Genomic DNA, 57671 nt, shown 5'->3' with positions numbered 1-57671 from the left:
ATTGGGGCATTCATAAGTGAGCCTATTATAGGTTGTGGAGGGCAGGTTCCTTTGGCAAAAGGGTATTTAAAACAGCTGTATCCTGCAATAAGAAAGCAGGGAGGTATTTGTATAGATGATGAGGTACAAACAGGATTTGGTAGAATTGGGGATCATTATTGGGGGTATGAAGCACAGGAAGTTGTTCCCGACATGGTAATTCTTGGAAAACCCATGGCAAACGGACATCCAATGGGAGCTCTAGTTTGTACTTCGGATATTGCTGCATCTTTTGAAAAAGGAGTGGAGTTCTTCAGTTCATTTGGCGGTAATCCTGTGTCGTGCGCAATTGCTTTGTCGGTTCTTGAAATTATTGAAGAAGAAAATTTACAGGTGAATGCTAAAATTGTTGGGGAATATTACAAATCATTATTATGGGGGCTTCAAGAACGGTATCCTTGTATTGGGGATGTGAGAGGTTCCGGCTTATATCTTGGGGTTGAAATTGTGAAGGATAATAGTATGGAGCCCGATACCGGGTTGGCACATCATATTAAGAACGAACTGAGAAATAGATATATCCTTATTAGTACTGATGGTCCCTATGATAGTGTTTTGAAAACAAAACCCCCTTTATGTTTTTCTAAAGAAGATGCCTTTAAAACTGTAGAACAAGTAGATAACATATTGAAAACCCATTATAAAATTAAAAAGGTATGAGAGTAGCAGTTTCAGGAGCTATGGGCCGATTGGGAAGTGCAATTGCAGAAGGTATTTCAAACGCAAGGGAACTGCAACTTACAGGAGCTTATGCGCCCGGACATGCCGGTAAAACTGTGGGAGGTATTGAGGTCGTTGATTCGCTAAAAAAAATGAATGCTCAAATCATGGTTGAATGTGCCCATCCCAAGGTAGTGATGGAAAATCTTAGAAAATGGCACGCCAGGGAGATGCATGTTGTTGTGGGTACCTCTGGGTTTACCGCAGATCGAATAAATGAATTAAAATCTTTTTGGGGTGAAGATGACCCCGGGTGTCTTATCGTACCTAACTTTTCAATAGGAGCAGTTCTGATGATGCGTTTTGCAGAAATGGCTTCAATTCATTTTGATTCAGCCGAGATAATTGAACGGCATGAAGATACGAAACCAGATGCTCCTTCAGGCACGGCACTGGCTACGGCAATGCGAATGGGAGAGCACAGAAGCCCATCAGAACAGAAAGACAACACAGAGGTAGTTAAAGGGGCCCGGGGAGGATTGGTCTCAGGCGTGCGTGTTCATTCTTTGAGAATGAAAGGCATGTTATCTGATCAGGAAGTTGCATTTAGTAATAAGGGCGAAATTTTCTCAATACATCATAGCAGCACTTCATATGAATCCTTTGTTAATGGAGCTTTACAAGCAATTCGTTATGTAAAAACAATTAAAGGGGTGGAAATAGGATTGGATGCTGCTCTGGATTTTGACACAAAAAACATTTAAGGCACTTTGATTGGAATTGGAAAAACACAGGTGGATACTCCACCATTCCTTAAATTTCCTTCATACTTCCCGGATTAACTTCAATGCCAAACAGTTTTCTGACTAAACAGCGCGAGAATCTGCATCATTCCTAATCTCAAAGGGAAATACCTATTCTAAAATCAAGGAAGTTAGCTACATGACCGTGTGCTTTCAGATTGATACCTGCGTTTAGGGTTTTGTTGATTCTGAAAACCAGCCCGTATCTTTGATACACATCTGAGTGCATGGGATTAGGATTATTGAAATAGACTCCAAATTGCTGGCTGAAAAGAAACTTCCCTAATAAGAATTCATGACCAATAGCCATTCCGGCTTTCACTGGACTACCTTCTTCTCCGTTCTGTTCAAGTACGTACCCGGTACCCTTATCATACATGATCTCCCCTCCGAGGGTGTAGGCATTTACCCTGGCAAACTGCCTGCTCCATTTGATTTCTAGTCCGGGGGAAATCAGGAATAGATTATCTCTAGGTTCTTCATAGGCAATAAAAAAAGTAAAATCTAACCTTTTTTGGGGTGGGGCAATATCTCTCCAGTTGTTGACCGCTCTTTTTTTAAATTCGAACTCTTTTAGATAATAGGCCATACCAATACTTAGAGATGGCCAGTTAATACCCTTATTTGGTTGCCTGATACCTCCATTTGAAAAGTGGTTATACATCAGACTTCCATTCAATAACCACCGGGATTTTATTCTGAAATGTACTGTTCCTCCCAGTTGCAAGGGAAACGCCAGAGAGGTACTGTAACTTAAGTTGTCGGGATTTAATAGGGAATCATACGGGGTGTTCTGATAAGATAAACCCAAACCCGCCCGAATGGAATAATTCACTCTTCCCTTGGTGTTAAAAACGGGTTCGATGTAAAAGAGTCCTGTTATCCCCTGGCCGAGCACTTCCTTATTATCGTAGTCCCAGTAGGTGAGTGCAATACCGAGTTTCGGATAACACATGCATGACTCCCAGGCTTTTTGGGATATTTTGTGCCAGGCCAAATCCAATTCAATCCCGGTAGGGTAGGAATCTTTAATAGGTCTGAGCTCACGGCTATGAATAAGTACAGATCCTTTGTGAACTTTGAGCCCAACCAGCTTCACTGAATTAAGTGAGTCACTTGTATTCTGAGAGAAAGAAAATTCTGTTGAGGAAAGGAAAACTCCAATAAGTAAACAATAAATTCTCAAACTTAACCTCATCCGAAATTAATAATTGGTGTCTGAATGTATCTTCAGCTAATTTACGATCCAATTACCTTTTTTTGGATAATAATCCTATGAATATGTAACTATTCTTTGCAGCTTCCTTAGTTAGTAGTTAATCCTGAAGGCGCATTTTTAGTGCCGTCAACAATTAATCAAAGCTATTGTTTAATGATTTCCTGCAGGTTTTCCGGAAATAACAATGCCTCCAGCGGAAGTGCGTTTCGCCAGGCGAAAAAGAGCCTGTAACGATAAGTTGTAACTGCGTTTTTGGTCAGAGCAAAAAAAATTCCTTAAATCCTTCCTGATTTTTTGCTTTGTTTGGATCTGGGCAAAAAGAAGAGAATTAATGGTCGAAATTGCTCGGCAGAGGGGCTCGCGAGTCTCGCCCAATATTTTGAAAATAGAAAAGTAGATTAAGAAATTATGCTTGAAGGATTTCCAGAAATAGTGGAGGAGCTAGCGGAAGTGTATCCCGTCAGTATGTCTTTATCAGCAGCAAAGGAGAAAGCCTCCGTTGGGAATTGTTGAAGCCCTGGAGACAATTTAGGAGGGTTGATCTGGTATTAATGCAACACATTAAAATTGCCTCTCGATAAAGTGTCTTTTTCTTTGCTTCGTTTCTTTTGGACAAGCTAAAGAAATGAATAAGTATGAAATGCGGGAATTGCCCGTCACAGGGCCTCGCGAATCCTGCTCAAACATGTTGAGATTAAAAAAGCCCTCATTTCGCGAGGCTTTTTAGTACTAATGTAGTTTCTTTAGCCTTTTTTTTTTGTAATGTAGGTTATTTAATGTTTCTTCGTAACCAAGTAGCCGAAATAAACTAATAAAAACAAAACCAAATGTGGGCACCAAAAGCCTTACTTAAAGCCTTACAAAATGAGTGATCAACACCAGGAATCCACACACATTGAAAGTTATAATTTACCTCGGGTCATCTTTTTGGCTTTCGTTGCCGCGATAGGCGGATTTTTGTTTGGGTTTGACAGCGGAGTGATAAATGGCACTGTCGATGCCTTACAGGTGGCTTTTAACTCCGATGCCGCGGGCACAGGATTTAATGTTGCCTCGGTACTCCTGGGTTGCGTTGCGGGTGCCTTTTTCGCCGGTACGTTGGCGGACAGGTTCGGAAGAAAACCAATGATGTTGACCGCAGCCATGGTTTTTATCATCAGTGCGTGGGGTTCCGGCATCTCAGAAGGTTCATTAGAGTTTGTTATTTATCGATTAATTGGTGGGCTGGCTGTAGGTGCAGCCAGTATATTGGCACCACTTTATATCAGTGAAATTGCCCCTTCGAGAATCAGAGGCCGCCTGGCAACATTACAACAACTCATGATTGTAATTGGCCTGTTTGTGGCATTTATGAGTAATTATTCACTTGTGGGACTTTCCGGTGGTGCTGAAGAGGTGCTTTGGTTGGGATATCAAACCTGGTCATGGATGTTCTGGGCGGAAATACTGCCGGCAGCTGTATTCGTAATTGTATTGGTTTTCATCCCTGAATCACCAAGGTATTTAGTGGCATCAAACCGATCCGAAAAAGCGATCAAAGTACTTTCTACAATTAGCAATGTCACAGAAGCCACTGCCAAGGTCGCAGATATAAAATCAACGGTAAGAGAGGATAGCCGTCCCAAACTCGGTGACATCATCAGTAAATATACCGGCAAAATTCATCCACTGGTCTGGGTTGGTATCGGAATTGCCGTGCTTCAACAGTTTACGGGTATTAATGTGATTTTCTATTATGGAGCTACACTCTGGCAAGCCGCAGGATTTGCAGAGGCCGACGCGTTACTTACCAATGTTATTAGCGGAAGTGTTAATATATTTTTCACTATTGTGGCTATTATTCTGATAGATAAAGTAGGCAGAAAACCTTTGTTGTTAGTGGGTTCGATCGGGCAGGCGGTAATGCTGGGAGTGCTTGCGTATCTTTTCGGAACGGCAACTATGGATAGTGCAAATAATCTTATTTTGGAAGGAAATAATGGCACCTATGCATTATTAGCGGCTAATGCTTACATTGCCTTTTTTGCAGCCTCATGGGGGCCGGTAATGTGGGTTATGCTAGGCGAAATGTTTCCAAATCAATATAGAGGAGCTGCGCTGGCAGTTTGCGGAATAGCCCAGTGGGGATCCAACTTTACTATAACCATGACTTTCCCCATCATGCTGAGATATTTAGGACTCGGTGTTTCCTATGGAGTTTATGCAATCTTTGGCGTAGTGGCATATTTCTTTGTCAAGTCGTATGTTAAAGAAACCAAAGGCCGAAGTTTGGAAGATATGTCTCGTGAGCAGGAAGAGGAAGAAAGAAAGCACGCTGAACTGGCTGATCAATGAAAGAACAATTCCTACTAAATACCCTTTTATTTACTGAAGGATGTCTGGAAAGATTTGATTGAGAAGATATCCAGGTGAGTCCCAACTCAAACGTGTTGAAGATAAAATCCAAAGCCGAGGTCTTTGATTAATATTTGCTCGTTTCTTTACTCCAAAAAGTTTTTCATATCGTTCGCATTGCGATGGCAATGCTATAAGATAAGAAGAGATAAGATAAAACAAGATAAGAGTAAATAAGAAAGATAAGAGTAGAATAGATAATAATAGATGATATGAGAAAAGATAGATTAAATAAGAGAATATAAGACTAAATAGATAAGAAGTTTAGTTGTTTAAGGTTTAAACTTATTTTATAAGTTATTGAACGTGATTTGAATGTTTATTGATTTAGGAAACCGTTCTTATAAATTCTAGGAATTTGACTTTTAGTCAAATCTTACACTCTTGATGCTTTGTATCTGCGCAAGTAATAATGTAATTATTACTAGGATGATTATTTAATCATAAGTTAGGAAAAGTTAGGGCTAATTTTTAAACAAAAATAACTGTGGAGTTTTCTGCACAGGTTAAACCTAATTCTAATTATTGCAGCCCTGTCTTGGGTCAATAATCAATTAATCAACTTGATTAATTTCACAAACCACTCCGTGAGCGATAATATAAATATGTCCTGATAAACTATCAACTGTATAACTGTCGGTCAAAACCTTATCCAGATTTCCATTTTGAAATGGATATTGTCCTGGTGCAACAGTTGGCACGGTATTCTGGCCTCTCTGTTGTAATGGGTACATGTCATTTCCTATATAGAGATGTGTCTCTGTTAGAGCATAATCCCCATTTGTGATTTGATAGGTAACAGTAGCCACACCTGCAGAGTAAAATAGGGTAACCCTACCTACTTCAACACCTTTAGTTATGTCACATTGTCCCGCTCCCGCCCATGTTTTCTTCGTCTGTAGTGGATTTAAGTTTATTTGTGCTATGTTTATCGACATCGTCAAGAGAATCTGTGTCACAAGCTACAAGGCAGATCGCCAATCCTGCCACAAGAATTCCAATATTTATCATAATATCGTTGTTTTTGAATAAATATAGCCTCAAAGTAGTTATTTTCATTAGCACCTCCGAAAATATTCGATAAGCAGACCTTTGCTCTCCTTACATGACACTCTACGAATACAAAATGCTTTCAGAAGATAAGCAGTACGATACCGTATTTGCCAAAGGAAAGTTCCTGGATATTGTTATAGAAGGTAGTTCTAAGTATGTTCTGTATGCAATAGACAAGTTCTTTGTTGAAGTGGAATGGAATAACAAAACGGATGAGATAGTAGGAAAAGGAGAGTTTAAATGTGGTGATAATTTAGATAGATATAGTAATGTTCCGAAGGAGATTTAGTTTGTCGTAAAATGAATCTAGGTTAGCTGAGGTGTTCGGTGTTATAAATTCAAAGAAATACAAGTAAAAAACATGCTATTTTCATGTTTGTGTGGAAAATATGTGGAAAATTTAAGCATATAAAACAAAAAACCCTTGAAAATCAAATGATTAACAAGGGTTTAAGTACTCGAGGCGGAGAATTACCTCTCCCGATAGCTATCGGGATCGGTTTGTCCCGGCCCGAACGTGTTGAAAATAAAAACCAAGCCTAAAGGCTTTGTTATTTAGTTGCTCACTTCTTTGTCAAAACAAGTTTTGCAAATCGTTCACAACCAAAAAACCAGTGCAATTGCACTGGTTTTTATCTATTGGTACTCGAGGCGGGACTTGAACCCGCACGGCCATAATGGCCATTGGATTTTAAGTCCAACGTGTCTACCAATTCCACCACTCGAGCAAACTATTAATCTCGATGATTAATAAACATTTTACAAAGTAACGTGTTTACCTCCCGATAGCTATCGGGACCACCACTCGAGCAAACTATTAATCTCGATGATTAATAAACATTTTACAAAGTAACGTGTTTACCTCCCGATAACTATCAGGAGAACCCGCCACCAAAATCGCGTCAGTTTATAGAATTAAGAATCAACTCTAATTTTTCGGTCAAATCATCGAGCGAAAAACGGGATTCGAACCCGCGACCTCCACCTTGGCAAGGTGGCGCTCTACCAACTGAGCTATTTTCGCGTTTACGGAAAATAGCCAATAACAGGTCGAGTGCTAATTACCAGGGCAATGTGGCGCTCAACTCCCGATAACTATCGGGAAGCTATTTTCGCATGTTTTAAAAGAACGTCGCATCCCAAAAATGGATGCGGACGCAAATTTAATACAATTCTATAAAAAGCAAAGAACTTTTATTCAAAAAGAATGTGTAGTTCATCAATAAGGATAAAATAATTTTAAACCGGAATTCCGTAAGGCAGATTATGGTCCAATAGCAGGAATGAATCAGGAAGTGGCTTTTTTATTTTTGCTGAGCATTCGTTTAATTTCATTTAGCTTCATCAAAGCTTCTACGGGGGTTAAGGTATTTATATCTAAATGCAATAATTCTTCCTTAATACGTTCCAGTAAAGGATCATCCAGGTTAAAAAAACTGAGTTGCATTTCATTCTGTACCGCCTGTAAATTATCCGTGAGCTCCTCGCTGGAATGTGATTTTTCCAATTTTTTTAAGATCTTCTCAGCCTTGTAGATCACCTGTTGAGGCATCCCCGCCATTTTGGCTACATAAATCCCAAAACTGTGTTCACTCCCCCCGGGAACTAGTTTTCTTAAAAACAATACTGTATCCTTTAGCTCTTTTACAGCTACATTGAAATTCTTAATCCGCTCAAAGGTTGCAGCCATTTCATTGAGTTCATGATAGTGGGTAGCAAATAGTGTTTTGGCTCTGGCCGGATGTTCATGCAGGTATTCAGAAATTGCCCAGGCAATGGAAATACCGTCATAGGTGCTGGTACCTCTTCCAATTTCATCGAGAAGTATCAAACTCCTTTCAGAAAGGTTGTTGAGGATGGAAGCCGTTTCATTCATTTCAACCATAAAGGTTGATTCACCCAATGAAATATTATCGCTGGCACCAACCCGTGTAAAAATCTTGTCTACATAGCCTATCTGGGCTGCTTCAGCAGGAACAAAACTTCCCATCTGTGCCAGCAAGACGATAAGTGCGGTTTGCCTTAATATAGCCGATTTACCACTCATATTTGGCCCGGTAATCATAATAATTTGCTGTGATTCCCTGTTTAAAACCAAATCGTTGGGAATATAGGATTCGCCTAAAGGGAGTTGCTTTTCTATTACAGGATGCCGGCCATTTTTAATAGCTATTTCAGTACTGTCGTTTAATGATGGGGCCACATAGTTATTTTCCATCGCTAATTGCGTAAAACCACAAAGGCAATCAAGTTTAGCAATCTGACGGGCATTGTTTTGAACAGGAGAAATATATTCCTGTAGCCATACAATCAATTGGGAGAACAATTGTTGTTCAAGACTTAAAATACGCTCCTCGGCTCCCAATATCTTAGCTTCATATTCCTTTAGTTCTTCTGTAATGTAGCGTTCAGCGCTCACAAGTGTTTGCTTGCGTATCCAATCTTCAGGCACCTTATCCTTATGGGTATTGCGCACTTCAATATAATATCCAAAAACATTATTGGAAGCAATTTTAAGAGATGTAATTCCCGTTCGTTCTGTTTCCCTTTTCAACATCTGGTCCAGATGATCCTTTCCGGTAAAAGCTAAAGCCTTTAGTTCATCCAGCTCCGTAGAATATCCTTTAGCAATAACATTGCCTTTGAGAACATTAACAGGGGCATCTTCCTGCAATAACTTTTTTATTTTTTCACGTACGGTACCGCAAGTATCTAAATGATCTCCTATTAACCTTAAGGATTCGTTTTCACTTTGAGAAATTAATTGTTTGATCGGTACAATGGCATCCAAAGAATTTTTTAATTGAACCGTTTCCCTCGGATTCACTTTGCCGGTAGCAACTTTGGAAATCAGACGTTCCAGATCTGCAATATGTTTAATTCCAGTTTGCAGTTTTTGAAGGGACCCTTCATTTTCCTTCAGATAGGAAATTACTTCATGCCTGCGCCTTATTCTTTCTATATTCTTTAGGGGAAGCGCCAACCAGCGTTTTAGCATTCTCCCGCCCATAGGAGAAATAGTCTTGTCGATAACGTCTATAAGAGTGACCGCATTTTCATTCTGTGAATTGTACAATTCCAGGTTTTTTATGGTAAACCTGTCCATCCAGATATATTCTTCTTCAGCTACTCTTTGTATCTTACTGATATGCTGCAATTGATTGTGCCGTGTATCAGATAGATAATGCATAACTACTCCTGAGGCAATTATCCCATACGTTAGCTGAGCCACACCAAAACCTTTTAAAGTAGTGGTTTTAAAATGGTTGGTAAGAGTTTCAAGAGCATAATCTTCCTGAAATATCCAGTCTTCCATAAAGAAGGTATGGAAACGGGTTCCAAAAGCTTCTGTAAAATCTGTCTTGTGCACTTTGGAAACCAATACCTCATTTGGGGCAAAATTCTGTAATAGTTTATCGATTTGTTCCAAGCTTCCTTCTGCAATAAGGAATTCACCCGTAGAGATGTCCAAAAAGGAAACACCATGTATATTTTTTCCAAAATGGACCGCACAGAGAAAATTATTGGATTTAGCACTTAGGATATCATCATTTAATGCCACTCCGGGGGTAACCAATTCAGTAACTCCACGTTTAACAATGGTCTTGGTTAATTTAGGATCTTCCAATTGATCACATATAGCAACGCGTTGGCCTGCCTTAACCAGTTTAGGGAGATAGGTGTTAAGGGAATGGTGCGGAAAACCAGCCAGTTCTGTCTTTTCACCCCCATTATTTCTATGTGTGAGCACAATCCCTAAAATTCCTGCTGCTTTTACTGCATCTTCCCCAAAAGTTTCATAAAAATCACCAACCCTGAACAGCAGAAGTGCATCAGGATATTTTGTCTTGATGGTGTTATACTGCCTCATCAGAGGCGTTTCTTTCTTTATTTTACCGGAATTGGCCAAAGTTGTTTATTCTCCTATTTTTGTCAACCAGAGAGTAAACGAAAATACTATTTTTACCAGGGATTGTCACCCCTTGTTGATATTTTCGGATAACTTAGTATAGCTTAGTTTAAATAAAGGCCTAATCATCATTAGCAAAACTTCATCGGTTTATGCGGAAACTTAAAAACAGTGAGTTAGATAGATTGGATATTGATCAGTTCAAGAGTGTTTCAAAAACACCTCTGGTTCTTGTTTTGGACAATATTAGGAGTTTAAACAATATTGGTTCAGTCTTTAGAACTGCAGATGCTTTCCTGATTGAAAAGATTTATTTATGTGGAATAACTGCTACTCCGCCCCACAAGGATATTCACAAAACGGCATTGGGAGCTACAGAGAGTGTGGCCTGGGAGTATAGAAAGAACACCGTAGCTTTAATTGCGGAACTTCAGAAGGACTATTTGTGCCTGGCGGTGGAACAAACAGAAAATGCTACTCCTCTTAATCACTTTATTCCTGAAACGTCAAATAAATACGCTCTGGTTTTTGGTAATGAAGTAAAAGGGGTTTCGCAGGAAGTAGTGGATAGCTGTCAGGGTGTTTTAGAAATACCTCAGTACGGAACTAAACATTCTTTAAATATATCTGTGAGTGCCGGAGTAGTTATTTGGGATCTTTGGTCCAAACTTCAACTTGCTTCGAAAAAGAATTAAATTTAATCAGGCATTCGGACTTGTAACCGTCTGAAAATAAAAACCCTGACAAAATAGTCAGGGTTTTGGATATATAGTTTGAGTTAGTTAGTTTCTCAAAAATGAAGGTGCAATAAAGTAATTCCTTTTTAACTATGCAAGAAAATAGCCAAATTTGTGTTAAAAAATTTGTGTCCTATACCGGAAAACCTTTGTAAACAAAGGCCTTAGTACGCAAGAGCCTGTTCCAGAATTTTATCTATTATTAATTCATAATCTGCCTTATTTTCAACAAAATCAAGATCACCGATATCTATTATTAGACTTTTACGATGAGGAAAACCCTTTAAAAAATCAAAATAGCCTCGATTAATTTTCTCCAGGTATTCCTTATTAATTCCTTGTTCATAGCCTCGTCCCCTTCGCTTAATATTCTCTAACAAACGTTCAGTTTTCTGATAAAGGAAGATATAGATATCCGGTTTTTTTACTTCGTTATACATAAAATTGAACATTTTACGATATAACTTAAATTCTTCTTTTTGAAGGGTGACCTGGGCAAAAATCAGCGATTTGTAGATATCATAATCACTTACCATAAAATTCTTAAAAAGATCAAATTGGGTGGTATCATCTGTAAACTGCTGGTATCTGTCTGCCAAAAAAGACATTTCCAATGGAAAGGCATATCTGCTTTGATCTTTGTAGAATTTGGGTAAGAACGGATTATCCGCAAAACGTTCTAATACCAGCTTTGCATTATGATCGCTGGCTATTTTCCTGGCAAGGGTGGTCTTACCTGCGCCTATATTACCTTCAATTGCCACCAGATGCAGTTGAGATAAGAGTAACTCCCTGCTGGCATATAATTTATGAGTGGTTTGATGTAAGCTACTCTTGTCTTTACATTCCTGCAACAAATTTCTGGTATCCTTACCTAGTATAGGGTGATAGAATTGGGGAGCAATATCTGCTAAGGGTTTGAGAACAAATCGTCTTAAGTGCAATTGGGGGTGCGGTACTGTTAGCTCATTTGTTTTAATTATTTCGGTACCATAATACAACAGATCTATATCAATATTTCTGGATTGATATCCCTCTACCGCAACGCGTTTTCTGCCCATTTTCCGTTCAACTTTTAGTATAATATGCAATACTTCTGCAGCTGTGTATTGAGTTTCTACAGACAAACATGCATTTATAAAGTCTTCTCCCTCAAATCCCCAGGATGGACTATTGTATACCCCGGATATTTTAAGAATAATTCCCAGCTCTTTTTGTAAAAGGAGAACGGCCCGCTGCAAATTGAAAAGTTTGTTTCCAAGGTTGCTTCCTAGCGCAAGATATATAGTTTTAGCTTCCTTCATATTGTGTAAACAAAGGTAAGCCAGATGGTAACTAAATTACAATAAAGACATTCTATTTATTAATTGCTTATTGCTTCTTCCACTTAGATTGAATTATGTTCTAGTAAAAAATAAGTAGATTGCATCATCCTAAGTTTGGTTATCTTTGGGTGTAATAATTAAAATATTGTATGAATTTTTTAAGAAACCTTCTGGCCGCAATCATCGGCACTTTGATAGCATTCGGTATCATGTTCTTCATGTTTGTCATTTTTGTGAGTCTTGTAAACACTGAAGAAAGCGTATCTGTTAAGAAAAACTCCGTTTTGGAATTACAAATGAAATATCCAATTAATGACTACACAGGGAATAATGAAGGGGAACCTTTCGACATTCTTTTTGACAAGGCGCAGGGTTTGGATCAAATACTCCATGCAATAAAGGTGGCAAAAGAGGATGATAATATTAAAGGTATCAGTATTAGTAACAATTATATTTCTGCTGGAATTTCAACAACTCAGGCAATAAGGAACGCCTTGTCGGATTTTAAGGAAAGCGGAAAATTCATATATGCATTCGGGGATTATTATCTTCAAAAGGATTACTATCTGGCCAGTGTTGCAGATAGTATATTTCTAAACCCTGTAGGCGCAGTGGATTTTAAAGGACTTTCTGCGGAAGTTCTTTATTTTAAGGATTTGCAGGATAAGACCGGGGTAAAAATGGAAGTAATAAGACATGGTAAATACAAGAGTGCGGTAGAGCCTTTTTTATCTAATGAAATGAGTGAGGACAACAGAACTCAAATCAAGGAACTTATGAGTTCAATTTGGAATTCAATTATTTCTGAAATTTCAGTAGATAGATCAATTAGCGAGCAGGACATAAATATAATAGCGGATACCCTTGGTGGCAGAAAACCTGAATATGCTAAAGCTTCAGGATTATTAGATGAGGTTGTTTATTACGATGAATATGAAAATCGTTTAAAACAAGCTATCGGTATTAGTAAGGAGGATAAACTCAATTCTATTTCACTGGAGGATTATATGAAGATGTCCCGCAAAAAGAAATTGTATAGCGGCAAAGATAAAATTGCAGTCATTTTTGCACAGGGGAATATACTCTATGGAGAAGGAGGCCCGGATATGATTGGGCAGGGTATTATGAATAAGGCTATTATAAAAGCCAGAGATGATAAGACTGTTAAAGCAATTGTATTGAGAGTCAATTCTCCGGGTGGAAGTGCTCTTACTTCCGACATTATTTGGCGTGAACTTGAAATTGCAAAAGGGAAAAAACCCCTTGTTGTCTCCATGGGTGATGTTGCAGCTTCCGGAGGCTATTATATTTCGGCTGGTGCAGATCAAATTTATGCTGAGCCTACAACCATTACCGGATCTATTGGAGTCTTTGGAACCATTCCGAATATTAACGAACTGGCAGCTAATATTGGAATCAATGCAGAACAGGTAGGGACCAATAAGAATTCTGTTGATTATTCTTTTTTTGAACCCATGAGTGATGAATTTAGAGCGTATGTAAAAGAAGGGATTGAATCTACTTACCAGACTTTCCTAACTAAAGTATCTGAGGGTCGGAATATTACGATTGCTGAGGCAGATAGCGTTGCCCAGGGAAGAGTTTGGAGTGGTGCCGAAGCTAAAAAATTAGGACTGGTAGATGAATTGGGAGGTCTAGATGACGCAATTGAAGCCGCCGCCTTATTGGCCGATGTGGATTCTTACTCTGTCAAAAAATATCCGAAATATAAATCGAGTTTTGAACGATTGATGGAAGATTTTGGTGGCGCAAGTATTTTTAATAAAGAAGAACTGATCCGGGAAGAGATTGGTGCTGAAGTTTACGGTATTTATAAGGAAGTCAGGTCTGCAATGGAACAAAAAGGAATTCAGGCACGTTTGCCGTTTACCTTAACCATTAAATAGCTTAATGACTCCCAAAAATAGAAAACAGGCATATCGCATTTATATATACCTGGGGGCACTTTTTATTACCTCCCTTGTTGTTTCCAATTTAATTTTCCAAAAATTCTTTTTTTGGTATCCTTTTGGAGATGTAACTGTTTTTGGAGCACCTTTATTTGAAATTTCCGTTGGGGTATTGCCATATCCTATTACTTTTTTAATAACTGACCTTATATCAGAAATATTTGGAAGGAAAAAAGCGAATCAGGTTGTTACGACCGGAATTTTTGCTTCCTTTTTTTCCATGGGAATCATCTTGATTTCCAATTTGGTACCGGCAATTCCTTCCTCACCTGTGGATAATGAAGTTTTTAGTAGTGTTTTCGCCTTGTCCCCCTTAGCTGTGTTGGCTTCAATGCTGGCCTACCTCTGCGCGCAATATGTAGACATTGCTATCTATCATTTTTGGAAACGTCTAACAAAAGGTAAATATTTATGGCTTCGTAACAATTTCTCAACTTTCTTATCGCAAATAATTGATACCACAACAGTGGTGGGACTTCTTTGCATTTTTGGGGTAATTCCATGGAAGATGTTCCAGGGCCTGGTTATTAGTGGCGTTATATTTAAGATTTTTATCGCCTTTCTCGACACCCCTTTTCTTTATTTGTTTGTATATATCTTCAGAAGGCGATTCAACCTGGCCGTGGGTGAAGAAATAGACCTGGATACCCGGGAATGATTTGACTTACGAAGTAAATGGGTTATCCAATTAATTGATCTTCTTTTTTATTTTTCAAATTTTCGATGAAAGGTATACTAAATACCCATTTTTTTAAGTTCTTATCGGACTGAACTCCAAATATCATGAAAAAGAAAATTTTAAAAATTACCGGCCTGCTTCTGTTACTCGTTTTGGGTGTGCTGATTGCTGTACCTTTTTTCCTGGAGGCCAAGATTGGCGACCTGATTAAGAACAATGTTAATAAGAACATTAATGCCACCTTGGATTTCTCTGAAGTTAATCTAAGTCTGTTACGGAGTTTTCCAAAGGCCGAACTTCGAATTAAAGATTTGTATTTGTTGACTAAAGGTCCGTTTGAAGGTGACACGCTCTTTAAGTCCAAATCTATTTCTTTAGAAATGGGGATTAAAGAACTATTAAAGGATGCCGAAAAACCAATAACCATAAATAGCCTGATCTTTGACAAAGCAGTTTTGAAGCTCAGAACAGATAAGCAGCAAAATGCGAATTACTCCATAGGCAAAGAGGAGGGAGCAAATTCCATAAATGAAACTGTATCCAGTGGTTTTACCTTTGGTCTGGAATCTTTTGAGTTAGTGAATTCTGAAATAATCTACGAAGACTTAAATTCCGGAGTACTCCTTGAAGTAAAAGATATTGAGCACAAAGGCAAAGGGGACCTTTCTTTAGAAATAAGTGAATTAGATACGCAAACCAGCGCAATGGTGTCATTTGAATTAGATAGCACCCGCTATCTGGATAATACTATGGTTATGCTGGAAGCGTTAATTGGGGTTGATCTTAAATCTAATACATATTCCTTTTTGAAGAACGAGGGCTTTATAAATAGGCTTCCTCTGGTGTTTGAGGGATTTGTCAGGAATTTTGAAGATAAGCAGGAAGTAGCCATTAAGTTTAAAACTCCTTCATCCGAATTTGATAATTTTTTAGCAGTTATTCCCCAAGTCTATACCCAAAATATAAAGGATGTCAAAACCACAGGAATTTTCAATATAGAAGGCGAGATAGCCGGTGTTAAAGATGATGAATATATCCCGGAATTTGATATTCAGATAGATGCCAGGGATGCCTCCGTTAAGTATCCCGATTTGCCAAAGGCCATAAAGAACATCAATATGGACCTTATTATTAAAAATACCTCAGGTCTGGTGGAAGATACTTATGTTGATATAAATAAGGCATCCTTCGCGATAGAAAATGACAGCTTTGAATTAAGCTCAAAGATTACCGAATTATTGGGCAATACCAAAGTGAGTTCGCATATAGTATGCAACATGGATCTAGGTAATATTTCCGAGGCTTACCCTATGCCCGAGGCGATAGATTTGAAAGGTCTGCTCGATGCCGATATAAATACCTCTTTTGATATGGAATCCATTGAAAAAAAGCGGTATGAAAATACAGCGTTAAATGGTCATTTAAAAGTAAATGAATTAAGATACAATTCTGATAATTTATCCGCACCTCTTAAAATTCATGATGCAGGGATAGCATTTTCTCCAGAAGAAGTACTACTGAAGAATATGAATGGACAGCTTGGGAAAACTGACTTCAAAATTGACGGAACCATTAAAAACTTGCTTGGATTTTTGTTTAATGATGAGAAAGTGGCAGGTAGTTTTAAAATGAATTCTAACACTTTTGATCTTGGCGATTTTATGTCTAAGGAAGATATTGCGGAACAGGGAAAAGATAAAACTGAATTAAACCAGAAAAGTAAGGAACTTAAATCAGAAAAAATACAAATCCCTGCCTTCCTTGATTGCACCATAGACGCCCAGGCAAATTCCGTTGTTTATGACAACCTGATTTTAAGAAATGTAAAAGGGCAATTAAAAATTGTAGACCAACAGGCAATCCTTTCCAATTTCCAGTCGTCATTTTATAATGGATCGCTTAATTTAAATGGGTATACAAGTACAAAAGGAGAAAGACCTGGTTTCTCAATGCAACTGGATATGAGTAGTTTAGATTTAGAAGATACTTTTAAAAACGTAGAGCTTTTTAGGATATTGGCACCAATGGCAGCAGCTCTTAAAGGAAATCTGAATTCGATAATAAAAATTTCGGGTAACCTTAATGATGATTTTACCCCAGATCTGAAAAGTATCTCGGGGAATGTACTTGCAGAAGCATCAGCGATGGAATTAAATCCTGAAAATGCTAAAATTTTAAACACCCTGAATTCTCGTTTAAATTTTATTGAAGTGGACAAATTTAATTTAAAGACCTTAAAAACAATTCTTTCATTCAAAGATGGAACCGTAAATGTTAAACCATTTACAGTAAGTTATGAAGATATCGATATAACCGTGGATGGTGGTCATTCATTTGATAAAAAGTTGAACTATAATTTAAATATTGAGGTCCCCCGAAAGTATTTGGGCAAGCAGCTTAATTCGCTTATTGCACAGATTGACGAAAAAGAACTGGATAATTTAACGCTCCCGGTAAAGGCAACGGTTGAGGGCTTTTATGATGCACCGCAAATAAATACTGACCTTACTACAGGCATGAAGGAACTAACTTCAAGATTACTTGCTGTACAAAAACAAAAAATGATTAATAAAGGTTCTGAGAAGGCTGGAGAATTGCTTGGAGACCTTTTATCGGTTAAGGACAATGAAAAGGACTCTTTGAGTGAGGAGCGTGCAGAAAATGTAAAATTGAATGATGTTCTGGATGATGTGCTGGCAAATGAGACAGCAAACAAGGATACAACAACCTTAATTAAGGACTCCCTGGTAAAAGAAGATCCCCTTGCGAAAACGGCAAAAGGAATCCTCGGTGGAATTTTAAGTGGAAAGAAAAAAAGCTCAAGTAACTCAAAGAAAGAGTAAGATTCAATTAACTAACTCCAAGGGAGACATATAGACCTTCATTCCCGCGAATATTAAACACAGTATTATCCTGGAAGATCAGATATTGCCCTTTTATACCTTTTAAAATGCCTTTGAATTCTCTTGTTTTTCCTAGATTAAGACTTTTGACTTTATCAGGGTATTGCAGTACGGGAAACTCCATATGAGTTTCCTGGTTACTTTCAATATAATAGGCGAAAGCTTCTTCAGGGATGTATTTACTTAACTTGTTCCGCCATTCTACCAAATCTACATCTTCAATGGTATTTGTAAGCATTTTGCGCCAATTGGTTTTATCGCTGACATGTTCTTTTAAGGCCACTTCTGTTATGCCAGCCAGAAAGCGGTTGGGAACCTCAACAATTTCGATGGCCTCATGTGCACCCTGATCGATCCATCTTGTCGGGATCTGAGATTTTCGCGTAACACCTACCTTAACATTACTTGAATTAGCCAGGTATACAATATGAGGTTGTAATTGTACCTTTTTTTCATATTCCAAATCCCGGTCTTCCTTATTTAAATGTGCCACACTAAGTTCTGGTCTCATTATCCAGTCACCGGCGGCAGGAGTTTCAAAAAAACAATTTTGACAATAACCTTGCCTGAATATAGGCTTGTCTTCATTACAATTCAGGCACTGGTATTTTATAAAATTAAACTGTAATTCTTTGTCCAACACTTGATTGACATTTAAAAAGTCATTATTAAATATCAAATAATACTGAATAGGTTGGCCTATTTCAGATTGCATCTTGCGCAATACGCCTTCGTAACGCATGAATGGTGATTTTTGTTAAAAATTCAATTGAAAATACTAACTTTAGCTGTTAGATTTAGATCGCTAAAGATACCTAAAAATGCCAATACCTTTATTTAATTCTATAGCTTCATGGCTTTTAAAAAAACGCTATCACCAGATAGAGCTTTTTCTTAAGTATCCTGGTGAAGTACAGGAGGAAGTATTGTTTCAATTATTGGGAATTGCTGAAGATACAAAGATTGGCAGGAAGCATGAATTTGGTTCAATTGCAAGCTATAAGGCTTTTTCTGAACGTATTCCTATTGTTTCCTATGAGGAAATAGAACCTTTAATAGAGCGCACTAGGAGAGGAGAACAAAACATCTTTTGGCCAACTAACATTAAATGGTTTGCGAAAAGTAGCGGGACAACTAATGCCAAAAGTAAATTTATTCCCGTAAGTACTGAGGCATTGGAAGATTGTCATTATAAATCAGGAAAGGACTTATTATGCCTCTATTTAAACAATAATGAGAATTCTCAGTTATTTAGAGGTAAAAGCCTTCGCTTAGGAGGTAGCAAGGAGTTATATGAGGATAACGGTACATTTTTTGGGGATCTTTCAGCCATTCTAATAGATAATATGCCATTTTGGGCAGAATTAAGTAGTACCCCAAGAAGTAGAGTTTCATTGATGGGCGAATGGGAAACTAAAATGAATGCTATTATACAGGAAAGCATACAGGAAAATGTTACCAGTTTGGCCGGTGTTCCGTCCTGGATGTTAGTTCTGTTAAACAAAGTATTGGAAGAAACGGGTAAGAAGAACTTGTTTGAGGTATGGGAAAATCTGGAAGTTTATTTCCATGGCGGAGTAAGTTTTAATCCATATCTGGAACAATACAATAACCTACTCCCAAAGAAAAGTTTTAAATATTATGAGATTTACAATGCGTCTGAAGGGTTTTTTGCCATTCAGGACAGGAATAATGCAGATGATTTATTATTAATGCTCGATTATGGAATTTTTTACGAGTTCATTCCGATGGAAGCCTATGGTCTTCCAGATCAAAAAGTGATTCCATTATGGGAGGTGGAGGAGAATAAGAACTACGCCATTATTATTACTACCAATTCCGGACTTTGGCGTTACAAAATAGGGGATACTGTTCGTTTTACTTCTACCAATCCCTATAGGATAAAGATTACGGGTAGGACCAAACACCATATAAATGCTTTCGGAGAGGAACTGATTATTGAAAATGCTGAAGAGGCACTTAAAAATAGTTGTCGAAAGACCGGTGCTGAAATAATAGATTATACCGCTGCTCCCGTTTTTATGTCTCGAAATGAAAAAGGGGCGCATGAATGGATAATAGAATTTCGAAAAGCTCCTGAAGAAATCCAATACTTTACAGAAGTATTGGATAATGCCCTTAAATCATTAAATTCTGATTATGAGGCCAAGAGATACAATAGTATGACTTTAAAAATGCCTAAAGTTCATATGGCCAGAAAAAACCTTTTCTATGACTGGTTAAAGTCTAAAGGAAAATTAGGTGGTCAACATAAAATTCCCCGATTGTCTAATGAGAGGGTATATGTAGATGAATTACTGGAAATGAATAGCTAGGAAAAACTGATAAATCCACTTATTATAACTTCAGATTACTATTGATTAAGCTACTATATCGATGAAATGCATCAAGTAAACAAAAAAATGTTGAAAATATACCATTAATCGTCAAATTGCAGGTCCAAACTTAACCCGTTTATTAATAAATATTACTTTTATGGCAGAACGATTGGTTGTTTTATCAGACATGTGGGGTGCTAAAAAGGGCCTTTGGATTACTTCGTATCTGGGCTATTTGCAACAATATTTTGATATTGTTTTTTATGATATCCGTCAACTTTCCGATGTAAATCTTATAAGTAATACAGCTGAAGATATCTGCGAAGCTTTTAATAATGGAGGTATGAATATGGCATTGACTCAGCTTTTAATAAAAGAAAGAGAAGAAAGCCATTACCTTACCTTTTGTGCAGGTGGTACTATTGCCTGGAATGCGGGTTTATGTGGGTTGCCAATAAAATCATTAACGGCAATTTCTCCCTTGAATCTCCATTTACAAAAAGAAAAACCAGATTGTAAGATTAATTTACTTTATGGTGAATATCAGGAGGATAAACCCAGCCCTGAATGGTTGTCTGAAATGGATGTGAATATGGAAATCATGCCTAAATTCGGCAGAGAACTATATAGTGACGACAAAGTAATCCAAAAAGTATGTATGGATTTACTGGATGCCTTATTAAAAAAAAAGCTGAGTTTTAAGAAACGGCCTTTAGTTTCTTGATGGTTTCAAAGGACAATTTATTCTCTGCATAAGGTTTTGTTACCTTAAATTCCGTTTCATCGCTACTAGGAAGTTCAAACATTGCATCTGTAAAAACAGCTTCACACAAAGATCTTAATCCTCTGGCTCCTAACTTATATTCCACTGCCTTTTCCACAATGTAATCCAAAGCTTGTTCAGTAATCTTAAAACTAATGCCGTCCATGGCAAATAATTTTTCATACTGTTTTATAATAGCATTTTTGGGCTCCGTTAATATTGCTCTTAAAGTTTTTTCATCCAGAGGATTCATATGTGTTAGGACAGGTAGCCTTCCAATTATTTCAGGAATAAGTCCAAATTCTTTTAAATCTTTTGGAATTATATATTGAAGTACATTGGTATTATCCAAACTTTCTTCTTTTTTTGCAGCACTATAACCAATAGCTTGCATATTCAATCGTTTGGTTATTATCCGCTCTATTCCATCAAAAGCACCACCTGCAATAAACAAGATGTTTTCTGTATTTACTTCTATAAATTTTTGATCGGGATGTTTTCTTCCGCCCTTGGGTGGTACATTTACCATAGTTCCTTCCAACAATTTAAGTAATCCCTGTTGAACACCTTCCCCGGAAACGTCGCGAGTAATTGAAGGATTATCACTTTTACGTGCTATTTTGTCAAGCTCGTCAATAAAAACAATACCTCTCTCTGCTTTTTCTAGATTATAATCTGCAGCCTGTAAAAGTCGTGTAAGGATACTTTCCACATCTTCACCTACATATCCCGCCTCTGTCAATACTGTGGCGTCCACGATAGCTAGTGGCACATTAAGCATCCTGGCAATGGTTTTGGCCATTAATGTTTTACCTGTACCGGTTTGGCCCACCATCACAATATTACTTTTTTGAATCTCTATATCGTCATCTTTGGAATGAGGCTGCAATAGCCTTTTATAATGATTATAAACCGCAACAGATAATACCCTCTTTGTGCGTTCCTGGCCAATGACGTAGTTGTCCAAGAAGCTTTTTATCTCCTTAGGTTTTTTTAAGATAAGTTCTGTAGACAGGTCGTCATTCTTTGATTGCTTAGATTCTTCGGCAACAATACCGTGTGCCTGTTCTATACATCTATCACAAATATGTGCATCTAAACCTGCAATCAATAGATTGGTCTCAGGTTTTTTTCGTCCACAAAAAGAACATTCCAGGTTTTCCTTAGCCATAATTTTAACTAGATTTCTAAACAATAACGAAGCAAAAGTAGTTTTGGTTCATTAAAATTACCCTATAGCGCAATAAATATGCGTATTTCGTCGAAATTAATCCTTATCCCTTTCCAAAATTTCGTCAATCATACCATAATCTTTGGCTTCTTGAGCTTTCATCCAATAATCCCGATCGCTATCTTCATACACCTTATCAAATTTTTGACCAGAGTGATTAGATATAATATGGTATAATTCATCCTTAATTTTAAGTACTTCTTTGGCAGCAATCTCGATATCACTTGCTTGTCCCTGTGCTCCAGACATCGGTTGATGTATCATTACCCGTGAATGCGTCAAACCACTGCGTTTACCTTTTTCCCCTGCGCAAAGAAGAACGGCAGCCATAGATGCAGCCATTCCAGTGCATATAGTTGCCACATCCGGTTTAATAAATTGCATGGTATCATAGATCCCAAGCCCGGCATAGACACTTCCTCCCGGAGAGTTAATGTAAATCTGAATATCTTTAGAGGAATCTGCGCTGGCCAGAAAAAGCAATTGCGCCTGCACAATATTTGCTACCTGGTCATTAATTCCTGTTCCTAAAAAAATGATTCGGTCCATCATAAGTCTCGAGAAAACGTCCATTGCTATTGCGTTCAATTGCCTTTCCTCAATAATGTTTGGCGTCATGTTAACCGGATACATACTGCTTATAATACGCTCGTAGTACATGCTATTTATACCCTGGTCCTTGATGGCATAATTTTGAAATTCTTTTCCGAAATCCATATTTAATATGATATTTTTAAATAAAAAAAAGGTGCCGAAATTACTGCTTTCGGCACCGTAAAGATACTTAATTTATTTTTTAAAATTAACCGTAAACCTCTTTCACGAAATTATCATAAGTAACTTCTTTTTTCTTCAAATTGGCCTTTTCTTTATAAAGTGCAATAAGTTTTTGACTCATTAGCTGTTCAGAGAGTCTTTTTACTTCTTCCTGATTGCTCAAAACTCTGGTGGCAATGTTGTCTAATTCATCTTCCTGTGGATTTAACTGGCCGTATTGCGCCATTTGAGATTTAATAAAACCTTTAGCGAACTCTTTCAATTCATCAAATTGGATTTCAATGCTGTTATCCTTAATGATTTTCCCTTCAATTAATTGATATCTCAGTCCTTTTTCAGACTTTTCATATTCATCATTGGCCTCCTCCTCGGAAAGAGATTTTTCCCCTGTGGTCCGAATCCATTTTTTAAGGAATCCGGCTGGAAGATCAAATTTTATGGTTTCAATAAGCCGCTCCGTAACATCATTCAATAGTTTCTGATCTGCCTGTTGCTCAAATTGTTTCTCCGAATCTTCTTTTATTCTTTCTCTGAGATCTTTTTCTGAAGTAATGGCATCTTTGCCAAAAAGTTTATCAAACAATTCCTGATCTAAATCCGCAGCCTCCCGCTCATTGATTTCCTCTATAGTAAAACTTACTTCTATATTTAGTTTTTCTGCCTCTTCCCTTTGAATTCCTAAAGCTCCGGATAATAAATAGTCCTCTTTAAAAAGGCCTTTGGTTTTCAAAATTACAGTATCACCTGCTTTTTTACCGCGAAGACCGTCTATGGCCTTTTTACTTTTCACTTTAGACATTTCAAGGTTAGACTTATGGTCTATTTCCTCTTCTTCATTTCTGAAAGTGCCTGTAAGTTCATCATTTTTGCCAACTTCAGACTTACTAATCAGTTTTCCGTATTGTTTTCTTATACGGTCAACCTGATCATCTATCATTTTCTTATCGGCTACAATTTTATAATGAGTAATCGGCTTTTTTGTCTTTAGTGATACTTCAAAATTGGGAGCGAGGCCCAATTCAAATTCAAAAGAAAAATCTTCCGCCTCCCAATTAAAATTGTCCTGTTGTTTTGGAAGTGGATTTCCCAGGACGTCTAGTTTTTCTTCGGTGAGATATTTATTAAGGTTATCCTGTAAAAGTTTATTTACTTCATCAACTAATACGGCTTTGCCATATTGTTTCTTGATTAATCCCATTGGAACCTGACCTTTCCTGAACCCCGGAATGTTGGCCTGTTTTTTATAATCCTTAAGAATCTTATCTACCTTGTCACTATAGTCATCTTTCGTTATTGCTACTTTTACAATAGCATTTAACTCGTCTATCTGCTCTTTCTGAATATTCATTGATATCTCTGATTTGCTTTCTAAAATGGGATGCAAAAATAGGATATTTTATGAACTGGAACAAGTTTTTAAATAGCTGATTATCGAATCCTGAATCAGGAACTTTTATCCTCCTTTAAAAATGAGAAAAAGATAGATTCAAGGAAGCTTAATAGGAGACTGAACAATAGCGCCCACCAAATAGAATCTACAGAAAACCCGGAGATAAACCTGTCTGCCAGCAATATAATCAGGGCATTAATAATTAGTAAAAATAAGCCTAAAGTTAATATGGTTATAGGCAAGGTAAGAATAACCATTATAGGCTTAACAATAAAATTTAACAGGCCTAACACAATGGCTACTATGATCGCTGTCGTATAGGAGTCAACTCCAACGCCAGGTAGTATATTTGCCAGTATTACTACTGCAAGGGCACTCAATAAAATTCGAATAATAAGTTTCATTTGTTAAGGTCTTTAGGATTAATATAAATGGTGCCAATATTAATTGACATCTTTAAAAGTAGTTATATTTTTTAATTTATAAAATTGAGACCCTCATAATCCATAGGGACAACGCCAGGGTGATTAGCTCCTTTTTTACGAATTCAGAAAAACCATAGATTTTTCAATAAACTGCTGTGGGTTTTCGGCATGTAACCAATGCCCTGCATCATCGATGGTTTCGAGCTCGGCTTTTGGAAAATGAAGCTTAATTTCAGACAGGTCTTCAGTAGCAATGTACTCTGATCTGCTGCCTCTTAGAAATAAAGTCGGGCCCGTAAAGGATTCTGTATGGCCGAGGGACTCCCCAATTTCTTCCATTTTTTGCGACAGGACATCGAGGTTAAAACGAAAGGCTAATCTTCCTTTTTCTATCCAATGAAGGTTTCTTAATAAAAACTGCCTTATTCCCCAATCATGAAGGTGTTCCGCAAGAAGAAAGTCGGCCTGACTTCGAGAGGAAATTTCTTCCATTCGCAGGGTTTTTAAGGCATCAATAATATACTGATGATGAGAGGGATAAAATTTTGGAGCAATGTCGGCAACTATTAATTTATCAACTAAATCTTGATACTTACAAGCAAAGGTCATTGCAGTTTTTCCACCCATAGAATGACCCAGGACACATGCACTTGAAAATTTATAATAGTTAAAATAGTGATTTAAATCTTCAGCAAGAATTGTATAATTAAACTCCTCTGACCAGAAACTCTTACCATGATTTCGTTGATCAATAAGATGAACTTCGTAACCATGTTGTGCATATTGGGTACCCAGCGTTTTCCAATTATCGGACATTCCTAAAAAGCCGTGCAATATCATCAGCGGTTTACCTTCGCCTAGGATGTTTGAATGAAGTAATGACATTAGTGTAATTTGTGTAAGTACATATTTATAACATTTTCAAGTCCCAGATAAAGTGATTCACAGATCAGGGCATGCCCGATGGACACTTCAAGCAGATTGGAGATATTATCTTTAAAATATTTTATATTATTGAGACTTAAATCATGTCCGGCATTAATACCCAGACCTAATTCATGAGCAGCATTAGCGGCTTCAATGAAAGGATTAATCCCAAGCTTGTCACCAGCTTCATAGCTCTTCGCATACTGTTCGGTATAGAGCTCAATTCTGTCGGCACCAGTTTTAGCTGCACCAATAACCATACTTATTTCGGGATCTACAAATATCGAAGTTCGAATATTTTTCTCTTTAAAAATCCCAATTACTTCTTTTAAGAAGTCTTCGTGAACTATAGTGTTCCATCCGGCATTAGAGGTAAGAGCATTAACCGAGTCGGGAACCAGAGTGACCTGATCGGGTTGAACTTCAAGTACCAAATCAATAAACTTATCAATTGGATTCCCTTCAATATTCAATTCAGTAGTTACTACCTCCCCCAGCTTACGAGCATCCTCATATTTAATGTGTCTTTCGTCCGGTCGGGGATGAATAGTGATTCCTTGTGCACCAAAACCTTCTATATCGGTAACTACTTTTAAGAGATTTGGGACGTCTCCACCTCTTGAATTTCTTAGAGTAGCTATTTTGTTAACATTAACACTAAGTTTTGTCATTTTACCATATTTATAATTTCCAGGGCTCAAAAATACAAATTAGGCATACCTTTTGATATTTAAAATTAGTATTTTGCGTAAGATTTTAAGGACATGCAGATTCAATCCCATATAATTACGACAATTCCAGTTTTTAATTTGGAAGGCGCACTTAATGAGGTTATTAACTTTTTTAAGCATACCACCTATTCGCATGTGGCTATAGTTGAGAATAACTTTTTTTTGGGAGTCTTATCAGAAAATGATCTTGAAACCTTTGAAAGTGGCAAAAAAATAGAAGATTATAAATATAATCTTGAGTCCTTTTTTGTATTAAAAAGTACTTCGTGGCTGGATGTCCTTGAAAAATTCGCCAGAAATGAGTGCAATTTGTTACCGGTTTTGGATGATGAAAACCTGGTAATAGGTTATTATGACCTTAATGATGTTGTTGGTGTTTTCATAGATACCCCATTCTTTACAGAACCGGGAGGAATGCTGGTATTAGCAAAAGGCGTAAAAGACTATTCTTTTAGTGAAATATCTCAGATAGTTGAAAGTAATAATACTAAGTTGCTCGGTGCATTTATCACCGATATTCGAAATGATGTTATTCAGATTACGATAAAAATCAGTACTGGTAATTTTAGTGAAGTTGTCCAAACCTTCCGGCGATACAATTACAATATACTCTTTGGTAATAAGGATGATCAGTTTATTGAGAATCTAAAAGAAAGATCGGATTATCTTGATAAGTATCTTAATGTTTAAGTTCTATGTGGGGAAGTGTTCTGAAAAAGGTGATTTTACCCTCACTGTCCTCTCTAGTTAGAAGCTAATTACGTAAACCATTCCAATATGAAAATAGCGATATATGCTCAGATCTACGAGAGTGAGACCTTAGACTATGTTGTGGAGTTACTGGATGAATGTAAGAATGTTGGCGCAGAAGTAATTATTGAATCGGATTTTTACACTCAATTGTCCGCTTCAAGACAAATAGAAATTTACAGAACCTTTGATCGTGAAGTTGGATTGGATCCGTCTTTCGAAATGTTCGTGAGCTTTGGAGGGGACGGAACTATTTTAAGAGCTATCACATATATCCGTGATTTGGGGATTCCCATAGTAGGAGTAAATACAGGAAGACTTGGTTTTCTATCCACTTTAAAAAAAGAAGAAGTCAGAAGAGTTGTTACGGAATTTGTTTCCGGAGCATATTCCATAGTCGAACGTAGTTTGGTAGAAGTGAATGCCGATTTTGATATCCCTGAATTCAGGGATATGAATTATGCATTGAATGAAGTAACTGTAAGCAGGAAGGATACGACTTCAATGATAACTGTGGAAACCCATCTTAATAATGAATATTTAACCTCTTACTGGGCAGATGGGCTTATAGTGGCAACACCGACAGGATCCACAGGCTATTCCTTGAGTTGTGGAGGCCCCGTTATAATGCCGGGAGTACAATCACTGGTAATTACACCCATTGCCCCCCATAATTTAAATGCAAGACCCCTGGTTATCTCAGACGACACAATCATCAGATTAAAAGTTTCGGGACGTGAAGTAAATCATCTTGTTTCATTAGATTCCAGAATCGCCACTATAGAAAATGGCAAAGAAATTACCGTTAAAAAAGCCCCATTTACAATAAAAATGATTGCCTACACTTCTGAGAGCTTTTTGGAAACCATTAGAAACAAATTGCTTTGGGGTCAGGATAAGCGGAATTAGATACTTCCTTAAAACAATAAAAAACTGCAAATACTGTTTATCAAAAGTAAATAGGGGTATAAAAGATATTAGTTGTAAAATACTATATTAATTATATTTGCAAACTTTTTAATTTAATGAGAGCGTTTATTGTTGTTATTCTTTTACTTGGATTTGGCTTGATAAATGCCCAAACTTATGAAATTGGAGTTTATGCGGGGGGTACCAATAATATTGGGGATGTTGGCAGAACAAACTATATAGCGCCTTCGGGGCCTGCATTTGGGGGTATTTTTAAATGGAATAAAAGTAAACGTTATGCTTGGAGAGCTAGCGTGATATATGGACAGTTTACGGCGGATGATTCGAAATCAAGTATTTCTTCCAGACGCCAAAGGGATTATAAGATGGATAATTCTGTGTTGGAGGTATCTGCAGGACTGGAATTTAATTTTGTTGAATATAATTTACATAAATTGGGACCTGCATTTACCCCATATTTGTATACCGGTATTACGTATTTCCGATATGAGTATAAATATTTTGATGCCGGGCAGGTGCAGGATTTAGATCAAAAAGACGGTGCTTTTGCCATTCCAATGACTGTTGGTATGAAGGCAAGGTTGTCGCATTATTTCATTATAGGAGCAGAAATAGGAGCGCGATTGACTTTTACTGACAATTTAGATGGCAGTAATCCGGAAGGATCTAATTTTGAACAATTTAGATTTGGAAATATTTTTAGTGATGATTGGTATGTTTTCTCAGGAATTACATTAACTTATACCTTTGGTAGAAAACCATGTTCCGATTGTTTTGAGTAACACTTTTTATGAACACTAATGATGATTTAAAAAACGGCAAACTTCCTAAACATCTGGCTATTATAATGGATGGTAATGGCAGATGGGCGAAACAAAAAGGGCGACTACGTGTTTTTGGTCATGAGCATGGTGTTAAGGCAGTACGCGATGTTGCTGTAAACTGTTCTAAGCTTGGAATAAAGTACCTTACCCTTTATGCCTTTTCCACAGAAAACTGGAAACGACCTAAAATAGAAGTTGAAACCTTAATGAAATTATTGGTATCCTCTTTAAAAAAAGAACTTCCTACTCTAAATGAGAATGATATTAAACTAAATGCCATTGGCAATATTGAATCTCTTCCCACCCGAGCACTGGCAGAACTTAATGAAGTAATGGCCAAGACTAGTCAGAATGGAACAATGACACTGACTCTTGCTTTAAGTTATGGTTCAAGAGAAGAGATAAAAAATGCGATTCAAAGCATTAGTACCAAAGTTAAAAATAATATAATTTCTCCCGAAAATATTGATGAAACCATTATTAATAACCATCTTTACACGCGAAATTTACCAGACGTAGACTTGCTAATCCGCACCAGTGGTGAACACAGGATTAGCAATTTTTTACTTTGGCAGATTGCGTATGCTGAATTATATTTTATTGATGTATTTTGGCCCGATTTTAAAGAGCATCATTTGTTAGAGGCTATAAAAAATTACCAGCACAGAGAACGAAGATTTGGAAAAACCAGCGAACAACTCAACTAGCGATAATAATAAGTTCATATCTTTTGAACTTCTGATTTTATTTTTACTTCTCCTTTTTACTACTTTCAGTTCTGCTCAGGAAACTACCTATGGCAATGGTAAAAAATATATACTTGGGGGAATTGAAGTTAAAGGCTTGCAAAGTTATAATGAACAGACTGTCAAAACATTTACGGGACTTAGAGAGGGTCAGCCGATTACGGTTCCAGGTGATCAAATAAGTGCGGTAATTAAAAAGCTATGGGATCTTGAATTGTTTAGTGATATTAATTTCTATATCTCAAATATTGACGGAGATAAGGTTTACCTGGAACTTAATATTGTGGAAAGGCCAACCTTAACTAAGGTTACGGTTTATGGGGTTAAGAAGAAAAAAATTGATGAAATAATAAAAGAAACGGATCTTAAAAAAGGAAAAAAGGTGACGGAGAGTTTTATTTCCAATACCAGAAACTATATTGAGAATAAATATAAAAAAGATGGTTATTTAAATACTAAGGTTACAATTGCTACCGCTGTAGACACATCAGACACCAATGCGGCAAGTATGGTGGTGAATATTAAGATAGGAGATAAGGTTAAGATTAAAAATATTACTATTGATGGAAACAAAATGCTCTCAGACAAACAGCTTCGAAAAGCTCTGAAGAATACTAAAAAAGCGCAATTCGGCAGGGTTTGGAAAAAATCAAAATTTATTGAAGCTGATTATAAGGAGGATCTGGCAGCAATGGTCGATAAATTTGCTGAGAAAGGTTACAGGGATGCCAGAGTGATTTCAGATTCAATTTCCATAGTTAGTGCCAAGAAAATAAATATAGATATTAAGGTTGAGGAAGGGAATAAATACTATTTTGGGAAAATAGATTTTGTCGGGAATTCAGTTTATACTGATGGTCAGTTAAATAAGGTTTTGGGAATTAAAAAAGGAGAAACATACAATGGAGTACTCCTGAGAGAACGCATTGCGGATGAAAGTAAACCTGATGCTGAAGATATCACAAACCTCTATCAAAACAATGGCTATTTGTTCTCGCAAATAAATCCGGTTGAAGTATCAGCTCAGAATGATACTATTAATTTTGAGATCAGGATTATTGAAGGGAAGGAGACTTTTCTAAACCATGTCTATGTTGCAGGGAATGACAAAACCAATGATCATGTTATATTTAGAGAATTAAGAACTCGCCCCGGACAGAAATACAGTAAAGACAACATTGTTCGTAGTGTAAGGGAATTGGGACAACTAGGCTTTTTTGATGCCGAGCAGATAAAGCCAGATATTTTAAACCCGGATCCCAATGCGGGGACGGTTGATTTGAAATATAATCTGGTGGAATCCGGATCCAGCCAGATAGAATTACAAGGCGGTTATGGGGGGGGTGGATTTATTGGAACCCTTGGTTTGTCTTTTAATAACTTTTCTATAAAAAATATATTTAATGGGAAGGCTTATAAACCGGTTCCTATGGGAGATGGGCAAACATTTGCTTTGCGTTTGCAAGCCAGTAGAACTTTTAGGGTTTATAGCCTTAGTTTTTCCGAACCCTGGCTTGGAGGCAAAAAGCCGGTAAGGTTTAATATGTCGTTTTCCAGAACTCAGCAATTTTTAGCATCTTTTAGCAGCTCAGGAAGGGTTGAGGTAAATAAAGATCAGCAATTTTCCATAACAGGCGTTTCTGTTGGACTTGCGAAAAGATTGCAATGGCCCGATGACTTTTTTACAATATCCCATGCATTGGGATATCAATTATATGATTTTCAGAACTACAATTCCGGTCTTTTTAGGTTTGGTAATGGGACATCGAATTCCCTTGCTTATACTTTGGGTATATCCAGGAGTTCAGCAGGACCAGGAAGAATATTTCCGTTATCAGGGTCTATATTTGAAGTGACCGCCAAGTTAACTCCACCTTATTCTCTTTTTAACAATAAAGACTATAGAGGTTTACAAGATCGAAGTAATGAACTTAGTGAGATTAATCAGCAACGTCCTTTAAGCCCGGATGAAATCTCGGAACAGGAGGCAATAGAGCAGGAGAGGTGGGAGTGGTTAGAGTATTTCAAAATTAAATTTAAAGGAGATTGGTATACGCGAATAGTCGGGAAATTAGTACTGCGTACAAATATTGAGTTTGGTTTTCTGGCAAGCTATAACAGTGATGTGGGAACAGTACCATTTGAACGCTTTTTTATGGGTGGAGACGGTCTTGGAGGTAATTTCACATTAGATGGCCGAGAGACCATCCAATTAAGGGGTTATGAGAATAATTCCATTACACCAATTAATCCTATTACCGGTCAACAGGAAGGTGGAATTGTATTTAATAAGTATTCCCTCGAACTTCGATATCCATTGACATTAAAGCCTTCTGCATCTATATATGCCCTAACTTTTTTAGAAGCGGGAAATAATTTTAACAATTTTCAAGAATATAATCCGTTTATTTTAAAACGATCGGCCGGAGTGGGTGTCCGCATATTTATGCCGGCCTTTGGTCTATTGGGAATTGACTTTGGTTATGGTTTTGATGAAGACAGCCGTCCTCAGTCCGCAGGTACTGGTCCAAGCGGATGGCAAACACACTTTATTATAGGGCAACAGTTCTAACCTCGGAATATTTTCCAATAAAACTTTAGGGTAATCCACTCATTTTAAAATAATTAGTATTTTTGGCACGATATTTTCTATGTAATAAAACGAATTAAATGATGAAGACAAAAGTTCTTTTGGTAGTTGTAGGTTTATTGCTTTGGTCTAACACATTTTCGCAACGGGGTGTAAGAATAGGTTATGTAGACATGGAGTATATTCTTGAAAATGTTGAAGAATACAGAGATGCAAGCGAGCAGCTGGAAAATAAAGTCCAACGCTGGAAAATAGAAATTGAGCAGAAGCAAAGCGAAGTGGATCAAATGAAGAAGGATTTGATGGCAGAAAAAGTGTTGTTGACAAATGAACTTATCCTCGAACGAGAAGAGGAAATTCAAATCCTGGAAAAGGAAATGATTGAATACCAGCAAAATCGATTTGGACCTAATGGCGATTTGGTTCTGCAAAAGAAAAGGTTAATTCAGCCTATACAGGATCAGGTTTTTAATGAAGTGCAGAAAATTGGATCAAATAAAAAATACGATTTTATTTTTGATAAATCGGCGGATGTTGTAATGTTGTACTCCCAAAAAAGACATGACATAAGTGAATTGGTGCTGAGGGGAATAGCGAGGACAAGGAAAGTAAGTGCACCAAAGGCGAAGGCGAAAACCAAAAGCCAGTTAGAAACCTTTGAAGGTGATTCGGAAGAAGAGGAAATAAGTGATGCCCTTCTCGAGAGACAGGCAATGGCAAAGGAAGCGGAAGAAACAAGAATCAAAACAGCCGAAGAACGGAGAGCAGAACAACTTAAAATAAGAGAAGAGCGTAAAAGAGCTTATGAAGAACGAAGAAAGAAATTATTAGAAGAGCGGGAGGCAAAGAGGAAAGAAAAAGAAGAGGAAAGAAAACAAGTAATTGAAAAGAACGAAGAAACTAAAAACTAAAACTCGAAATTAATTATATTAACATTCAAATAGTAAATTCAGAAATCATGAAACAGTTTAAAAAAGTAGCAATAGCCATAGTTTTATTAGTAGCAGCTACTAGTTTTGTTAATGCACAAAGCAAAGTCGCACATATCAATGTAACGGAATTATTGGGCGAGATGCCGGAAATGAAGGCCGCGCAGGCAGAGCTAAAAAAACTACAGGAAACATACAGGGCAGATATTGAAAGTTCTATGACAGAATTAAAGAATAAATATACTCAGTATTCCAATGAAGCTACTTCAAAATCTGAAGAAGAGAATCAAAAAAGAGCTCAGGAACTTCAGGGTTTTGAAAAAAATATTGGGGATGCGCAACAGGCCGCGCAACAGGAATTAGCTAAAAAGCAAGCAGAATTATTTGAGCCCATTTCTATTAAGGCAAAAGCAGCCATAGAAAAAGTAGCAGCTGCTCAGGGCTATGATTATGTGATAGATGCTACGCAAGGTGGTGGTTTAATTGTTGCAAAAGGGAAGGATCTTTTAGTCGAAGTAAAACAGGAACTAGGATTTTAATTTTTCCTTTGTTCAACTTATATTTATAAACTGTCCTCTTTAGGGCAGTTTTTTTTGTTTAATTTTTAAAGAGAAATAGACTTCATTTCTTTTATGATCACCAACCAAATAGCAAGCGATATATTATTAATAGACTTAGAGGGAAAAGATTGTTTTATAATATCTCGTTAGGTACTAAAGGCTTGTTTTAGGAATGTATAACTTTGTTATTGATAATTATTTATAGTAAACCGCATTTTAGATGAATGCAAAACCCATAGGTATTTTTGATTCGGGAGTAGGAGGCACTTCCATATGGAAAGAAATACATGCTCTATTGCCATATGAGAATACTATTTATCTGGCAGATAGTAAGAATGCACCATATGGTCAAAAAACCAGAGAAGAAATTATTGCTTTAAGTATTAAGAACACTGAACTTTTGCTGGCAAGAGGCTGCAAACTCATTGTTGTTGCCTGTAATACAGCTACCACCAATGCAATATCACTTTTACGGGAAAAGTATGAAATCCCTTTTATCGGTATTGAGCCAGCTATTAAACCGGCGGCTCTATATTCCGGAACAGGAACGGTGGGAGTATTGGCCACAAAAGGAACTTTAAGTAGCAGTCTCTTTTTAAAAACCTCAAAGAATCATGCTGGCGAAATAACCATTGTTGAAAAGGAAGGTATTGGCCTTGTTCCATTGATAGAGGCAGGAAAAATAAATTCTATTGAGACGAAACAATTATTGATTCGCTACATTGAACCTATGCTCGATGCAAATATGGATCATATTGTTTTGGGGTGTACGCATTATCCCTATTTAATTCCAGTCTTAAGGGAATTATTACCACCTCATGTGAACATAATTGATTGTGGTGCTGCCGTGGCAAAGCAAACCCTGGCGGTTCTTAATAAAGAAAACCTCCAAAATCCCAATAAAACTCCAGGCAAGATTCAGTTTTACACAAATAAGGATATAAAGATCTTAACTTCTTTTCTGGAAGATATTAATGAATTAAAACAAATCGAATATCTAAACTTTTGAATATCATGCCGATAGAATAAATTTTATTCTCGACTAAAAAGCATAGCTTATACGCAAGTTAAAATGGGAAAATTTAGATTTTCCTAGATATTACGTCTTTGGTAGGTGAGATAGGTAAAGTTGTAATTATGTCTTTCATCACTTGAGTGAAATTCCTCCTTAATCAGTTTCCATACTTTTTTATCTATTTCCGGAAAATGTGCATCAGCGTCAAAAGATTCATGAACTTTGGTGATTTCCAGGACATCAGCATGAGGCATCCCCAAGTCATAGATTTCTCCTCCACCAATAATATAGGAAATGGGATCATCTTGTACTAGATTCAAAGCTTCATCGATAGAATGAACCACAATACATGAGGGCAAATCCAGACTGTAATTGTGGTCTCGTGTAATAATTATATGTGTGCGATTTGGCAGGGGTTTTGGAAAACTTTCAAATGTTTTCCTACCCATAATAATTTTATGGCCAGTAGTTAATTGCTTAAAACGTTTAAAGTCGTCTGGAAGGTGCCATATAAGATCATTATCCTTTCCTAAGGCATTATTCTTTCCAATGGCAGCTATCATAACAATTTTACCCACTAATCTTTTTTTTTATAATTGGTCATCGGAAAATCGGTTTCAATTTCATTTTGAAGTTCCTTTATTCGCTGCCTTTGTTTTGCAATTAATTTTTCTCGCTGTTCACGTTCCCATTCAATTCCCATAAATTTTTGAGTAACATAGACATTTACGATATGGACTACAAATAAGAATGCCCAAAATATAATTGCCCATATAAACCAGTTATACTCTTCACCGTATTTCAGAATTTTATTGATCAAAATAAGAAAGACACTCCCGATAAGAAATAGTACAAAATGAACGTAAAGATTTTTTTTCTGTTTGATTCGCTTATGTGCGTACTCCAGCTGTTCATGCTGCTCTTTGTCTATAATGGACTCACTTTTATTTCCAGAAAACATTCTAATAATTATCTTTAGATACAAAGATACAGCAAATCAGAAATTACAATAACTATCAAAGATGCTAAATAATAGAAAATCATATCCAGTCCTTAACCATTGTATTTATGCAAATACGGCCGCATATGGTCTTTTAGGCGATGAGCTTTTGGAGTGGCGCCAAAATCACGATTTGGATTATTTAGTTGGTGGGAGTTCTATGAAAATTGAGAGTTTAGGCCTCATAAGCGAAGCAAGACAAATGGTTGGAAAGTTTTTTATGTGCAGGAAGGATCTGGTAGCACTGGTTCCTAACTTTTCCTTGGGACTGAATATACTTCTCGAAGGATTAGATAGTAGAGAACATATATTGCTACTTGAAAATGACTACCCTTCCGTTAATTGGCCTTTTGAAAGCCGAGGTTTTGAAATTTCTTATACTAAAATTGATGAACAGTTGGAGCAGAATATTTTAGAAAAAGTTAGGAACAATTCTATAACAGTACTAGCGCTTAGTTTGGTTCAATGGATAAATGGAATACGTATAGATCTGGATTTTCTAAAAGCGTTGAAAGATGAATTCCCACAGCTTCTGATCATTGCCGACGGCACTCAATTTTGTGGGGCTTTTGAAATAGATTTTGAAAACTCAGGTATCGATGTACTTGGAGCGAGTGGGTATAAATGGCTGTTAGCAGGAACAGGTAATGGATTTATGTTATTTAAAGATATAGCCAAAAGAAGGTTCACAATTAAAACTACGGGATTCAATTCCGCTAATGCCGTTATCACCGCAAAGAATACTATACCCTTTAATAAACACTTTGAGCCAGGGCATCTGGATAGTCTAAATTTTGGAAGTCTGAAATGTGCACTAGAGATACTGAATGATATAGGGATGAAAGAAATTGCGGAGCATAATGAGAATTTAAGTAAAAAGGCCAGTAAGGGTTTTGACGAATTAGGTTTGTTAAACAAAGATGTTATCCATAGAAATCTGCATAGTACCATTTTTAACATTAAAGGCAACGATGCGTTATTTAACCATTTAAGGAAAGAAAATGTGGTCTGCTCCAGACGTGGAGAAGGTATCCGACTTAGTTTTCACCATTATAATACGGTTAAAGACATAGATTCCATTTTAGAGATCATTAGAAAGATTATGTAGGAATTACCTACTTGAAAAAAGAACCCATACCTTTTTACTAAAGTGAACTAAAAGACATTAATATTTTAAGAAATCAATAATTATGATTTTAATCATTGGAAATGAGGAATTTAATGTACTATTTTTGCAGCGTAATCACAAAATTAAAATATTATGTCAATCGCAAAACAATATTTAAAAACAAAGCCAGTATGCAAGGTTACTTTTACAGTGCCTGCTGAAGACGCAAAAAAAGTTGCTGTAGTCGGAGATTTCAATAATTGGAATCCAAAAGGAAGCATGCTTAAGAAACTTAAAAACGGAACTTTTAAAGGAACGTTTGATTTACCAAAGGAGAATACTTACGAGTTTAAATACCTCGTAGATGGAAATTATGTTAATGAAACAGAAGCAGACCGTTATCAGTGGAATGAATTTGCTGGTTCAGAAAATGCTGTATTAGATCTGTAATTAACAATTAGTGTTAAAGCGACCGGGTTGTTCTATGAACATCCCGGTTTTTTTATTCAACAATTTCTACGCCCTTCCAAAAAGCCACAGACCCTTTTATTTGTTTTGCCAGTTCACTGATCTCAGGGTAATGCCAAGCCGCATCTTTATTTTCTGCCCCGTTAACCTCCAGGGTATAATATGATGCTACACCTTTCCAGGGGCACGTACTATGTGTTGTACTGGGTTTAAAATATTCTTTTTTAATGCTTTCAGCTGGAAAATAATGATTGTTCTCAACTACAACTGTATCGTTACTTTCCGCAATAATTGTATCATTCCAAATGGCTTTCATAACTACTTTTTTAAAATATAGTTTTTATAAAATTTATTCTCATCGCTAAAAATTCTGCTTATCTCCATTCCAGCTTTATCGGCTAACCACGAGACTACATTGTCGTCATATTTTTGCGAAATTTCTGTATGTATAGTTTCCCATGCATTAAAAGTTACGGTAAGATCAAGCCCGTTAACATGAATTGTCTGATTTTCCTTGGACACCAAATAACTTTTAGCAGTACCTGTTTCCGGGTCATATACTTCCCAATGTAAGAACTTATCGAGATCAAAATTGGCATCCAACTCACGGTTTATTCTGGCTAGCAAATTTTTATTAAATCTTTCGGTAATCCCTGCAGTGTCATTGTAGGCATTTAAGATGGTCTGCGGATCTTTTTTTTGATCAAAACCAATAAAGAAAAGATCATCGTCATTCATTAATTCTTGTATACTCATCAAAAATTCTACCGCCTGCGGATGAAGTAAATTACCAATATTTGAACCCAGAAACATGATAACCTTCCTCTTGCGTTGCATTGTGCAGAGCTGTTCAAGCGTTTCAAAATAGGTTCCCTGCAAAGACTTAACTTTTACCGATGGAAGTTCATTACTTATTGACTCCTCAAGTTGATTCAGAGCATTCTCGCTAATATCTATAGGGACATACTGAAAGGGAACCTCCTCAGTCGCAAGTTGTCTTAACAGAATTTTGGTTTTCTTTCCATCTCCTGCGCCCAGTTCAATAAGGTCGAACTCCTTTGAATCTTTAAAAAATGCCCGGCATATTTCATCTTTAAACTTATCGAGGATTTTATACTCGCAATTTGTCAGATAGTATTCTGGCATGTCCATAATTTCCTGAAACAATTTATCTCCTATTTCATCATAGAAATATTTTGAAGATAAATGTTTAGGAAAATCAGTAAGTCCTTTATACACGTCTTTATGGAATTGAGACGTTGAAATCAATGTGGTTTTTTGTTGCATGATGCTTTTGTCGGAATTATTTGGCCAACCTTAACCCGGTATACTGCCATCTTAGATGGGGGTGAAAAAAATTACGGTATGTAGGGCGCGTATGATTCGATGGTGTGCCGAAAGATCCTCCCCTAAGGACTTTTTGACTTACCATAAATTTGCCATTATACTCACCCAGTGCCCCCTCTTCTTTATGATAACCAGGGTAAGGCAGGTATGCGCTTTCTGTCCATTCCCATCGGTGGCCCCATGGGAAATATTTATGCGCTACTTCCCATTCAAACTCAGTTGGCAAGCGGCAGCCTTTCCATTGTGCAAAGGCAAAGGCCTCAAAATAGGAAAGATGAGAAACTGAGGTATCCGGACTAATTTTTTGTAGTCCTTCAAGGGTATAGTTATGCCATTCTCCGTCAATATTATGCCAGTATAAAGGGGAAGAAATCTGATTTTTACAAACCCAATCCCATCCTTCGGCATGCCAAAATTCAAATGAATTATACCCGCCGTCATTAATAAATTCCAAATATTCTTTATTGGTAATAAGCCTATTTGAAATTTCGTAAGCATGCAAATAAACCTTATGTCTTCCTAGTTCATTGTCAAAGCAAAATGAATCCAGGTTGTGGCCAATTTCATAAATGCCGGGATCAATTGAAACCCAATCCTGTTGGTGACTTTCTTCCCTATGCTCATTAATTGAATCTTTATAGGCCGGTAAAAGTGGATTATTACCAAGAATGTATTTGATGTCCGTTAATAACAGTTCCTGATGTTGCTTTTCATGGTGTATGCCAATTTCTAAAAGTTGAAGTAGTTTCTCTTCTGGTTCTTTATCCAAAAGTGTTTTAATAGCATTAGTCACATAATTTCTGTAAGCATATACCTTTTGGACTGATGGTCTTGAAAGATTACCACGGTCCGCACGGATTACTCTTTTCCCCACAGTTTCATAATAGCTGTTGAATACAAATGAAAAGTCCTCATCGTAAACTTTATAATCCTTTAAAAATGGCTTAAGAAGAAACTCTTCAAAGAACCAGGTCGTATGTCCGAGATGCCATTTAGGTGGGGAAACATCTTCTATAGGCTGAACCACATAGTCCTCAATTTCCAGAGGGGAACATATAGCTTCGCTTTCTTTTCTGGTGACTAGGAATGTGTCCAGGAGTGTCTCGGTAAGGAGCATAACGCAATTTTTCTTTTAAATATAGGAATTTATGCGCGGAGATAAAATTATTTAATAATTACACAGCTACAGCCCCTTTTATATGAGGATATGGATCATAATATAACAGCTTAAAATCTTCAAATTTAAAATCAAAGATATTTTTGACTTCAGGGCTGAGGACCATTTTCGGTAATGGTCTGGGCTCTCTGCTGAGTTGTAGCTCTATTTGCTCTAAGTGATTGTTATATATATGTGCGTCGCCAAAAGTATGGATAAATTCACCTGGGGCATAACCACAAACCTGAGCAATCATAAGTGTAAAGAGGGCATAGGAAGCGATATTAAAAGGAACCCCTAAAAAAATGTCGGCACTTCTTTGATATAACTGACAGGATAATTTTCCGTCAGAAACGTAAAACTGAAAAAAAGCATGACAGGGGGGAAGTGCCGCTTTTCCGTTAGCAACATTTTCTGAAAAAGATTTTGAAGTATCTGGTAACACACTGGGGTTCCATGCGGTTACCAGCATCCTACGACTATCCGGATTTTCTTTTAAGGTTTTAATGACATCGGAAATCTGGTCTATCTGCTCCCCATTCCAATTGCGCCACTGATGACCGTATACAGGTCCTAATTCTCCATTTTCATCTGCCCATTCGTTCCAGATCCGGACGCTATTTTCCTGCAGGTAATTAATATTGGTATCCCCTTTTAAGAACCATAGCAATTCATAAATAATGGATTTTAAATGCAGTTTTTTGGTGGTAACCATAGGAAACCCCTCGCTGAGGTCAAAACGCATTTGGTAGCCAAAGACACTTAAAGTACCGGTTCCGGTCCTGTCAGATTTTTGTGCACCTGTTTTAAGAACATGCTTTAGTAGATCGTGGTATTGCTTCATAAAATTAATCTTTCAAAGACGAATTTAATGAAAGATAGATTGGATTAGTTTTTGAGTTTTAAAAACTTATTAACCAACTCCGGTATGATATTTTCCTTTTAAAAGGGCTACCCCAGAATCATCCCAGCAATAGTAGCTGATAGCAAGGAAGCAAGTGTTCCTCCTAAGACCGCTCGCATACCAAATTCAGAGAGTGTTTTTCTCTGGCCGGGTGCTAAAGAGCCAATTCCACCTATTTGAATTCCAATTGAAGCAAAATTGGCAAAACCGCATAACATATAGGTGCCCATAATTATAGATTTATTAAAGGCAAAATGTGTAGGGTTAAGGACATTTTTTAATTCTGCCAATTGTATATAACCTACAAATTCACTTGCTGCCAGTTTTATGCCCAATAATTGGCCCATTAGCATAATATCCTGAGTATTTACTCCAATAAGCCACATCAATGGAGCGAAGACTGCGCCCAAAATAGCTTCAAGTGAAAATGAATCGTATACAGTGTTTGAAGAAATCCATTCATTGAGCGTAGTAAAGTCGCCAATCCAGCCCAAAATGCCATTAATCATAGCAATAAAAGCAATAAAAACCAATAACATTGCCCCAACATTTACTGCCAGTTTTAGCCCTTCGGTTGTGCCGTTAGCAATTGCATCAAGAAGATTGGAACCTATTTTTTCATTAGATATTTTGACCTCTTTGTTTACGGCTTCTGTTTGCGGATAAAGTATTTTAGATACCACTATGGCTCCTGGAGCGGCCATAACAGAAGCTGCCAATAAATGCCGTGCGAATTCTAAACGAAGTATTTCATCTGTCCCTCCAAGAAAACCAATATAGGCGGCCAATACCCCGCCAGCTACAGTAGCCATTCCGCCAATCATGACCAATAATATTTCAGACCGGTTCATTTTCTCTAAATATGCTTTTATGAGTAAAGGTGATTCCGTTTGTCCTAAAAATATATTACCAGCAACAGATAGGCTTTCAGCACCGGAGATACCCAACGTTTTTGTTAGTAACCAGGCTAAAGCTTTGACAATCTTTTGTATAATTCCCAAATAAAATAGTACAGATGTAAGCGCAGAAAAGAAAATGATGGTGGGTAGAATCTGGAACGCAAAGACATATCCAATGTTTGGATTATCTACATTCAACAAGTTACCCAATAGAAATTCACTGCCGGCAAGCGTATAATCAAGAATATTTACAAAAAATTGTCCTGCGACTCTAAAAATATCTTGAATTAAAGGTACCTGCAAAATACCTATGGCGAGTAGGAGTTGAACCCCAAGACCTATACTTGTAGTTTTCCAATTAATTGCTTTTCGGTTCGCACTAAAGATATAGGATATTAAAATGAGCATAAACATCCCTAAAACCCCTCTCCAAAGTGAGTTTATTGAGAACCCCTGATTAGGAGTTATTACGTCTATTGTCTGGGAGGTAATGTCATTTAAGGTAGTCGTATCTATCGTAATTGACAGAGAATCCGGAATATTAGCTGTCTGGGCTATTACAGGAAATGAAAAAATGAATAAAAATAAAAGAATCCAAAACCTGAGGTTCATAGAAGAGATGCTAAATTATCAATTGCGCTTGGAGATTTCATCCCTCAATTTTGCAGCTTTTTCATAATCTTCGTTGGCAACAGCCTTGTCTAATTCCTTGTTGAGTTCTTCGAGGCTTAATTCCTTATATGGAGTAGTTGTACCCGGATCTATTTCGACAGTTTCACCTTCCTGTAGAATCTCATCAACTACAATACTGTCATCTCCCTCTTCCTTGTCTTTATCCTTTGAAGAAAACTTAAGGAAAATACCGGCTTTGTCCAAAATGGTTTTATAAGTAAAAATTGGTGCGTTAAAGCGAAGAGCAAGAGCAATAGCATCACTTGTCCTCGCATCTATTATTTCTTCAATTTTATCTCGCTCACAGATAATGCTGGAATAAAATACACCATCCACAAGTTTATGGATGATTACCTGCTTTACGACTATATCAAACCGGTCAGAAAAATTTTTGAAAAGGTCATGAGTTAAAGGTCTGGGTGGTTTAATCTCCTTTTCCAGTGCAATAGCAATTGATTGCGCCTCGAAAGCCCCAATAACAATTGGCAGTTTTCTGTCGCCATCCACTTCATTTAGAATAAGGGCATAAGCCCCGTTTTGTGTTTGGCTATAGGAAATTCCTTTTATTTTTAACCTTACTAAGCTCATATTTGTCTTTAAACCTCAAATGGCTGTTTAAATAAAGGATGCACATATATTTAATAGCCTTTTAGGGGCACAAATTAACAAAAATTAAGCGTTTTGGGCCTTAAATTCTTTTAATTTTTCGATGAGTTTGGGTACTACTTCGAAGGCATCACCCACTACACCATAATCTGCAGCCTTAAAAAACGGTGCTTCCGGATCAGTATTAATTACAACTTTTACCTTAGAAGCATTAACTCCCGCCAGGTGTTGGATTGCTCCTGAGATCCCTATTGCAATATAAAGATTACTAGCCACAGGTTTCCCTGTTTGTCCAACATGTTCACTATGTGATCGCCACCCCATATCCGATACGGGTTTAGAGCAGGCAGTGGCAGCTCCGAGAACATCGGCTAATTCTTCGATAATACCCCAATTTTCCGGACCTTTCAATCCTCTACCTCCGGACACGATTATATCTGCATCAGCAATAGTCGCCTTACCAACTACTTTGTCGATATTCACTGATTGAACAGAGAAATCGGAATCATTTAAAGTTGGTTCAAAGTTTTCCACCTTTGGACTTAATTTATTTTCAAATATTCCATAGGCATTACTAGATACCCCAATAATATTTATATTCGTTTTGAATTGTGTATGGGCAAAACCTTTGTTGCTAAAAGCCGTCCTTTTTACTACTAGAGGATTTGTACTTAGTGGTGCAGCAACGACATTAGTGCAGTATCCAGCTTTTAATATCCCTGCGAGGACGGAAGCCATATATTTGGTATCTGTACTGGAACTAACAACAATAGCACTGGCTCCTTCATTTTCCACTGCCTGAGCAACAGCTGTTGCGACTGCCTTTGCGTTAAAAATGGATAGTTTATCGCTGGTAACTTTCAATATTTTTGAAACTCCATAATTTCCAATTACCTCGGAATCCGGGACATTAATAGTTATAGCGGTAACTGAAGTGCTTAATTGTTCCGCTAACTTGTACGCATAAGAGGCAGTCTCGAATGCATTTTTTTTGAATTTACCGTTATCGGATTCCGTATAAACAAGTACTGACATAATTTTCTTTTAAAGATTAATTTCAAAATTTCAGTGAACTTTGAAACCTGATTTAATATTTAGATGACCTTTGCTTCATTGTGTAACAGATCAATTAATTGGGAAATATTATCTGCTTCCACTAGTTTCACTGCGCCTTTCGCCGCTGGTTTTTCAAATTTAATATCTTCTGTTCCATGGTTAGCTTCAACTGGTTCCAGAATATTTAGCTTTTTTTGACGAGCCATCATAATACCCCTCATATTTGGAATACGAAGGTCACTTTCATCTACCAGACCTTTTTGTCCACCAATAATTAGGGGAAGCGTAGTAGAGATTTTTTCCTTACCACCATCAATTTCCCGAATGGCCGTAACAGTATTTCCTTCAACCTCCAGCCCTATGCAGGTATTTATAAAATTAAAATTTAAAATGGCTGACATCATACCAGGAACCATACCCCCATTATAGTCTATGGATTCTCTGCCCGCTATGATTAGATCATAAGCGCCAGTTTTAATAACTTCGGTGAGCTGCTGTGCGACAAACAGACCATCTGTTGGTTCTGCATTAATACGGACAGCCTCATCTGCACCGATTGCCAGAGCTTTTCTAATTGTTGGTTCAACTGTAGCCCCCCCCACGGTGGCTACATGAATAGTTGCTCCCTGCTTTTCTTTAAACCACATGGCACGGGTTAAACCAAATTCATCGTTTGGATTAATTACAAACTGTACGCCATTGGTATCAAATTTAGTATCTCCTTCAGTAAAATTGATTTTGGAAGTAGTATCCGGTACGTTACTGATACAAACTAATATCTTCATATTTATTTTGCGTTTTATGCATTCAAAAGTGGGTACTAAGATAACTATTAATTTTCAAATTTACTATGCACGCATAGTAAATTTTGCATCTTTTTTTAATACCCTGGCAGGGTTAATTGGTAGATATTTTCCTATTTTTGTTGGCATTTGAAAATGAATTTTTTAAAAGGGGGATCACAATAGGATGAAGACCATACAATTTAGGCAGGCAATTGCTGAGGCAATGACAGAAGAGATGCGAAGAGATGAGTCCATTTATTTAATGGGTGAAGAGGTCGCAGAATATAATGGCGCCTATAAGGCATCAAAAGGAATGTTAGACGAATTTGGTCCGGATCGTGTTCTAGATACTCCAATTTCTGAATTAGGTTTTGCAGGAATAGGTGTTGGATCTGCGATGAACGGTAACAGGCCAATCATTGAATTTATGACCTTTAATTTTGCTCTGGTGGGTATAGATCAGATAATAAATAATGCTGCAAAAATTAGACAGATGTCCGGGGGGCAGTTTAATTGCCCAATTGTTTTTCGTGGTCCTACAGGTTCTGCGGGCCAATTGGCTGCTACGCACTCACAGGCATTTGAAAGCTGGTTTGCCAATTGTCCGGGATTAAAAGTGGTTGTGCCATCTAATCCAAATGATGCTAAAGGACTTTTGAAAATGGCAATTCGCGATGATGACCCGGTTATCTTTATGGAGTCTGAACAAATGTATGGAGATAAAGGTGAAGTTCCTGAAGGAGATTATACTATTCCTCTGGGAGTAGCTGAAATAAAAAGAGAAGGTAAAGATGTTACCATTGTTTCTTTTGGAAAAATCATTAAGGAAGCTTATAAAGCTGCGGACGAATTGGAGAAGGAAGGAATTAGTTGTGAGATTATAGACCTGCGTACCGTAAAGCCAATGGATCAGGAAGCGATATTAAAATCTGTAAAGAAAACAAACAGATTAGTCATTCTTGAAGAGGCGTGGCCATTTGGAAACGTTGCAACGGAGATAACTTATTTGGTGCAATCAGAGGCTTTTGATTATCTGGACGCACCTGTTGTAAAAATAAACACCGCAGATACTCCTGCACCTTACTCTCCAGTATTGTTGGAAGAATGGATCCCTAACCACAAGGATGTGATTAAGGCTGTTAAAAAGGTATTATATAAATAAACAAAGTGATTTTGTAAAGGTATCTTAGCTTCGTCGACAAAGCGTGGACGGAGCTTTTTTATAAAAGGAATTCTATTCGAAGTCAATTTACCCTAAACTATTACTGCTAATTTTGTGCTTTCGACTAGTTTGGATCGAGAATTGCAATATGCCATATTAATGAAAAGATTCCTGTTATTTATTCTTTTATTATGTCCCATATTTATCTGGTCTCAGACAAAAGCTGGTGGTGTTGTAGTAGATGAGGAAGGAGAACCTGTAGCATTTGCTAATGTTGTATTTAAAGGGTCTACCGAGGGTGCCATAACTAACGAAGATGGCTTATTCTATTTGGAATCTTCAAAAAAATACAACTCCCTGATCATATCGTTTATTGGCTATAAAACTGAAGAATTAGAATTGCCAAAACGAGTAAACTATAATCTCAAAGCTGTGATGTTTCAGGGTGAACAGTTAGATGAAGTCGTGGTATATGTGGGGAAGCAATCTAAGAAGAATAATCCCGCAATTGATATCCTGAAGAAAATATGGGCAAAAAAGAAGATCAATGGTCTTCGAATGTTTAAGCAATATCAATATGATAAATATGAAAAGGTCGAATTTGACCTAAATTCTATTGATAGCGCTATGATGACGAGTAAGCTTTTCAAAGGAATGGAATTTGTATTTCAGGATCTTGATACTTCAAGAATTACCGGGAAAACCTATTTACCAATTTTTTTAAATGAAACCTCAAGTAAAGTATATGGTGATAACATTCTTGTAGAGACCAAAGAGGATGTTTTAGGGAATAAAAATTCCGGATTTAGTAATAATCAGGCCATAATAGGATTTGTCAAGGATCTTTATTCGGAATATGATATTTATGATAAGTATTTAAAGTTTTTTGACAAGAGTTTTCCCAGTCCGGTTTCCGAAGCCGGTATTGATGCTTATAATTACGTCCTTTCTGATAGTGCTTATATAGAAAACAAATGGTGTTACCATATTATTTATTATCCCAGGCGTAAAAATGAACTCACATTTAAAGGTGATTTTTGGGTAAACGATTCAACTTTCGCCGTAAAGAAAATCAACCTGGAAGTTACAAAAAGCGCCAATATAAATTGGGTGAAAGAAATCTATATAGAGCAGGAATTCGAGGTGGTTAATGATTCGGTATTCTTGCTAAAAAGAGATTATATGCTAAGTGATTTCAGCCTCTTTAAAAAAGAAGAATCAAAGGGAGTCTATGGAAAAAGAACCACAGTTTATGGCAATTATAATTTTAATGTAGAAAGGCCTAAACAGTTTTATAAAAATAAGACAGACCCTTTTAATCCAATAACATTTGAAAGGGATAGTGTATTTTGGGAAAATAACAGATTGGAATCGCTTAATAAAGACGAACAAGGAATTTATGCTCTCTTAGATACTTTAAAGACTGTACCACGTTTTAATACAGCTTATGACATTGTAAGTATTTTGGCATCGGGTTATATAGAAATTGATAAATGGAATATTGATCTTGGAAGTATTTATAGTGGTTTTGGGTATAATGAAGCCGAAGGAATTAGATTGAGAGGGGGGGCAAGAACTTATTTTGGACAAAATGATCCCTGGCGCATTGAAGGGTATATGGCATATGGATTTAAAGACGAAAAATTTAAGCATGGTATTTCCGGCAAATGGCTGTTAGATAAAAAAACCAGACTAATACTATCCGGGGGTAACCGCCGGGATATTGAGCAATTGGGAATTAACCTTACCCAAACAACAGATGTGCTAGGCAGAAGTGTGGCCTCTTCGGCAATATTTACAGTTGGTGCTAATGACAGGCTTACCAATATAAACCTGTCCACATTTAACGTAGATATTGAACCTGTTACCAATTTACGAATTCGATTTGGGAGCTCATATCGTACATTAAGCTCCGCACTGCCCGATGCGTTTAGTCTGGATTATTTAGATCCCACATCTCCGACAGGAATATCTTCTGAGATTAAACAGTTTGAACTAAATACGATACTACTATACACACCTGGTAAAAAAACTATTGGTAACGGGGTTGAGCGCAGAAATGTAAATGATAATTATAGTACACTTTTATTAAATTACACAAAGGGATTAAAAGGTTTTTTTCAAAGTGATTTTGAATTTGAAAAAATACAATTTTCTTACACTCAGCCATGGCAGATTGGAGGTTTTGGAAGATTGTTAAGTACTGTTGAGGTAGGTAAAACGTTCGGTGCTGTACCGCTTGGCCTTTTGAGCGTAATACCGGGAAACCAGACCTTATGGACGATTTATAATACATTTCCTAATCTAAATTTTTATGAGTTTGTAACAGATACCTATGCTACTATTCATTTGGAGCATAATTTTAATGGTCGAATTTTTTCAAGGATACCTCTTATTCGTAATTGGAATTTAAGAGAAATAGTAGGTTTAAGAGGTGCATGGGGAACTTTAACAGATGAAAATATTTTGTTAAGCAGCCCAACAAATATTCCATTAATAGCTCCTTCTGATAAGATTTACTGGGAATACTCCTTTGGCATTGGCAATATCTTCAAGGTTTTCAGAATCGACTTCAATTTCAGAGGCAATTACCTGGAGAACCCGGATGCTCGTCCTTTTAGTATTAAAGGAACATTTGGTTTTAGTTTTTAAATCTTAATGGCAGAAGATTTTATCTTTTTTATTCTAATCCATTTTACTACTTTTGCACCCGTTTTAAATTGTAAATAACTAACTAGTATGGAATTAATAGTACAAATTTTACCTGCGTTCGGTGTTTTAGCACTTCTCTTTGTTTTTGTGAAGAATGTATGGGTTTCAAAACAAGACGAAGGCGATGCCAAGATGGCAAGGATTGCTAAAAACATTGCCGATGGGGCAATGTCTTTCTTAAAGGCGGAGTACAAAATCCTATCAATTTTTGTGATAGCTGTGGCTATCCTGTTATATTTTAAGGGTAATTCTGAAGAAGGTTCTAATGGCATGGTTGCTCTGTCTTTTGTAGTAGGTGCAATTTGCTCTGCATTGGCAGGTTTTATAGGAATGCGTGTAGCTACTAAAGCAAACGTTAGGACAACACAAGCTGCCAGAGCATCTTTAGGAAAAGCACTGGAAGTTGCATTTGCCGGAGGTTCGGTTATGGGATTAGGAGTAGTTGGTTTAGGCGTTCTTGGATTGAGTGGTCTATTTATGATTTACCAGATGATTTGGCCGGGATCGGAAAACATTCCTATGGTATTGAATGTGCTTTCCGGATTTTCATTAGGAGCATCATCTATTGCATTATTTGCTCGTGTTGGTGGTGGTATTTACACTAAGGCAGCAGATGTCGGTGCAGATTTAGTAGGTAAGGTTGAAGCGGGAATTCCTGAAGATCACCCCTTAAATCCTGCGACTATTGCAGATAATGTTGGGGATAATGTTGGGGATGTTGCAGGAATGGGAGCCGATTTATTTGAATCGTTTGTTGGTTCTATTATTGGTACCATGGTCTTAGGGGCATTTATTTTCACCCCTGAATTCGGTGGATTAGGCGCAGTATATTTACCATTGGTATTGGCTGCAGTAGGTATTGTGATGTCTATTATTGGCACCTTTTTTGTTAAGGTAAAAGACGGTGGAAGCCCACATAAGGCATTAAATTTGGGTGAATTCGGATCTGGGGGATTAATGATAATTGCTTCCTATTTTATCATAACTAATATGTTACCTGAAAGTATTGAAGGTCTACCTTTTGGGGCAATGGGTGTTTTTTGGGCAACACTTGCCGGTTTAATTGCCGGTTTTGGAGTTGGTAAAATTACAGAGTACTATACAGGTACAGGAACAAAACCGGTTACTTCAATAGTAAGACAATCTAATACAGGAGCCGCTACTAATATTATAGCGGGTCTGGGAGTTGGAATGATGTCTACAGCAGTGCCGATCCTGTTAATAGCAGCAGCCATTTTAGTTTCACATCACTTTGCTGGATTATACGGAATTGCTATTGCGGCGGTTGGAATGCTGGCAAATACAGGTATTCAACTAGCAGTTGATGCTTATGGTCCTATCTCTGACAACGCAGGTGGTATTGCCGAAATGGCCGAATTGCCTAAGGAAGTTCGAGAACGTACAGATAAATTAGATGCAGTAGGTAACACAACAGCAGCTATTGGAAAAGGTTTTGCTATTGCCTCTGCGGCATTAACCGCATTGGCATTATTTGCAGCCTTTATGAAAGTGGCTAATGTTACTGCTATAGACGTTTCAAGACCGGAGATTATGGCCGGTTTATTAGTGGGAGGGATGCTTCCATTTGTATTCTCCGCATTATCTATGAATGCAGTAGGTCGGGCCGCAATGGCTATGATTGAAGAAGTCCGCAGACAGTTTAGGGATATTCCGGCTTTGCATGCTGCATTGGAAGTGATGCGCAAGTATGATTCAGATATGTCTAAGGCCACTGCAGAGGATAGAAAAATATTTGATGCTGCAGATGGCGTTGCTGAATACGATAAATGTGTAGATATATCTACTAAAGCTTCCATTAAGGAAATGGTATTACCAGGATTATTGGCTATAGCAGTACCTGTTGCTGTGGGATTTATTGGTGGTGCAGAAATGCTTGGAGGCCTTTTAGCAGGCGTAACTACTTGTGGTGTACTTATGGCAATATTTCAATCTAATGCCGGTGGTGCATGGGATAATGCCAAAAAAATGATCGAGTCAGATGGTGGTAAAGGCACGGATGCTCATAAAGCAGCTGTAGTAGGAGATACCGTAGGAGACCCTTTCAAGGATACATCAGGTCCTTCATTGAACATACTTTTAAAACTAATGTCCGTTGTAGCATTGGTGATCGCACCGAGTATTGCAATATCTTCAGATAGCTTAACGGCCTATGCTGAACAAAAAGTTATTGCAGAAGTCAAAAAGGAAGTGCATGTTGAGATGAAGAAAAACGATGACGGTCTTGTAAAGGCAGTTGTTACTATAACTACTATGGAAAACGCAACGGAAAGTACCCGTGAGCTTATATTTGAAGGTAGCGAGGAAGAAGTAAATTCGCAAATAGAGTCATTAAATGAAACCGATAATAATGCGAAAATCCGTATAGAGAAGGTTGTGAAAGAAGTGACCGAAGAATAGGGAACTATTTAAAACATCAAAAAAAATCCCTAAGCTCAGCTCAGGGATTTTTTTTATTATTAGGTTTAAAAAAGTCCGTGAATTTCGGCGTCTATTTTATTAATCACCTCGCCCAGATGTTCAGGATTATCTACAAAATTTAATTTATCCACATCAATTACCAATAAATTGCCTTTTTCATAACCATGGGCCCATGCCTCATATCGTTCGTTCAACCGACTTAAATAATCAATGGAAATAGAATTTTCGTAATCCCGGCCTCGTTTGTGAATCTGGTTCACCAAATTAGGAATTGAACTTCTTAGGTAAATTAAAAGATCAGGAGGCTCAACAAGGCTTTCCATAAGTTCAAATAGACTGGAATAGTTGCCAAAATCCCTGTTAGTCATTAAGCCCATTGCATGTAAATTAGGTGCAAAAATGTGGGCATCTTCGTAAATGGTCCTGTCCTGGATTATATTTTTCCCCGATTCCCGGATCTTTAGTATTTGTCTGTATCTGCTATTTAAAAAATAAATCTGCAGGTTAAAACTCCAACGCTCCATTTGGTTGTAAAAATCATCCAAATACGGATTGTCTACTACATCTTCAAAATGTGCCTCCCACCTGTAATGTTTTGCTAAAAGCCTGGTGAGGGTAGTTTTTCCGGCTCCTATATTTCCAGCAACGGCAATATGCATATAGTGTCTTAATTTATGGTTGGTATCTTAAATTTAAGAGAAACACAATATACAAAGTATCTTCTGGAAGAGAAAAAATAGTTGTTGAAATGCGAGAGATAATTATATTTTATCAAAATTTTTATTTCAAGGGTATTTGCGTACTTTTGTAACCATTAAATAAGAGGAAGGATTTGACTGATTGCAACCTCTTATGCAGAACCCTTTTCCGGATCAGGTAAAAATACTTTTTTAATGATCATTAAAGCTCTGTAAAAGAAAAAATGCTAAAGCAGTTTCTACAGATCAATTTGAGTTGTAAACTTCTTTTCAAGCGTCCGTCAAATCAATTTAAATTTTAAAAAAATAACTATTTATGGACTATTTGTTTACCTCGGAATCTGTGAGCGAAGGACATCCTGATAAGATAGCAGATCAGATTAGCGATGCATTATTGGATAATTTTTTAGCCTTTGACCCTGAAAGTAAAGTGGCATGTGAAACCTTGGTAACTACAGGTCAGGTTATATTGGCCGGAGAGGTTAAAAGTCATACCTATGTAGATTTACAGCAAATAGCTCGTGATGTTATTAATGAGATTGGTTATACCAAAGGTGAGTATCAGTTTAGTGGTGATTCATGCGGAGTCATCTCTTTGATACATGAGCAGTCTAAGGATATAAATCAGGGAGTAGATCGCGGAAAGAAGGAAGAGCAGGGTGCAGGTGATCAGGGTATGATGTTCGGTTATGCTACTAACGAAAGTGAAAATTATATGCCTTTGGCATTGGATATTTCACATCGAATACTTAAGGAACTATCTCTATTAAGAAAAGAAAATAAGGAGATAACTTATTTGAGACCTGATGCAAAATCACAGGTTACTATAGCGTATTCGGATGATAATACACCCGTTAGAATTGATACGATTGTAATATCTACGCAGCATGATGAGTTTGATAAGGACGATGCCAAAATGCTATCAAAAATCAAAGAAGACCTTGTTACTGTTTTAATGCCTAAAGTAATAGCAAAGTTGCCGCAAAATACCCAGGCCTTGTTTAATGATGAAATTACCTATCATATAAATCCCACCGGTAAATTTGTTATCGGAGGACCCCATGGTGATACCGGATTAACAGGAAGAAAAATTATTGTAGATACATATGGAGGAAAAGGGGCCCACGGAGGGGGTGCTTTCAGCGGGAAGGATCCTAGTAAAGTAGACCGAAGCGCCGCCTACGCAGCCAGACATGCTGCAAAAAACCTTGTTGCAGCGGGAGTTTCTGAAGAAATATTGGTGCAGGTAAGTTATGCTATTGGTGTTGTTGAGCCCACTTCAATTTTTGTAGATACTTATGGAACTTCAAAAGTGGCATTAAGTGATGGAGAAATAGCGCAGAAAGTAGCCGAACTTTTTGATATGAGACCATTTGCGATAGAAGATCGACTTAAACTGAGAAATCCTATTTATTTTGAAACAGCGGCTTATGGCCATATGGGGAAAGAACCCGTAATGATTTCTAAAGTATTTGAATCCCCATATAATGGGAGGGTTGAAAAAGAAGTAGAGTTATTCACCTGGGAGAAATTAGATATGATAGATAAGGTGAAATTGGCGTTCAATTTGTAATTTTTTGTACAAATAATAGGAATATCAGTTTTTCCATACCTATATTTGCTTTTATTAAGTTCAATCACTTATTGAAAAGTTATCAAGAAAGGTGGAGGGAATAGACCCTTTGAAGCCTTAGCAACCCTTTGTGTCCAATACGAAGAAGGTGCTAAATTCTATCACAGGAAAATTGTGACAGATAACATAAAAGAATTACCTGAGGTAATTTGTCTTTCTTTATAACATTTTATTATTTCCCTAATGCTCTATGTAGCACTTAGGTTTGGATTGTACTGAATTTTATATTTAATAACGATATAAAGATCGTGTAAAAAACAATTTGTATTAAGAACCAGTATTCATTTTGAATACATAGAAACAAACATCATGAGTGAACACAAATTTTCTACCAATGCATTACATGCCGGCCATGACACAACTTTAAATGCCGGTACCCGGGCAGTGCCAATTTATCAAAGTACAGCCTATGTTTTTAACGATTCTGAACATGCGGCTAATTTATTTTCTTTAGCGGAGTTTGGAAATATTTACAGCCGGATTAATAATCCAACGAATGATATTTTAGAACAACGACTTGCTGCACTGGAAGGTGGTATTGCTTCGGTCGTTACTTCATCGGGAACAGGAGCTATTAATACGGCCCTTTTAGTTCTGTTGAAGTCAGGAGATCATATTGTGGCCTCCAATAGCTTATATGGGGGGACATATAATTTGCTGAGTGTTACCCTACCCCGGTTTGGAATTACAACAACATTTGTTGACCCTTCAGACCCTTTAAATTTTGGGAAAGCTGTAAAGGAGAATACACGCGCAATTTTCGTAGAGTCGCTGGGGAACCCAAAGCTGGATGTTCTCGACTTAAAAGCTATTTCAGCTGAAGCAAAGGCTGCCAAAATTCCTTTTATTGTTGATAATACAGTCGCAACACCTGCCTTATTAAATCCGATTGAGCATGGAGCCAATATTGTAATTCATTCTCTTACCAAATATATCAATGGCAATGGTACAGCACTTGGTGGTGCGGTAATAGATGCCGGAACCTTTGATTGGGCAAACGGGAAATTTCCTGAATTTACAGAACCTTCAGCTGGATATCATGGTTTAGTATATCATGATGCCTTGGGACCGGCTGCATTTATTGCTAAAGTACGAATCGAAGGCTTAAGGGATCATGGCGCCTGTCTGAGCCCATTTAACGCCTTTCAAATAATCCAGGGTCTGGAAACTCTTGAGGTACGTATGAAAAAGCACAGTGATAATGCACTCGAATTGGCTGAATGGCTTGAAAACCGAGATGAAGTTACCTGGGTAAATTATCCGGGCCTGGAAAGCAGTAAATATTTTGCCGAGGCAGAGGCTTATTTACCAAAAGGACAAAGTGGGCTAATTACATTTGGTGTTAAAGGGGGTTATGATTCTGCAAAGAAAATAGCAGACGGAACGCAAATTTTTTCCTTATTGGCCAATATAGGCGATACTAAATCTTTGATAATTCATCCGGCTAGTACTACGCATCAACAATTAGATGATGCAGCACAGGAATCAACAGGAGTCACTAAGGATTTAATACGTTTATCTGTAGGATTGGAAAATCTGGATGATCTTAAAACTGATCTGGAACAGGCTTTTGCAACAATTGATAAATCTGTTCTGGCATAGAAGTTATTAAAACAATACTGATATTGGCTGAGTAGACCGTTTAACTCTTAATAGAAGCACATCTACTCAGCTTTAATTGACATCTCTTGGATGAAAGACCTGAATACGACACTTAAAAAAATAGAAATCCCTAAGTATAAAACTTATAGTGGCTTTGTGCAAGATATGGAGTTATCCTATGAATTGTTTGGTAAAGAGTTGCACTCCGCACCCATTGTAATGGTAAATCATGCCCTTACGGGAAATTCAAATGTTGCTGGGAAAAATGGTTGGTGGGCTTCATTGATTGGAGATGGAAAATGTATTGACACAAAGAAATATACTGTATTAGCCTTCAACATCCCCGGTAACGGATATGACGGATTTGTGGTTGACAATTATAAAGATTTTGTGGCTGGGGATATAGCCAGAATATTTCTTCAAGGATTGAAGGAGCTCAATATAGATCGTATTTATGCTCTTATTGGGGGTTCATTAGGAGGCGGAATCGCCTGGGAAATGGCCGCGATGAACCCATTAATAACGGAACATTTGATCCCTGTGGCTGCTGATTGGAAGTCAACAGATTGGCTCATTGCCAACTGTCAGATTCAGGAGCAATTTCTTGTAAATTCTAAGCAACCGGTCCACGATGCCAGGATGCATGCCATGTTGTGTTACAGGACTCCTCAGTCTTTTAAAGCAAGGTTTCAAAGGAGCACCAATGAAGAACTACAGGTTTTTAATGTTGAAAGCTGGCTAACGCATCATGGAAAAAAATTAAACGAAAGATTTCAACTTTCAGCTTACAAATTAGCTAACCAATTATTAAAAACTATAGATATCACAAGAGATGGAGAAGATGCATTCATCAATCTTGAGAACAGTAAAACCAATATTCATATTATAGGGGTAGATTCAGATCTTTTTTTTACAGCAAATGAGAACAAGGATACATTTAAACAGTTGGCTCAGGCTAAAAGTAATGTAACCTATGGTGAAATTCAATCTTTGCACGGTCATGATGCATTTCTGATTGAATTTGAACAAATGCAGCAATTACTCAAAGGAGTTTTTGATACTAATGGAAAATCTCAGAGAATAAAAATTTTAAAGTTTGGTGGGAAGTCACTTTCCAATGGAGAAGGCTTAGGAAGGGTATTGGATATTATAACCAATAAAGTCAATAATGGAGAAAATATTGCAGTGGTTTTATCAGCTCGTGAAAAAGCCACAGATCAATTGGAAGCTATATTAAATAAAGCTGCAAAGGGATTAGATTATCGGGAAGATTTTGAAAATTTTGAAAGTTATCAGAAACATACTTTTAAAAATATAAGTCTTTCGGAGGAATTCCTGGAATTGGTAAAGTTATTTGAAGGAGTTACTTTACTTGGGGATTATAGTGCTAAAATAAAAGACCAGGTTCTGGCTTATGGAGAGCTGATATCAGGTAAATTAATCACAAAATTGCTAATTGGAGAAGGAATCAATGCAAAATTACTTGATAGTCGCCGACTGATAAAAACAGATGATTCTTATGGAGATGCCAAATTACTGGAAGATGTATCCAGGGAAAATGTAATTCAAGAATTTTTTAAATTGAAGCCAGATGAGGTGCCTGTGATCACAGGATTTATAGCATCTACTGAGAAAGATGAAACTACCACACTAGGGCGTAATGGCAGTAATTATACTGCTTCTCTAATTGCAAACTTTTTGGACGCGGAAGAATTGCAAAATTATACTCATGTAGATGGCATTTTCACAGCGAACCCGGAATTTGTTTCTGAAGCACAAAGAATAGAGCACTTGTCATATAGTGAGGCAAATGAACTTGCTAATTTTGGAGCAACCATTTTACACGCGAAGACTATTATTCCCTTAATCGAAAAGAATATCCCACTGAGGATACTCAATACTTTTAATAATGATAATGAGGGTACACTGATTAGTGCCAAATCTAGCAAAGATGGAATTAAATCATTATCCGTTATTGAAAATGACGCGTTAATTAACCTGGAAGGGAGGGGGTTACTTGGGAAGGTCGGAATTGATGCCCGCATTTTCAGGACCCTTAGCCAAAATAATATAAGTGTAAGTATCATTTCCCAGGGTTCTTCGGAGCGAGGAATTGGATTGGTGGTTAATTCGGAGAAGGCACATTTGGCAAAAAGGGCATTAGAGATGGAATTTGAGAGTGATTTTCAATCGCGTGATATAAATACAATTACTATTGTAAGCGAAGTTTCAGTCATCTCTATAGTAGGTCAGGATCTTAGCACTTTTCACAAACCTTATAATGCGTTAATCAAGAATCAAATAGTTCCCTTATTGTTTAATAATACGATTTCAGGTAAGAATGTAAGCTTGGTTGTTAAGAAATCAGACCTCCATAAAGCGCTAAATGTAATGCACGGTCAAATTTTTGGAATTAGCAAAAAAGTTAATCTGGCAATTTTTGGACACGGGAATGTTGGGGGCACTCTAGTAGATCAGATTTTAGCTACGAGGAAGGGAATTGAAGAAAGAAAAGGGATTAATCTAAACGTATTTGCCCTGGCTAATTCAAAAAGCTTACTCTTAAACAAAGAAGGTATTTCTAAAAAATGGGAGGAGGAAATTAATGAAAAGGGCGTTCCTTATACCGTGGATCATATTTTTGATTATGCCAAAATACATCATCTTGAAAATTTAATTGCCATAGATAATACCGCAAGCCAGGATTTTGTGGCCAATTATTTTGATTTTATTGAAAATGGATTTGATCTGGTATCCTCAAATAAAATAGCTAATACCCTGGGATTTGACTACTACAGATTGATA

General features: G+C 37.1%; 48 protein-coding genes, 2 tRNA genes and 1 riboswitch (2 of these 51 running past the window's edge). Of the genes, 26 read left to right on the top strand and 24 right to left on the bottom strand.

Translation table 11 applies throughout. The annotated features are described in order from the left end of the window. Positions 1-699, top strand: partial view of an aminotransferase class III-fold pyridoxal phosphate-dependent enzyme gene (locus ABJH90_RS05385; protein ID WP_348137287.1) — the 3' end only. Its footprint begins 1581 nt before the window's first position; 699 of the gene's 2280 nt are visible here — the last part of the coding sequence; its start codon lies off the left edge, out of view; the stop codon is at positions 697-699. Next, the gene (gene dapB / locus ABJH90_RS05380) at positions 696-1463 is read left to right on the top strand and encodes a 4-hydroxy-tetrahydrodipicolinate reductase (protein ID WP_348137285.1); all 768 of its coding nucleotides are present in this window, start codon (positions 696-698) and stop codon (positions 1461-1463) included. Before ABJH90_RS05385 ends, dapB begins: the two co-directional genes overlap by 4 nt. Before the next feature lie 136 nt (positions 1464-1599). On the opposite strand, the gene ABJH90_RS05375 is transcribed toward dapB, so the two are convergent. Beyond that, positions 1600-2700 carry an acyloxyacyl hydrolase gene (locus ABJH90_RS05375; protein ID WP_348137283.1) on the bottom strand — a complete coding sequence of 367 codons (1101 nt, stop codon included), beginning with the start codon at positions 2698-2700 and terminating at the stop codon, positions 1600-1602. 885 nt (positions 2701-3585) lie between these two features. Between ABJH90_RS05375 and ABJH90_RS05370 the strand changes: the two genes are divergently transcribed. After that, positions 3586-5055 carry a sugar porter family MFS transporter gene (locus ABJH90_RS05370; protein ID WP_348137281.1) on the top strand — a complete coding sequence of 490 codons (1470 nt, stop codon included), beginning with the start codon at positions 3586-3588 and terminating at the stop codon, positions 5053-5055. 614 nt (positions 5056-5669) lie between these two features. On the opposite strand, the gene ABJH90_RS05365 is transcribed toward ABJH90_RS05370, so the two are convergent. Further along, complete coding sequence (locus tag ABJH90_RS05365; RefSeq protein WP_348137278.1) at positions 5670-6053, bottom strand: hypothetical protein; 384 nt, start codon at positions 6051-6053, stop codon at positions 5670-5672. Between the two features lie 167 nt (positions 6054-6220). Between ABJH90_RS05365 and ABJH90_RS05360 the strand changes: the two genes are divergently transcribed. Next, complete coding sequence (locus ABJH90_RS05360) at positions 6221-6457, top strand: hypothetical protein (protein ID WP_348137276.1); 237 nt, start codon at positions 6221-6223, stop codon at positions 6455-6457. A 351-nt stretch (positions 6458-6808) separates the two neighbouring features. Here the strand turns inward: ABJH90_RS05360 and ABJH90_RS05355 are convergent. The 3 genes from ABJH90_RS05355 to mutS form a co-directional block, all read right to left on the bottom strand. Then, positions 6809-6896 (bottom strand) — tRNA-Leu (locus tag ABJH90_RS05355). Between the two features lie 223 nt (positions 6897-7119). Further along, positions 7120-7192 (bottom strand) — tRNA-Gly (locus ABJH90_RS05350). 264 nt (positions 7193-7456) lie between these two features. After that, complete coding sequence (gene mutS, locus ABJH90_RS05345) at positions 7457-10039, bottom strand: DNA mismatch repair protein MutS (RefSeq protein WP_348137274.1); 2583 nt, start codon at positions 10037-10039, stop codon at positions 7457-7459. A 191-nt stretch (positions 10040-10230) separates the two neighbouring features. Between mutS and ABJH90_RS05340 the strand changes: the two genes are divergently transcribed. Continuing rightward, positions 10231-10773, top strand: a complete 543-nt coding sequence (locus tag ABJH90_RS05340) for an RNA methyltransferase (protein ID WP_348137272.1) — start codon at positions 10231-10233, stop codon at positions 10771-10773. A gap of 206 nt (positions 10774-10979) precedes the next feature. Here ABJH90_RS05340 and folK read toward each other — a convergent pair whose 3' ends face one another. Continuing rightward, the gene (gene folK, locus ABJH90_RS05335) at positions 10980-12119 is read right to left on the bottom strand and encodes a 2-amino-4-hydroxy-6-hydroxymethyldihydropteridine diphosphokinase (RefSeq protein ID WP_348137270.1); all 1140 of its coding nucleotides are present in this window, start codon (positions 12117-12119) and stop codon (positions 10980-10982) included. 170 nt (positions 12120-12289) lie between these two features. On the opposite strand from folK, the gene sppA reads away from it, so the two are divergent. From sppA to ABJH90_RS05320, 3 genes are all read left to right on the top strand, one after another. Further along, a complete protein-coding gene (sppA, locus tag ABJH90_RS05330) occupies positions 12290-14047 on the top strand; it encodes a signal peptide peptidase SppA (protein WP_348137268.1) in 1758 nt (585 codons plus the stop codon). Positions 14048-14051: 4 nt separating this feature from the next. After that, complete coding sequence (locus tag ABJH90_RS05325; protein ID WP_348137266.1) at positions 14052-14768, top strand: queuosine precursor transporter; 717 nt, start codon at positions 14052-14054, stop codon at positions 14766-14768. Positions 14769-14893: 125 nt separating this feature from the next. Beyond that, positions 14894-17632 (top strand): AsmA-like C-terminal region-containing protein, encoded by a 2739-nt coding sequence (locus ABJH90_RS05320; RefSeq protein ID WP_348137264.1) that lies wholly within the window; start codon positions 14894-14896, stop codon positions 17630-17632. A gap of 7 nt (positions 17633-17639) precedes the next feature. Here the strand turns inward: ABJH90_RS05320 and ABJH90_RS05315 are convergent, their stop codons facing one another. After that, a complete protein-coding gene (locus tag ABJH90_RS05315) occupies positions 17640-18434 on the bottom strand; it encodes a DUF2797 domain-containing protein (protein ID WP_348137262.1) in 795 nt (264 codons plus the stop codon). Between the two features lie 79 nt (positions 18435-18513). Between ABJH90_RS05315 and ABJH90_RS05310 the strand changes: the two genes are divergently transcribed. After that, entirely contained in the window at positions 18514-20028 is a 1515-nt protein-coding gene (locus ABJH90_RS05310; protein ID WP_348137260.1) for a GH3 auxin-responsive promoter family protein, read from the top strand. 160 nt (positions 20029-20188) lie between these two features. Then, entirely contained in the window at positions 20189-20755 is a 567-nt protein-coding gene (locus tag ABJH90_RS05305) for a hypothetical protein (protein ID WP_348137258.1), read from the top strand. On the opposite strand, the gene clpX is transcribed toward ABJH90_RS05305, so the two are convergent. The 6 genes from clpX to ABJH90_RS05275 form a co-directional block, all read right to left on the bottom strand. Beyond that, on the bottom strand, positions 20730-21965 hold the full coding sequence (gene clpX, locus ABJH90_RS05300) for an ATP-dependent Clp protease ATP-binding subunit ClpX (RefSeq protein WP_348137256.1): 1236 nt from the start codon (positions 21963-21965) through the stop codon (positions 20730-20732). The genes ABJH90_RS05305 and clpX overlap by 26 nt on opposite strands. Before the next feature lie 96 nt (positions 21966-22061). Beyond that, complete coding sequence (clpP, locus tag ABJH90_RS05295; RefSeq protein ID WP_348137254.1) at positions 22062-22742, bottom strand: ATP-dependent Clp endopeptidase proteolytic subunit ClpP; 681 nt, start codon at positions 22740-22742, stop codon at positions 22062-22064. Positions 22743-22827: 85 nt separating this feature from the next. Next, complete coding sequence (gene tig / locus ABJH90_RS05290; RefSeq protein WP_348137252.1) at positions 22828-24150, bottom strand: trigger factor; 1323 nt, start codon at positions 24148-24150, stop codon at positions 22828-22830. Positions 24151-24245: 95 nt separating this feature from the next. Continuing rightward, a complete protein-coding gene (locus tag ABJH90_RS05285; protein WP_348137250.1) occupies positions 24246-24596 on the bottom strand; it encodes a phage holin family protein in 351 nt (116 codons plus the stop codon). A 135-nt stretch (positions 24597-24731) separates the two neighbouring features. After that, positions 24732-25502, bottom strand: coding sequence for an alpha/beta fold hydrolase (locus ABJH90_RS05280; RefSeq protein ID WP_348137248.1), 771 nt, complete (start codon positions 25500-25502; stop codon positions 24732-24734). Continuing rightward, complete coding sequence (locus ABJH90_RS05275; RefSeq protein ID WP_348137246.1) at positions 25502-26215, bottom strand: pyridoxine 5'-phosphate synthase; 714 nt, start codon at positions 26213-26215, stop codon at positions 25502-25504. Before ABJH90_RS05275 ends, ABJH90_RS05280 begins: the two co-directional genes overlap by 1 nt. A 93-nt stretch (positions 26216-26308) precedes the next feature. On the opposite strand from ABJH90_RS05275, the gene ABJH90_RS05270 reads away from it, so the two are divergent. The 8 genes from ABJH90_RS05270 (at position 26309) to murI (ending at position 34613) form a co-directional block, all read left to right on the top strand. Beyond that, the gene (locus ABJH90_RS05270; protein WP_348137243.1) at positions 26309-26965 is read left to right on the top strand and encodes a CBS domain-containing protein; all 657 of its coding nucleotides are present in this window, start codon (positions 26309-26311) and stop codon (positions 26963-26965) included. Positions 26966-27052: 87 nt separating this feature from the next. Next, positions 27053-27934, top strand: coding sequence for an NAD kinase (locus ABJH90_RS05265; RefSeq protein ID WP_348137240.1), 882 nt, complete (start codon positions 27053-27055; stop codon positions 27932-27934). A 116-nt stretch (positions 27935-28050) separates the two neighbouring features. After that, positions 28051-28737: a DUF6089 family protein gene (locus ABJH90_RS05260; RefSeq protein ID WP_348137238.1), complete on the top strand. Its 687-nt coding sequence runs from the start codon at positions 28051-28053 to the stop codon at positions 28735-28737. A gap of 8 nt (positions 28738-28745) precedes the next feature. Further along, positions 28746-29486 carry an isoprenyl transferase gene (locus ABJH90_RS05255; protein WP_348137236.1) on the top strand — a complete coding sequence of 247 codons (741 nt, stop codon included), beginning with the start codon at positions 28746-28748 and terminating at the stop codon, positions 29484-29486. Then, entirely contained in the window at positions 29458-32097 is a 2640-nt protein-coding gene (locus ABJH90_RS05250; protein ID WP_348137235.1) for a POTRA domain-containing protein, read from the top strand. Before ABJH90_RS05255 ends, ABJH90_RS05250 begins: the two co-directional genes overlap by 29 nt. A gap of 101 nt (positions 32098-32198) precedes the next feature. After that, the gene (locus tag ABJH90_RS05245) at positions 32199-33026 is read left to right on the top strand and encodes an OmpH family outer membrane protein (protein ID WP_348137961.1); all 828 of its coding nucleotides are present in this window, start codon (positions 32199-32201) and stop codon (positions 33024-33026) included. Between the two features lie 47 nt (positions 33027-33073). Then, complete coding sequence (locus ABJH90_RS05240) at positions 33074-33583, top strand: OmpH family outer membrane protein (protein WP_348137233.1); 510 nt, start codon at positions 33074-33076, stop codon at positions 33581-33583. A gap of 241 nt (positions 33584-33824) precedes the next feature. Next, positions 33825-34613 (top strand): glutamate racemase, encoded by a 789-nt coding sequence (murI, locus tag ABJH90_RS05235; protein WP_348137231.1) that lies wholly within the window; start codon positions 33825-33827, stop codon positions 34611-34613. Positions 34614-34696: 83 nt separating this feature from the next. Here murI and ABJH90_RS05230 read toward each other — a convergent pair whose 3' ends face one another. Continuing rightward, entirely contained in the window at positions 34697-35197 is a 501-nt protein-coding gene (locus tag ABJH90_RS05230; protein WP_348137229.1) for a dihydrofolate reductase, read from the bottom strand. After that, positions 35197-35580, bottom strand: a complete 384-nt coding sequence (locus tag ABJH90_RS05225; RefSeq protein WP_348137227.1) for a 2TM domain-containing protein — start codon at positions 35578-35580, stop codon at positions 35197-35199. Before ABJH90_RS05225 ends, ABJH90_RS05230 begins: the two co-directional genes overlap by 1 nt. Before the next feature lie 61 nt (positions 35581-35641). Here ABJH90_RS05225 and ABJH90_RS05220 point away from each other — a divergent pair, with 61 nt between their 5' ends. Next, entirely contained in the window at positions 35642-36727 is a 1086-nt protein-coding gene (locus tag ABJH90_RS05220; RefSeq protein WP_348137225.1) for an aminotransferase class V-fold PLP-dependent enzyme, read from the top strand. A gap of 153 nt (positions 36728-36880) precedes the next feature. Then, on the top strand, positions 36881-37177 hold the full coding sequence (locus ABJH90_RS05215) for an isoamylase early set domain-containing protein (RefSeq protein ID WP_348137223.1): 297 nt from the start codon (positions 36881-36883) through the stop codon (positions 37175-37177). A 52-nt stretch (positions 37178-37229) separates the two neighbouring features. Here the strand turns inward: ABJH90_RS05215 and ABJH90_RS05210 are convergent, their stop codons facing one another. From ABJH90_RS05210 to ABJH90_RS05175, 8 genes are all read right to left on the bottom strand, one after another. Then, on the bottom strand, positions 37230-37511 hold the full coding sequence (locus ABJH90_RS05210) for a DUF427 domain-containing protein (RefSeq protein ID WP_348137221.1): 282 nt from the start codon (positions 37509-37511) through the stop codon (positions 37230-37232). 2 nt (positions 37512-37513) lie between these two features. Continuing rightward, entirely contained in the window at positions 37514-38482 is a 969-nt protein-coding gene (egtD, locus tag ABJH90_RS05205; protein ID WP_348137219.1) for an L-histidine N(alpha)-methyltransferase, read from the bottom strand. A gap of 16 nt (positions 38483-38498) precedes the next feature. After that, positions 38499-39659 carry an ergothioneine biosynthesis protein EgtB gene (gene egtB / locus ABJH90_RS05200; RefSeq protein WP_348137217.1) on the bottom strand — a complete coding sequence of 387 codons (1161 nt, stop codon included), beginning with the start codon at positions 39657-39659 and terminating at the stop codon, positions 38499-38501. 58 nt (positions 39660-39717) lie between these two features. Beyond that, complete coding sequence (locus ABJH90_RS05195; protein WP_348137215.1) at positions 39718-40542, bottom strand: thymidylate synthase; 825 nt, start codon at positions 40540-40542, stop codon at positions 39718-39720. 107 nt (positions 40543-40649) lie between these two features. Then, positions 40650-42113, bottom strand: coding sequence for a nucleoside transporter C-terminal domain-containing protein (locus ABJH90_RS05190; RefSeq protein WP_348137213.1), 1464 nt, complete (start codon positions 42111-42113; stop codon positions 40650-40652). 18 nt (positions 42114-42131) lie between these two features. Next, positions 42132-42761 carry a bifunctional nuclease family protein gene (locus ABJH90_RS05185; RefSeq protein ID WP_348137211.1) on the bottom strand — a complete coding sequence of 210 codons (630 nt, stop codon included), beginning with the start codon at positions 42759-42761 and terminating at the stop codon, positions 42132-42134. An 84-nt stretch (positions 42762-42845) separates the two neighbouring features. Beyond that, positions 42846-43814, bottom strand: a complete 969-nt coding sequence (locus ABJH90_RS05180) for an electron transfer flavoprotein subunit alpha/FixB family protein (RefSeq protein ID WP_348137209.1) — start codon at positions 43812-43814, stop codon at positions 42846-42848. Between the two features lie 59 nt (positions 43815-43873). Next, positions 43874-44620 carry an electron transfer flavoprotein subunit beta/FixA family protein gene (locus ABJH90_RS05175; protein ID WP_348137207.1) on the bottom strand — a complete coding sequence of 249 codons (747 nt, stop codon included), beginning with the start codon at positions 44618-44620 and terminating at the stop codon, positions 43874-43876. Between the two features lie 184 nt (positions 44621-44804). On the opposite strand from ABJH90_RS05175, the gene ABJH90_RS05170 reads away from it, so the two are divergent. From ABJH90_RS05170 to ABJH90_RS05160, 3 genes are all read left to right on the top strand, one after another. Further along, complete coding sequence (locus ABJH90_RS05170; RefSeq protein WP_348137205.1) at positions 44805-45782, top strand: pyruvate dehydrogenase complex E1 component subunit beta; 978 nt, start codon at positions 44805-44807, stop codon at positions 45780-45782. A 159-nt stretch (positions 45783-45941) separates the two neighbouring features. Then, positions 45942-48434 (top strand): DUF5686 family protein, encoded by a 2493-nt coding sequence (locus ABJH90_RS05165; protein WP_348137203.1) that lies wholly within the window; start codon positions 45942-45944, stop codon positions 48432-48434. Between the two features lie 87 nt (positions 48435-48521). Further along, a complete protein-coding gene (locus tag ABJH90_RS05160) occupies positions 48522-50912 on the top strand; it encodes a sodium-translocating pyrophosphatase (RefSeq protein WP_348137201.1) in 2391 nt (796 codons plus the stop codon). A gap of 65 nt (positions 50913-50977) precedes the next feature. Here ABJH90_RS05160 and ABJH90_RS05155 read toward each other — a convergent pair whose 3' ends face one another. Further along, complete coding sequence (locus ABJH90_RS05155; RefSeq protein ID WP_348137199.1) at positions 50978-51592, bottom strand: deoxynucleoside kinase; 615 nt, start codon at positions 51590-51592, stop codon at positions 50978-50980. A gap of 355 nt (positions 51593-51947) precedes the next feature. Between ABJH90_RS05155 and metK the strand changes: the two genes are divergently transcribed. The 3 genes from metK to thrA all read left to right on the top strand — a co-directional run. Further along, the gene (gene metK / locus ABJH90_RS05150; RefSeq protein WP_348137197.1) at positions 51948-53204 is read left to right on the top strand and encodes a methionine adenosyltransferase; all 1257 of its coding nucleotides are present in this window, start codon (positions 51948-51950) and stop codon (positions 53202-53204) included. A 76-nt stretch (positions 53205-53280) separates the two neighbouring features. After that, a riboswitch (SAM riboswitch) is annotated at positions 53281-53392 on the top strand. Positions 53393-53573: 181 nt separating this feature from the next. Next, positions 53574-54866, top strand: a complete 1293-nt coding sequence (locus tag ABJH90_RS05145) for an O-acetylhomoserine aminocarboxypropyltransferase/cysteine synthase family protein (RefSeq protein WP_348137195.1) — start codon at positions 53574-53576, stop codon at positions 54864-54866. Between the two features lie 90 nt (positions 54867-54956). Further along, positions 54957-57671, top strand: partial view of a bifunctional aspartate kinase/homoserine dehydrogenase I gene (gene thrA, locus ABJH90_RS05140; RefSeq protein ID WP_348137193.1) — the 5' portion only. The gene runs 690 nt beyond the window's last position; 2715 of the gene's 3405 nt are visible here — the first part of the coding sequence; its start codon is at positions 54957-54959; its stop codon lies beyond the right edge, outside the window.

The sequence above is a fragment of the Eudoraea sp. genome, from assembly GCF_039969275.1.
In the GTDB taxonomy this organism is placed as follows: domain Bacteria; phylum Bacteroidota; class Bacteroidia; order Flavobacteriales; family Flavobacteriaceae; genus Eudoraea.
This window is presented reverse-complemented; position numbering and strand designations above follow the sequence as displayed.

Coding starts and splice junctions, on each gene's coding strand:
- ABJH90_RS05370 (WP_348137281.1), top strand. CDS start 3,586: ATGAGTGATCAACACCAGGAATCCACACACATTGAAAGTTATAATTTA.
- ABJH90_RS05190 (WP_348137213.1), bottom strand. CDS start 42,113: ATGAACCTCAGGTTTTGGATTCTTTTATTTTTATTCATTTTTTCATTT.
- ABJH90_RS05180 (WP_348137209.1), bottom strand. CDS start 43,814: ATGTCAGTACTTGTTTATACGGAATCCGATAACGGTAAATTCAAAAAA.
- ABJH90_RS05320 (WP_348137264.1), top strand. CDS start 14,894: ATGAAAAAGAAAATTTTAAAAATTACCGGCCTGCTTCTGTTACTCGTT.
- ABJH90_RS05260 (WP_348137238.1), top strand. CDS start 28,051: ATGAGAGCGTTTATTGTTGTTATTCTTTTACTTGGATTTGGCTTGATA.
- ABJH90_RS05185 (WP_348137211.1), bottom strand. CDS start 42,761: ATGAGCTTAGTAAGGTTAAAAATAAAAGGAATTTCCTATAGCCAAACA.
- ABJH90_RS05285 (WP_348137250.1), bottom strand. CDS start 24,596: ATGAAACTTATTATTCGAATTTTATTGAGTGCCCTTGCAGTAGTAATA.
- ABJH90_RS05240 (WP_348137233.1), top strand. CDS start 33,074: ATGAAACAGTTTAAAAAAGTAGCAATAGCCATAGTTTTATTAGTAGCA.
- ABJH90_RS05270 (WP_348137243.1), top strand. CDS start 26,309: ATGCAGATTCAATCCCATATAATTACGACAATTCCAGTTTTTAATTTG.
- ABJH90_RS05280 (WP_348137248.1), bottom strand. CDS start 25,502: ATGTCATTACTTCATTCAAACATCCTAGGCGAAGGTAAACCGCTGATG.
- ABJH90_RS05225 (WP_348137227.1), bottom strand. CDS start 35,580: ATGTTTTCTGGAAATAAAAGTGAGTCCATTATAGACAAAGAGCAGCAT.
- ABJH90_RS05220 (WP_348137225.1), top strand. CDS start 35,642: ATGCTAAATAATAGAAAATCATATCCAGTCCTTAACCATTGTATTTAT.
- murI (WP_348137231.1), top strand. CDS start 33,825: ATGAATGCAAAACCCATAGGTATTTTTGATTCGGGAGTAGGAGGCACT.
- ABJH90_RS05310 (WP_348137260.1), top strand. CDS start 18,514: ATGCCAATACCTTTATTTAATTCTATAGCTTCATGGCTTTTAAAAAAA.
- ABJH90_RS05305 (WP_348137258.1), top strand. CDS start 20,189: ATGGCAGAACGATTGGTTGTTTTATCAGACATGTGGGGTGCTAAAAAG.
- ABJH90_RS05145 (WP_348137195.1), top strand. CDS start 53,574: ATGAGTGAACACAAATTTTCTACCAATGCATTACATGCCGGCCATGAC.
- ABJH90_RS05360 (WP_348137276.1), top strand. CDS start 6,221: ATGACACTCTACGAATACAAAATGCTTTCAGAAGATAAGCAGTACGAT.
- mutS (WP_348137274.1), bottom strand. CDS start 10,039: ATGAGGCAGTATAACACCATCAAGACAAAATATCCTGATGCACTTCTG.
- metK (WP_348137197.1), top strand. CDS start 51,948: ATGGACTATTTGTTTACCTCGGAATCTGTGAGCGAAGGACATCCTGAT.
- ABJH90_RS05255 (WP_348137236.1), top strand. CDS start 28,746: ATGAACACTAATGATGATTTAAAAAACGGCAAACTTCCTAAACATCTG.
- ABJH90_RS05210 (WP_348137221.1), bottom strand. CDS start 37,511: ATGAAAGCCATTTGGAATGATACAATTATTGCGGAAAGTAACGATACA.
- tig (WP_348137252.1), bottom strand. CDS start 24,150: ATGAATATTCAGAAAGAGCAGATAGACGAGTTAAATGCTATTGTAAAA.
- egtB (WP_348137217.1), bottom strand. CDS start 39,659: ATGCTCCTTACCGAGACACTCCTGGACACATTCCTAGTCACCAGAAAA.
- clpP (WP_348137254.1), bottom strand. CDS start 22,742: ATGGATTTCGGAAAAGAATTTCAAAATTATGCCATCAAGGACCAGGGT.
- ABJH90_RS05340 (WP_348137272.1), top strand. CDS start 10,231: ATGCGGAAACTTAAAAACAGTGAGTTAGATAGATTGGATATTGATCAG.
- egtD (WP_348137219.1), bottom strand. CDS start 38,482: ATGCAACAAAAAACCACATTGATTTCAACGTCTCAATTCCATAAAGAC.
- ABJH90_RS05175 (WP_348137207.1), bottom strand. CDS start 44,620: ATGAAGATATTAGTTTGTATCAGTAACGTACCGGATACTACTTCCAAA.
- ABJH90_RS05275 (WP_348137246.1), bottom strand. CDS start 26,215: ATGACAAAACTTAGTGTTAATGTTAACAAAATAGCTACTCTAAGAAAT.
- ABJH90_RS05265 (WP_348137240.1), top strand. CDS start 27,053: ATGAAAATAGCGATATATGCTCAGATCTACGAGAGTGAGACCTTAGAC.
- ABJH90_RS05365 (WP_348137278.1), bottom strand. CDS start 6,053: ATGTCGATAAACATAGCACAAATAAACTTAAATCCACTACAGACGAAG.
- ABJH90_RS05165 (WP_348137203.1), top strand. CDS start 45,942: ATGAAAAGATTCCTGTTATTTATTCTTTTATTATGTCCCATATTTATC.
- ABJH90_RS05195 (WP_348137215.1), bottom strand. CDS start 40,542: ATGAAGCAATACCACGATCTACTAAAGCATGTTCTTAAAACAGGTGCA.
- folK (WP_348137270.1), bottom strand. CDS start 12,119: ATGAAGGAAGCTAAAACTATATATCTTGCGCTAGGAAGCAACCTTGGA.
- ABJH90_RS05160 (WP_348137201.1), top strand. CDS start 48,522: ATGGAATTAATAGTACAAATTTTACCTGCGTTCGGTGTTTTAGCACTT.
- ABJH90_RS05170 (WP_348137205.1), top strand. CDS start 44,805: ATGAAGACCATACAATTTAGGCAGGCAATTGCTGAGGCAATGACAGAA.
- ABJH90_RS05375 (WP_348137283.1), bottom strand. CDS start 2,700: ATGAGGTTAAGTTTGAGAATTTATTGTTTACTTATTGGAGTTTTCCTT.
- ABJH90_RS05155 (WP_348137199.1), bottom strand. CDS start 51,592: ATGCATATTGCCGTTGCTGGAAATATAGGAGCCGGAAAAACTACCCTC.
- ABJH90_RS05215 (WP_348137223.1), top strand. CDS start 36,881: ATGTCAATCGCAAAACAATATTTAAAAACAAAGCCAGTATGCAAGGTT.
- clpX (WP_348137256.1), bottom strand. CDS start 21,965: ATGGCTAAGGAAAACCTGGAATGTTCTTTTTGTGGACGAAAAAAACCT.
- sppA (WP_348137268.1), top strand. CDS start 12,290: ATGAATTTTTTAAGAAACCTTCTGGCCGCAATCATCGGCACTTTGATA.
- ABJH90_RS05315 (WP_348137262.1), bottom strand. CDS start 18,434: ATGCGTTACGAAGGCGTATTGCGCAAGATGCAATCTGAAATAGGCCAA.
- ABJH90_RS05325 (WP_348137266.1), top strand. CDS start 14,052: ATGACTCCCAAAAATAGAAAACAGGCATATCGCATTTATATATACCTG.
- dapB (WP_348137285.1), top strand. CDS start 696: ATGAGAGTAGCAGTTTCAGGAGCTATGGGCCGATTGGGAAGTGCAATT.
- ABJH90_RS05245 (WP_348137961.1), top strand. CDS start 32,199: ATGAAGACAAAAGTTCTTTTGGTAGTTGTAGGTTTATTGCTTTGGTCT.